Raw genomic sequence first — 55342 nt, 5'->3', positions numbered from 1 at the left:
TGGGCTGTCCGGTGAGGGTCAGGAAGACGTCGTCGAGCGTGGGCTCGGCGACGAAGAGCCGGTCGGGCTCCACACCGGACTCCGCGAGCTGGTCGAGCATCCGCTTGACGTCCTTGGCGTGCTCGACGGGCAGGCTCAGGGCCAGCGGGCCGCCTGCGCGGGGCTCCTCGGCCGCGAGGACCCGGCTCGCCGCCGCGAGCGCCCTCTCGTCGGCGAAGGTCAGCTCCAGCCGCTCGGCGCCGACGTGCCGCTTGAGCTCCGAGGGGCTGCCCTCGGCGACGATCCGGCCGCCGTCCACCACGGCGACGTGCCCGGCGAGCTGATCGGCCTCCTCCAGGTACTGCGTGGTGAGCAGCACGGTCACCCCGCTCGCGAGCAGGTCCCGCACCGTCTCCCACACGCCGCCGCGGCTGCGCGGGTCGAGCCCGGTGGTGGGCTCGTCGAGGAACAGCACCGGCGGCGACGTGACGAGGCTGATCGCGAGGTCGAGCCTGCGCCGCATCCCGCCCGAGTACGTCCGCACGAGCCGGTCAGCGGCGTCCTCGAGGTCGAACCTGGCGAGCAGCTCCCGGGCCCGGCGTCTCGCCGCGCCCGTGCGCAGGCGGAAGAGCCTGCCCATCAGCACCAGGTTCTCGTAGCCGGTGAGCAGCTCGTCGACGGCCGTCTGCTGCCCGGTCAGCCCGATCGACCCGCGCACCGCCGCCGCCTGCGCCACCACGTCGTGACCGTTGACCCTCGCGACGCCGCCGTCGGGTTCGAGCAGCGTGCTGAGGATCCGCACCGTCGTCGTCTTGCCCGCGCCGTTGGGACCGAGCAGCGCGAGCAGGCTCCCCCGCTCGACGCTCAGATCGATGCCCTTGAGCACCTCGATGTCCCCGTAGGACTTCCGCAGCCCCCGCACTTCGATCGCCTGCTCCATCGTGGAGCCCCCTATCCAACTGTGTATCAACTACACTATTTCGTGTAAGTGATACACAGTTTTAGGATGGTCGTCAAGCACGACGAGTTGGGGTGTGATGGCGGAAGATCCGAGGAAGCGCGTCGAGCTGCTCTGGGGAGCCTCCGAGCGGCCGAGCCGGGGCCCGAAGCCCAAGCTGACGCTGGAGGACATCGTGGCCGCCGGGGTGCGCGTCGCCGACGAGGAGGGCCTGGAGGCCCTGTCGATGCAGCGCGTGGCCAAGGAGCTCGGCTTCACGACCATGTCGCTGTACCGCTACGTGCCGAGCAAGGAGCGGCTCGTGGAGGTCATGCTGGACCGCGCCTCCGACGGTCCGCCGGTCTTCACCGGCGAGGTGCGGGACTGGCGCGAGGAGATCGAGGCGTGGGTCCGCGCGCTGTGGGCGATGTACCGGCTGCACCCGTGGGCGCTCGAGGCCAAGGTGAGCGCCCCGCCCATCGGGCCGGGCCAGCTGGCCTGGTTCGAGGCGGCGCTGCGGCCCCTCGCCCACGCTGGGCTGACCGACGGCGAGCTGATCTCGACGGTCATGTTCCTGCTGGGCGCTGTGCGGGAGCTGGCCGGGATCGCGTTCGGTGTCGAGCGCGCCCGCGCGCAGGCCGGGATCAGCGCGGCGGAGTCCGAGGCAGGCTACGACGCCCTGCTACGCGAGTTCGTGGACGCCGAGCGATTCCCCTCGCTGGCGAAGCTCGTCAGCGAGGGCGCCTTCGCACCGTCCGGCCTGGCCGACGAGGGCGTGGACCTCGATCTCGACTTCGGCGTGCGGCGGGTCCTCGACGGCATCGAGGCCTACGTGGCGGCCAGGCGGGGCTGAACCCGCCTCCGCACACCTGCCGGGGAACGGTCCGGCTCCGGAAAGAGTCCGAGGAGATGTGCGGGCCGGTGTCGAATTCGCGCCGCCGGGTCCGACGTACTGGTGAAGGACCTCGGAAGGAGCCCGCCATGGACACCACCAGCCGCAGCTCGCTGGCCATGCTGAAGGCCGTCGCCGCCGGCCGCGCGCAGCTCACGTGCAGCCGCGAACCCGACCTGTTCGTCGACGGCGTGCCGTGCTGCGACCAGTTCACCGCGCACGCGCTCAGCCACCACGGGCTCATCAGGCCGGGCAGACCCGGCCTGATCGGGCAACGGGTGCCCGCCGTGCTCACCGACGCGGGGCGGGAACTGGTCGCCAAGCAGCCGGTCGCCGCCTGAGGGCGTTTTGGCACGGCCCGCCGGAGAACGGATCGGCCATTTGTCACGCCGATGACAAAGAAATGGCGTCCACCCGGACGGGGTATTGAGCCCGGAGCTTTCCCGCCACCATTCTCGTACGGCAATTCCGGCCCCGAGAACCGAGGAAGCTCAATGACGAGACGACCGCCCTTCGCCCGCGCACTCGCCGCTTTCGCCTTGGCCACCGTCACCGCGCTGGGGGCCGGAACCGCCCAGGCCACACCACAAGCGGAAGCTCCGCCCCAGCACAACTTCGTCTCCGCGCTCACCTATTCGCTCGCCCACCCGACGGCGACCCCGCCCGGCGCCAACGATTTTTCGTGCCGCCCCGGACCGGAACATCCGAATCCGGTGGTGCTGGTGCACGGAACGTTCGAGAACCGCTACAACAACTGGGCCGCACTGTCACCCCGGCTCGCGGAACAGGGCTATTGCGTTTTCGCGCTGAACTACGGCGGCCTTGCCGGGAACCCGATCCAGGGCACCGGCGACATTCCCGCGTCCGCCGCCCGGCTCGCCGCGTTCGTCGACGACGTCCTCGCGGCGACCGGCGCCGAGAAGGTCGACCTCGTCGGGCACTCGCAGGGCAGCCTGATGCCGCGGTACTACATCGATAACCTCGGCGGCGCGGCCGAGGTCGCCTCGCTCGTGGCGCTCACGCCGTCCAACCACGGCACCACACTGTTCGCGCTGAGCAAGCTGCTGAACGTGATCCCCGCCGAGCTCGTCAACCTGCTGTGCGCCGCGTGCCGCCAGCAGTTCGCGGGCTCGGACTTCCTCACGGAGCTGAACGCGGACGGCGAGACCGATCCGGCGGTGGACTACACCGTGATCGCCACCGTCTTCGACGAGGTGGTGACGCCGTACACGTCCTCGTTCCTCGCGCCGGCTCCGAACGTCACCAACCAGACGCTGCAGGACTTCTGCCCCGGCAGGCTCACCGAGCACGTCGGGATCTCCTACGACCCGGCGGCACTGCGGCTCGTTGAGAACGCCCTCGATCCCGCGAACGCGAGCCCGCCCGTGTGCTGACGGGGCCGCCACAGCCACCGGACCAGGCCGGGCACCCCGCGCATGAGCACTTCTGCGTCCGCCGGGCCCTAAACTTGTCAATGACTAGACTCGTCGTAGGATGCCCGCATGGCCGCACCCCGCTCGTACCACCACGGCGACCTGCGCCGTGCCGTTCTCGACGCCGCGATCGAGGTGATCACCGCGGAGGGCCCAGGCGCGGTCAGCCTGCGTGACCTCGCCCGGCGCGCCGGCGTCTCCCACGCCGCGCCCGCGCATCACTTCAAGGACAAGGCCGGCCTGCTCACCGCGCTGGCCGTGGAGGGGTACGAGCTGCTCGCGGCGGCGTTCGGGCAGGCACTCGGCGCCGGCTCGGCCAGGCTGGAGGAGCTGGGGGTGCGCTACGTCCGCTTCGCGCTGGACCATCCCGCGCACTTCGAGGTGATGTTCCGGCCGGACCTGCACCACCGCGACGCGCCCGAGCTCGTCGCCGCGCAGGAACGCACGGGCCGGGTGCTGCGCGACGGGGTCGCCGCGATGCCGGCCGCGCGGCGGGGCGACGACACCGGGCTCGCCACGATCGCCGCGTGGTCGCTCGCCCACGGGTTCGCGACCCTGTGGCGGGGCGACAACCTCCGCCGCCTCGTGGCCGATCGCGCACCCGAGGACCTCTTCCGGAATACGGCAGGCCTGCTCTTCGGCGAACGCGGCTGAGGGCGCCGGAGCGCAGGGGCCGAACCGCAGTGAAGGCCACCTTCACTGCGCCCAACGCAGTGAAGGTGGCCTTCACTGCCGAGCCTGAGCCGCGCCGCTAGCTCGCGAGCGCGGCGAAGACCAGGTGCTTGATCTGGTCGGCGTCGGTGTGCCGGTGCCGGGCCATCGAGAGGTCGTGCACGATGTTGAGCGCCGCGTGCACGGCCAGCCGCGCGTAGCTGGTGCGCGTGTCCTCCCGCACGGCGACCACGAGCCGCACCCACTGCTCCACGTGCTCGCGCTGCACCTTGCGCAGCGCGTGCCGGTCGTCGGCGGGCAGGTTCCCGTACTCCGACAGGTAGACCGCGGCCAGGTCACTGTCCAGATAGGAGAACTCGATGTAGGCGTCCACCAGCCTGCGCAGCGCCTCCCCAGGGTCGCGCGCCCCTTCGATCGCCGTGCTCGTGGCGACGGCGAGCCGGTCGGCCGCCCGGTAGTAGACGGCGGCGAGCAGGTCGCCCTTGCTGGCGAAGTGCCGGTACACACTGGACCCGCCGATACCGGCGGCGGCACCGATGTCCTCCATCGTCACGGCGTGGAACCCGCGCTCGCGGAACGGCCGCAGCGCCGACACCAGTAGCCGCTCGCGGCGGGACACGAAGTCGCCGATGGCGGCCGGAAGCGGGTGCCCGTTCCCGGCGGCGGCGAGCCGGGGCGGCAGCCCGGTGGCGAGCACGCCCAGCGCGATCGCGCGCAGCCCAGCCGCGGCGACCCTCGGGGAGACCTGCGTGCGGTGGGTGGAGAGGCTCGCGATCGCGCTGCACGCCGCGGCCGCCAGCGTCGTGCGGTCGGCGGCGGGCAGCCGGGGCCGGGCCTTGCCGAGGAGGTCGGCGATCGCGCCGACGAGCGAGGTGATCGTCGCGGTGAACCGCGCGTGGTCGTCCGCGTCCAGGTAGCGGCGCTCCCACTGGTAGAGCTGCACGCCCCGGCGCCGCTCGACCACGACGGCGCTCAGCGCGCGGACCACCTGGTCGAGCCGTTCCCACGGCGGTCCGGAAGCGGGCACCTCGGCCAGCACCCCTTCGATCGCCGAGGCGAGGTCCGCCGCCGCGTAGGCCAGGATCGCCTGCTTGTTCCGGAAGTGCTTGTAGATCGCGGGGCCCGTGATGCCGGCCTCGGTCGCGATGTCCCCGAGGCCGACGGCGTGGTAGCCGCGTTCGCAGAACAGGTTCGCGGCGATCGTGGCGAGCTGGGATTTTCGGTCGGTCCGGCTCCGGGTCGGCGCCGCGGGCACGGGCTCCGACTGCTTCATCGCGTGACCTCCGACTCGCACAACCGTTGTCCTGGCTAACGATTCGACTCTACTCGGGCGGATCGAGCACGACTTGACAACGACCCATGTCAAACAGCTAGGTTAATCGGGATTCGCAACGGTGCCATCACGGAGGCCAGTCATGGACGACGACACCATGGCCGGAGCGGGCGAGCTGCCCGGGCCCGGCTCGGTGACGTGGGAACGCTTCGCCGCCGCACCGGGGGTCTTCCTGGCGGGCACCGGCCTGCTGCTGCAGGTGGCGCATCCGGTGGTGGGCGCCGGGGTGCTCGACCACTCCGAGTTCAAGGAGAAGCCGTGGGTGCGGGCCTGGCGCACGCACCTGTCGACCATCCGCTTCGTGTACGGCATGGGCCAGGGCGCCCACGCCGAGGGCCGCAGGCTGCTCGAGCTGCACAAGGGCATCAAGGGCGTCGACTCCGAGGGCAGGCGCTACCACGCGCTCGATCCCGAGGCCTACGCGTGGGTGCACCTCACGCTCGCGAAGTACATGGTGGACACCGCCGCGTGGTTCGGCGAGCCCTTCACCGACGCCGAGCTGGAGCGGATGTGGCGCGAGTTCCGCGCCGTCGGCCTCGCCCTCGGGATCAAGCCTCAGCACCTCGCGCCCGGCTGGAAGGCCGCGCAGTCGCACTTCGACGAGATGGTGAACTCGACGCTGGAGGCCAACCGGAGCACCGAGGACGTGCTGGCCGCGCTCACCCACCCGAAGAAGCCGTGGCCACTGCTCCCGGATCCACTGTGGAAGGTCGTTGCGGTGCCGTCGGGCAGGCTGGTGCGGATGACGACGGTGGGTACCCTGCCTCCCGTGCTGCGCGAACGGCTCGGCCTGCCGTGGACCGATCGTGACCAGCGCAGGCTGGAACGCTTCGCCCGCACGGTGCGGGCGGTGTACCGCAGGGCACCCGAGCCGCTGCGCCTCGCCCCGCTCGCCTACGGGGTCGTGCTCCGCGCCCGCAAGAGGGCGCGTGCGAATACCGGTTCACCAAGGTCCGTACGGGCGGCGTGATGAGCTTCGAGGCGCCACCGTCCCGCACGGCGCTCGGCGACGCGTTCACGCAGGTCGGCATGCTGCTGAACTTCTCCGTGCGCACCTTCTCCACACTCGGCACCGTCCTCGCCCGGCGCAGGCTCGCCTGGCGTGAGGTGCTGGAGCAGGCATGGTTCCTCGCGTCCGTCACCACCTTCCCGTCCCTGCTCGTCACGATCCCGCTCGGCGTGGTGGTGGCGCTCAACGTCGGCTCGATGGCGGGACAGCTCGGCGCCGAGGGCTACGGCGGCGCGGTGGTGGCGTTCGTGATCGTCGCGCAGGCCTCCCCGCTGATCTGCGCGCTGATGATCTCCGGCGTCGGCGGCTCCGCGATGTGCGCGGACCTCGGCGCTCGCAAGATCCGCGAGGAGGTCGACGCCATGGAGGTGATGGGCATCCCCGCGGTGGAGCGGTTCGTGGTGCCCAGGGTGCTCGCGGCGATCCTCGTCACCGCGCTGCTGGCCTGCCTCGTGATGGCCGTCGGGATCACCGCGAGCTTCGCGTTCCAGGTGATCGTGCTCGGCGACTCGCCGGGTAGCTTCCTGGCGAGCCTGACCCAGTTCTCCCGGCTGGAGGACTTCCTCGTCGCCGAGCTCAAGGCCGTGTGCTTCGGGATCCTCGCCGCGCTCGTGTCGTGCTTCAAGGGGCTCACGGCCAAGGGCGGTCCGAGCGGCGTCGGCGACGCGGTGAACGAGGCGGTGGTGCTGGCGTTCATCCTCGTGTTCGTCGCCAACACCGTGCTCACCGAGCTGTACTCGGCGATCGTGCCCGCACGCGGGGCGTACTGATGGCGGTCGGCATCCTCGGCGGGTACCCCGCACGCGCTGCCAGACCGGTGGTCGACGCCTTCGCCGCGCTCGGCCTGCACTCGACGTTCTACGCCAGGGTCCTGCTGCACGTGCCCACCGCGATGCGGCGGTACTGGCGGCACGTCATCCGGCACGTCAGCGAGATCAGCTTCGGCTCGGCGTCGCTGCTCGCCGGGGGCGGCACCATCGGCGTCGTCTTCGCCATGTCGGCCGTCGCCAGCACCCAGATCGGCCTCGAGGGCTACCGGGGGCTCGACCTCATCGGCCTCTCCCCCATGACCGGCCTGATGTCCGCGCTCGTCAACACCCGCGAGATCGCCCCTGTGGTGGCGAGCATCGCGCTCGCCGCCAAGGTCGGCACCGGGTTCACCGCCCAGCTGGGCGCCATGCGGATCTCCGACGAGATCGACGCGCTGGAGACGATGGCCGTGCCCTCACTGCCATTCCTCGTGAGCACGCGCATGGCCGCGGCGTTCATCTCGGTGATCCCGCTGTACCTGGTGGGCCTGTTCGCCTCCTACGCGGCGACCAACCTCGCCGTGGTCAACATCAAGGGCCAGTCCAGTGGCACCTACGACTACTACTTCCACCTGGTGCTCACGCCCACCGACGTCGGGTACTCCCTGCTCAAGGCCGTGATCTTCGCGATGATCATCACGCTGGTCCACTGTGGATACGGCTACTACGCCGGCGGCGGGCCCGAGGGCGTCGGCAAGGCGGCTGGCCGCGCGCTGCGCACGAGCATCGTCGCCGTGACGGTGCTGGACGTCGTCCTGACGCTCGCGTTCTGGGGCCCGAGGCCCACGTTGCCGGGACTGGGGACGTAGGCATGGCACGGGAGACCAGCAGGGCCTCGCTCGCGCTGCGCGGGCTCGCCGTCGCGATCGCGCTCGTGACGGGGTCGGTCGCGCTCGTCGCCACCGGCGAGGGCTCGTCCAGCGGCGGCGCCGCCGTCACCGCCACCCTCCCGGTTTCGGCGGGTCCGATCCGGGACGACTCGCCCGTGCAGTTCCGGGGTGTGCCGGTCGGCAGGCTCGCCGCGGTCGACGCCGGTCCCGGCGGTTCGAACCTGAGCCTGGACCTGGATCCGGCGCTGCTGGACCGGGTTCCCGCCAACGTCCAGGTGCGGCTGCTGCCCAGGACGCTCTTCGGCGACCAGTACATCGACCTCGCCGTGCCACGGGGCGCCGAGCCGGAGGGCAGTCTCGCCGGGGGCGCCGTGCTCACGGCCGACACCTCGGGCCGCACGGTGCGGCTCTACGACGCCTACGCGCGCCTCTACGAGCTGATCACGGCGCTGCGCCCGGCCGAGTTGCAGGCCGCGCTGACGGCGCTGGCCGACACGCTGCGTGGCCGGGGTGCGGAGCTGGGCGCCATGATCGACGACGCCGCCGAGCTCACCGGCACGGCGCGGCCACTGATCGACTCGCTCGGCGAGGACCTCACCACCGTCGCCGAGCTGGTCCGCGACCTCTCGGCGAGCGCGCCGGACCTGATGCGTGCCCTCGACGACGCCGTGGCCCTGTCGCGGACCGTGGTGGCCGAGCGGCGGTCGCTCGGTGAGGTGCTCGCCGCCGGGATCGACCTCACTGCCCAGTCGGAGCGCATGCTCGTCGGCAGCGCCGATCGCGTCATCCGGCTCGCGCACAGCACCGAGCCGATCGCCGACGTCCTCGGCCGCCACCCCGATGCCGCCGAGGAGGTGCTCGACGCGGCCGGCTTCTTCCTCCAGGGCGCCGAACGCGTGTTCGCGACCGGCCGGTTCAAGATCAGCGCGGCGCTGACGTTCGACCAGCCCTACCCCTACACCGCCGAGGACTGCCCTCGCTATCCCGGCCTGGACGGCCCCAACTGCGGCGATCCCGTGCCCGCGCGGTCCGAGCAGCGGACACCCGCGCCGGGCGGGCTCACCGGCCCGGTGGGCAGCCCGCAGGAGAAACGGACGGTCGAGGAGCTCGCGCCGCTGCTGCCGGAGCCGACCGCACGGAACCAGCAGCCCGACCTGCTCACGCTGCTGCTCGGCCCGCTGCTGCGCGGCTCGCGGGTGGTGGTCCCGTGAACGTCCGCGCCACCCTCGCCAAGCTCACCGCGTTCGTCGCCGTGTGCACGCTCTCGGCGGTGCTCGTGATCAACACGCTCACCGATCCGCTCACCGGCGACACGGTGACCTACCACGCCGTGTTCACCGACGCGCAGGGACTGAACCCGGGTTCGCGGGTGAACGTCGCGGGCGTGCGCGTCGGCAAGGTCACCGCGCTGGAGCTGCGCGACGGCCGGGCCCACGTGACGTTCGAGGTGCGGGCGGACCAGCGCGTCGCCGCGAACGGGCAGGCCGTGATCCGCTACGCCGACCTGCTCGGCTCCCGCTACCTCGCGCTCACCGACGGAGAGGGCGAGCTGGAGCCCGGCGCGACGATCCCGGTGGAGCGCACCAGGCCCCCGCTCGACCTCACCGCGCTGTTCAACGGGTTCAAGCCGCTGTTCGACGCGATCGACCCCGGGCAGGTCAACCAGCTCGCGGGCGAGATCGTCGCCGTCTTCCAGGGCGAGACCACGTCGATCGACGGGCTGCTCAGCAAGGTGATCTCCCTGACCGGCACACTCGACAGCCGCGACGAGGTGCTCGGCGAGGTCATGACCAACCTGACCGCGGCCATGGACACGATGAACGCCCACCGCGACGACCTGCGCGGGCTCGTCACGAGCCTCGCCGACCTGACGTCGTTCGCCGCGGACAGCCGCGGGGAGATCGCCGCCGCGCTCGACAGCGGCTCCGCGCTCGCCGGCTCGCTCACCCGCCTGCTCGGCGACATCGAGCCACACCTGACGGGGGATGTGCGGGCGCTCAAGACCGTGAGCGGCGAGCTCGTCGCCAACCAGGAACGCTTCGAGACGCTGCTGCGGGGGATGCCCGACTTCATGGGCACGGTGGGGCGGACCCTCGACTACGGCACGTGGGTCAACGTCTACGTCTGCAATCTCAGCATCGACATCATCGGCGGCGCCCCGCTCGACCTCGGCATGGGACCGCATTCGGAGGTCTGCCGATGAGCGGTTTCCTCGCCCGCCGCGGCCCGGCGTTCGGCGGCGCCGTCGCAGCGCTGGCGCTCGCGGTGCTCGTCGGCGCCGCCATTCTCGTGCCGAGGCTGACGTTCCAGGCGTCGACCGACGCCTACACCGCCGAGTTCGCCAACGCGGCCGGGCTCACCGAGGGCGACCAGGTGCACGTCGCCGGCGTTCCGGCAGGGCGGGTCACCGGCGTCGAGCTCGCCGGCGACCGGGTGCGGGTGCGGTTCCGGCTCGACAACGGCCAGCCGCTCGGCGAGACCACCACCGCCGCGGTGAAGCTTGCGACCGTACTCGGCACCCGCTACCTCGCGGTGCGGCCGGGCGGGTCCGGAACGCTCGCGGACGGCACGATCCCGCTGCACCGCACCCAGGTGCCCTACAGCCTCGACGCCCTCGGCACCGACGCCGTGCGCACCACCGAGGAGCTCGACACCGGGCGGCTGCGCACCATGATCGCGACGCTGCAGGACAAGGCGCCCAACGGGGAGCTGCTGGGCCAGGCGCTGGGCGGGGTCAGCCGCGCGACCGAGATCGTCGGCGACCGCAACGGCCAGTTCCGCGACCTGCTCGGCGGCGTGCGAACGCTCACCACCGAGCTGCTCGACCAGCGCGACACCCTCGTCACGATGCTCGGCGACGCCGAGCTGGTGGCGCAGACGCTGAACTCGCGCCGCGCGGTGATCCGGCAACTGATCACCGACGTCGACACGCTCACCACGGCCCTCGACGAGCTGCTGCGCGAGAACGAGCCACTGCTCGGCCCGCTGCTGAACGACCTGCACACCGTCACCGACACGCTCGCGCGCGGGGACGCCGCGATCAGCGAGGTGCTGCGCTTGCTCGGGCCCGGCAGCCGCTACCTCGCCAACGCCACCGGCAACGGGCCGTGGGGCGAGGTCGCCGGACCGGCCGGGCCGATCCCGGACAACCTGCTGTGCCTCGCCGGACTGCTGGAGGGCTGCCGATGACACGCTCGCTCTCCCGCTCGCTCTCCATCGTCCTCGCGCTGGCGCTCGTCGCGGCCGTCGGCTGGTACACGTTCCTCCGGCCGGAACCGCAACTGCGTATCTCCGCCGACTTCCCCTCGGCGAGCGGCGTTTTCGCCGGCAGCCGCGTCGCCGTGCTCGGCGTCCCCGTCGGCACCGTCGAGGAGGTCGAGCCCCGCGGGGCGACGGTGCGGGTGACGATGAGCCTGCCCCCGGACACGCGCGTCCCGCGCGACGCGCACGCCTACATCATGAGCCCCGCCGTGATCAGCGACCGGTTCGTCGAGCTCTCCCCCGCCGACACCGGCGGCCCCGCACTCGCCGACGGCGCGGTGATCCCGGTTCAGCGCACGCACACGCCCGTGCAGTGGGACCAGCTGACGGATTCGCTGCACGAGCTGCTCACCGCGCTCGGCCCCGCCGGGGCCAACGCCGAGGGCGGCGTCGGCGCGCTCCTGAGCAGCGCCGCGGACTCGCTCGGCGGCAACGGGCAGGCCCTGCGCGACGCCGTCACCGACATCACCCAGGCCACCGACCTCGTCGCGGGCGGCACCGGCGACATCGGCGCCGTGCTCGACAACGTGGACCGGCTCGTGCGGCTGCTCGCCGACCACCGATCCACAGTGGACACGCTGAACACCACGGTGTCCCAGGCGGCGGGCGACTTCGCCGAGCAGCAGGACGCGGTGACCCAGTCCATCGACCAGCTCTCCCGCGTGCTCGGCACGTTCGGCAGGTTGCTGGACGAGCACGGCGACCAGCTGACCGGCGACCTGTCCCGGCTGACCGACCTGAGCACCAACCTCGTGGCGCACCAGCGGGAGCTGGCCGAGACGATCGACACGCTGCCACTCGCGCTCGACAACTTCAGCCGCGCCGTGACCGACGACGAGCGGCTGCGGCTCCGGCTCGACATCTCCACCAACCTCAGCCAGTTCCCCGCCACCGCGCGGCTGTGCGAGCGGATCCCGATCCCGCTCTGCTCCGGCGCGGGCGTCTACAACCCGATCCCGTTCCCGCCCCGGGTGCCGGACGCGCTCGGGCTCGACGCCGCGCTGAACGGAGGTGGCCGATGAGACGCCTCGCGTGGCTGCCCCTGCTCGCCACCGCCGCGCTCGCGTCGGGCTGCGGGCTCAGCCTGCAGAACGCCGCGGGCATCTCCGGCGCCGAGGGCCCGGTCTACCGCGTCACGGCCGAGTTCACCGACGCCGCCGGCCTGCCCGTCGGCGGTACGGTGCAGATCGGCCAGGCCACGGTCGGCCGTGTGGCGGAGATCCGCACCGAGGACTACCGCGCGATCGTCGAGCTCGACATCCAGTCCGATGTGGAGCTTCCCGCGAACACGCGCGCCAGGCTGGAGCTGACCTCCGCGCTCGGTGAGGAGTTCGTGGTGCTCGAGCCGCCGCCGCGGCGGGACGGGCCGACGCTGGCGCAGCGCCCGGCCATCCCGCTGGAGCGCACCTCCCGCGGCCCCGATGTGGAGAGCACCCTCGCCGTGGTGGGCACGCTGCTCAACGGCTCCGGCATCGACCAGGTTCGCACGATCGTCAGCGAGGCCAACACGGCGCTCGGCGGCCGCGCGGGCAAGGTCCGCGGCCTGCTCGCCGAGCTCGACACGGTGCTCGGTTCCCTCGACGCCCGCAGCGGTGAGCTCGTCAGCGCGATCGATTCGATGCACGCGCTGTCTGGTCAGCTCGCGGCGAACCGGCCCACGCTGGAGCGCGCGCTCACCGAGATCGAGCCGGCGTTGCGGGCACTGCTGGCCGAACGCGAGCGGTTCACCGCGCTGCTCGGCAACGTCAACTCGCTGGGCACCGCGGCACAGGGCCTGCTCGACGAGACCGGCTCGGCGTTCACCGGCCAGCTGGCACGGCTGCGGCCCGTGCTCGACAACCTCGCATCCCTTCAGGGCAGGCTCGGCCCCACGCTGACGAGCCTGCAGAACTTCACCGTGCTGCTGCGGGAAGCGACCCCCGGCGACTACCTCATGCTCGACGGCACGCTGGAGGTGCCGCTGACCATCGCGGAGATCCTGAACCCCGACTTCGGTGGCGCGTCCCAGCCGGTGGTCGGCGACCTGACCGCCCTGCTGGAAGGCGGTGCCAGGTGAACCGCCTCGCCGTCGTCCAGCTCGCCCTGTTCGCCGTCATCGGCCTGGCGTGCAGCTACTACGTCGCGACCAATGTGCTGGGCCCGACCGCGCTGCGCGACCCGCTCACCGTCACGGTGCGGATGCCCGACACCGGCGGCGCGACGATCGGCTCCCAGGTCACCTACCGCGGTGTGGGCGTCGGCGAGGTCACCGACGTGCGCATCGCCGGGAGCGGGACCGGCGTGGACGTGGTGCTGTCGGTGGACCCGGACAGCCGCATCCCGGCCGGTGCGACCGCGGTGGTCACGATGGACAGCCCGCTCGCGATCCTGCGGGTCGACCTGCGGCCGGAGCACGAAAACCCGCCCTACCTCGCCGACGGCGCCGTCATCGAGGGCGAGGACACCCGCAGGCCGCTGCCGCTGGAGACCCTGCTCGAAGACTTCATGGCGCTCGCCGACACGCTGCCCGCCGACGACGTGGCCGTGGTCGGCGAGGCGCTCGCCACGGGACTGAGCGGCACCGCGCCCGAGCTGACCCGCACCGTGGACAACGTCCGCGAGCTGCTGGACCTCGCCAGGGAACGGGCACCGCAGATCCAGCGGATCATCAACAACGGCAGGCTGCTCGCCGACGGCGGCAGGCTGCGCGAGCTGACCTCGGCACTGCGGTCGCTCACCGGCAGCCTGCGCGGCAACGAGCCCGCGATCCGCACGCTCCTGCACGACGTCCCGGCGCCCACGCGCCAGGTGGTGGACCTCATGCGGGAGAACGAACCCGCGCTCGCCACGCTGCTCGGCAACCTCGTGAGCACCACGCAGCTGGTGGGCATGCGGGCGCCCGCCGTGGAACAGCTGCTCATCTCGATGCCGCAGGCGTTCGGCGAGCTGGGCGGCATCGTCAAGGGCGACACCGCGAGCTTCTACCTCGTCGGCACGCAGGGACCGGTGTGCTACAACGACACGCCACGCCGCACGCCAACCGACACCGCACCGCGCGAGCCGGTGCTCACGTGGAACTGCGTGCCCTCGGCCGACCTCGAGCAGCGCGGCGCGCTCAACGCGCCGCGCCCTGGCGGGACACCGGCCCCGGTCCCCGCCTACGACGCCGCGTCCGGGCAGGAGATGCCTTTCCGGCTCGGCGCGACGGGCGGGCAGAGCTCCGTGCTCGGCCCCCGGTCCTGGTCCTCGATCCTGTTGCAAGGAGTCCAATGATGCGCATCACCATCGCCGACCGGAAGCCGTCGCCGAAACCCAGGTCCACAGTGGACGATAAGCCGGAGGACGAGGACGAGGCCGGCACCACCGACGACACCCCGCCCACCGAGGAGGACCCGCCCGAGCGGAGGTCAAGGCGGCCGAAGCCGAGACTGCTGCTGGCCGTGCTCGCCGTCGCGGCGCTGCTGGGCGCGGGCGGCTACCTGGGCGCCCGGTTCGCGGCGCACCAGGCCGCCGAGACGGCTCGCACCGAGGCGCTCGCCGCGGCGAAACGCTACGCCACCGATCTCTCGTCGTACGACTTCAACGACCTCCAGGGCAACTTCAGCGCCGTCGAGGCAGGCGCCACCGGGAGGTTCGCCGAGCAGTACCGGCAGGTGAGCCGCAACCTCACCGAGCTGATCAAGCAGCACGAGGCCGTCTCCAAGGGGGCGGTGCTGACGGCCGGCGTCGCCGAGGCCGACAGCGACCGCGCCGTCGTGGTGCTCTTCGTGGACCAGACCATCACCAACACCAACAGCCCGCAGCCACGCATCGACCGCAACCGCATGCAGATGACCCTGCTGCACCAGGACGAGCGCTGGCTCGTCGACGACGTCAAGCTGCTGTGAGAGGAGCACCCGCTGTGACAACCGCATCCGAAGTCCGCGAGAGCGCCGGCACCTGGACGGTCCCGTCCCTGATCCGCCGCAACGCCAGGGAACACGGCGGTAAACCGGCGCTGACCGGCAACGGCACGACGCTGAGCTGGGCGGAGCTGCGCGAGGCCGTGGCCTTCGCCGCCCACGGGCTCAAGGCCGCCGGGCTGCGGCACGGCGACCGCGTGCTCATCGACGTCTCCGCCAGGCCGGAGCACTGGGTCGCCGACTTCGCCGCCGTGCACCTCGGCGCGCTGCCGTGCACGACCTACGCGACCCTGAGCACCGAGCAGGTCCGCCACGTCGCCACCCACAGCGCGGCCACCGTGATCGTGCTGGAGGGCGCCGCCCAGCTGCATCGGTGGGGCCCGGTGCTCGGCGCGCTGCCCGCGCTGCGCGCCGTGGTCGTCCTCGACGCCACCGCGATCCCGGAGGGCGACGCCCGGTTCGTCGCGTGGGACGACCTCATGAGCGGCGGCTGCGAGCTGCACCGCCGGGATCCGGCCGAGCTGGAGCGCTGGACCGACGCCGTCCGGGCCGCCGACCCGGTGACGATGATCTACACGTCGGGCACCACCGGCACCCCCAAGGGCGTGGTGCTCAGCCACACCAACGTCATCTACCAGAGCGCGGCGCAGGAGCTGCTCAACCCGGTGGAGCCGAACCCCCGTCTGGTGGCCTACCTGCCGCTGGCCCACATCGCCGAGCGGGTGCTCGGCATGTACCTGCCGGTGTTCAGCGCGGCCCACGTCACCGTCTGTCCTGATCAGACACAGCTGCTGCCCACGCTGAAAGAGGTGCGTCCGCACGGGTTCTTCGGCGTGCCGAGGGTGTGGGAGAAGATGGCCGCCGGGATCCAGGGCATCCTCGGATCCCTGCCGCAGGAGCACCGCGCGCCGATCGACAAGGCCCGCGAGGTGGCCGCGCGGGTGTACGAGATCCGCGCCGACGGCAGCGAGCCGCCCGCCGAGGTCGCGGCGGCGTTCGAGCAGGCGGACGGCGCGGTGCTGCGGCCGCTGCGCGAGCAGCTCGGGCTCGACAAGGCGACCCGCTTCGGCAGCGGCGCGGCGCCGATTCCCGCTTCGGTGCTGGAGTTCTTCGGCAGTCTCGGCATCACGATCATGGAGGTGTGGGGCCTTTCGGAGACGACGGGCGCGGCGACCACGACGTTCGTCGACAAGTACCGGGCGGGCACCGTGGGCATGCCGATGCCGGGCATGGAGCTGCGGCTGGCCGAGGACGGCGAGATCGAGGTGCGCGGCCCGCTGGTGTTCGAGGGCTACCTCTCCGCCGACGGCACCATCGAACGCGCGACCGACGACGAAGGCTGGCTTGCCACCGGGGACATCGGCACCGTCGACGACGACGGCTTCCTGCGGATCACCGACCGCAAGAAGGAGCTGATCATCACCTCCAGCGGCAAGAACATCGCTCCCAGCAGGGCCGAGGGCCTGCTGCGCACGCACCCGCTGGTGGGCTACGCCGCCGTCATCGGCGACCAGCGACCGTACGTGACGGCGCTGCTGGTGCTCGACGAGGAGGCGGCGCCCGCGTGGGCCAAGGCGCGCGGCCTCGAGACCACGGACCTCGGCGAGCTGGCGGCGCACCCGGTCGTGCGGGAGGAACTGCAGCGCGCCGTCGACGGTGCCAACGAGGAGCTGTCTCGGCCGGAGCAGGTGAAGCGCTACCACGTGCTGGCGAGGCCGTGGACACCCGAGAGCGGCGAGCTGACGCCCACGCTGAAGCTCAAACGGCGCGTCATCGCCGACCGCTACGCCGCCGACATCGAGTACCTCTACGCGACGGAGGGAAAGACCACACAGTGACCGTGCGTTCCCGCCCGCGAGTCGTGCACTCCAGCGCGCGAGTCGTTCACTCCCGCCCGCGAGTCGCGCACTCCGGTCCGCGAGTCGCGCGTTCCGGTTCGCTTCGGCCCGGGGCGGGAACGGGCAACTCACGCCCGGAAGGGGCACTCGCGGTCCCGAGCGCGCAACTCGCCGTCCCGAGCGCGCAACTCGCCGTCCCGAACGGGGGACTCGCGGGCCCGAGCGCGGAACTCGCGCGGGCTACGCGCCCAGGATCGACAGGGGGTGGTCGTAGAGTTGCGTCAGCAGGCCCGTGCACGCCGCCATCGCCTGCACGTCGGGTCCGAACTGGGTCACCTCGACCAGATCGGTACCCGGTAGCGCGGTGGTCTCCCGGAACGCGCCGAGCAGTTCCTCCAGGTAGGCGGGCGCGTCGGTGACGGCCTGCCCGCCGAGTACCACCAGCTCGGGGTTGACGACGTCACGCAGGATGCCGACGGCGCGCCCGAGCGCTCTCGCGCGCTCGGTGAGGATCCGGTCGGCGTCCTGGTCCCCGGCCGCGGCCGCGCCGCGGAGCAGGCCGAAGTGCGGCTCGGCGATCACGCCCGCGCGCACGGCCCGCTCCACCACGGCCCGCTCGGCGACCGTCGCCTCGAGGCAGCCGGTGCGGCCGCAGGCGCAGCGCACGTCACCGCCCACGGGCAGGTGGGCGATGCTGCCGGACTGGCCGGGCCCCCGGTGCAGCACCCCGTCCACCGCGATCGCGACGCCGACCATCTCGCGCGCGTAGAAGTACAACGAGCTGTGCGCCCTGCCCGCCGCGCCGAACAGCAGCTCCGCGGTGGCCATGGCGGGCACGTGACCGTCGAGGTGCACCGGCAGCCCGGTCACACCCTCCAGCACGGCGCGGGCGGGCACGCCGCGCCAGCCCAGCGGGCCGTGGTGGAGCAGCCCGTGCTCGGCGTCCACCTGCCCGCCGATGGCGAGGCCGACGCCGATGATCTTGCGCTCCGGCCAGCCTCGCAGGAACGCCCCGACCTCGTCGGCGATGGCGCCGAGCACCTTCTCGGGCTCGCCCGACGGGGTCGCGATGCGCTCGCTGCCGAGCAGCCCGCCGCGCAGGTTGGTGAGGCCGTAGGTGGTGGTCGTGATGCCGATGTGCACGCCACACGCGGCGATCACGTCGTCGTTGAGGTCCACCGGCACCGTGGGCCTGCCCACCTCCCTCGTGGCCGGCAGGCCGGGCACCTCGCGCAGCAGCTCCAGCTCCGCGAGCGCGGCGACCTGACGGCTCACGGTCGGCATGCTCAGCCCCGTGAGCCGCGCGATGGCCGCGCGCGAGAGCGGGCCGTCCGCCCTGATCGCGCCCAGCACCGCCGCGGCGTTGGACTCGCGGACCCCTCCGGCCCCCGGCACGTCCCGGACCGCCGCGGGCAACCTTTTCCCCACACCCAACCTCGCTTTCTTCACGGGTGAAATCAATACGTCCGTCGCTGCCCTGTCAAACGATTCCGGCACTCGGGATGATCGCCACAGTTAATTTCACGGCATTACCAATGATTTAATTTCACGCATTAAGAAACACCTTGCAAGTAATCCTTTCAAATCGTGAGAAATGTTGGACCAGCTCGTGGACGTCTGCCACGATCGGGGCATGGGAGGGCAATCGGCAGTGCTCGTCGAGCGGCGGCACATCGACCTGCTGCGGGTCGGTTCCGCCTTGTGCCGCGCTTTCTGCACAACGTCCCCGCCCTCACCGCGGCGCTGAACGCTCGCGGTTTCCTTCGAAGCTGAGGTCTGCATGCAAACACTCCTGCTGTTCGGACTGGCCGGTTTTCTCGCGCAGCTCGTCGACGGCTCGCTCGGCATGGCGTTCGGCGTGACGGCCACCACGACGCTGGTCGCGGCGGGCACCGTGCCCGCGGTGGCCTCGGCGGCCGTGCACCTCGCCGAGGTGGGCACGTCGCTGGCCTCGGGGATCTCCCACTGGAAGTTCCGCAACATCGACTGGCGCACGGTGGGTATTCTCGCGCTCCCCGGCGCGCTCGGCGCGGTGCTGGGGGCCTACGTGCTGACCTCGCTCTCGACGGAGTCCGCCTCCGTCTGGATCACCACGATCCTGCTCGTGCTCGGCCTGTACGTGCTCATCCGGTTCGCCTTCCTCAAGCTCGGCAAGCTGATCACCACGAAGCGCCCCGGCGCCCGCATGCTGGCGCCGCTGGGCCTGGTGGCCGGGTTCGTGGACGCGAGCGGTGGCGGCGGCTGGGGCCCGGTGGCCACCACCACGCTGCTCTCCTCGGGCAGGCTCGAGCCGCGCAAGGTGGTCGGCTCGGTCGACACGTCCGAGTTCATCGTCGCGCTGGCCGCGAGCGTCGGCTTCCTGTTCGCCCTTTCCGAAGAGCACGACCTGAACTACACGGTGGTCGCCGGGCTGATGATCGGTGGCATCATCGCCGCCCCGTTCGCCGCGTGGCTGGTGCGCAGGCTGCCGCCCCGCATCCTGGGCGCCGCGGCCGGCGGGCTGATCGTCTTCACCAACGCCAGGACGCTGCTCAAGGAGTTCGAGGCCGGTGACACGCTCACCACGGTCGTGCTCACCGCGATAGGCGTGCTCTGGGCGGTGGGACTCGCCGCGGCGATCCGCTCGGTCCGCGAGGAGAAGCGGGTCAACGAGATCGCCGGCGAGATCGCCGGCGAGACCGACGCCGACCCGGAGCGTCAACCGGCTCCCTGAGCCCGCAACACGACCGGCCGCCGCGGTGGATCACCGCGGCGGCAGGCTCGCGTCAACCGCGCTGTTCGTAGACGCCGAACTCGTCCAGCAGCGCCTCGTCACGCAGCAGGGTGTCCCTGACCTCGTGGCCGAGCACCTGCGCCACCCCGGCGACCAGAGCCTGCGTCAGCGCCGTGAACGCGGTCACCGAGCGCAGCACCGCCGGGCCGGCCGCGTCCACGAAGAACGCCTGCTCCACCAGCGGCACCAGCGGCGACGACGCGTTGTCCGTCAGCGCCACGCACCGCGCCCCTCGCTTGCTCGCCCACTCCGTCGCGCGCACCGTGTCGGCGCTGTAGCGGTGGATGGAGATCGCTACGAACGCGTCGCCGTCGCGAACCCTGCGCAGGCTGTCGGTGAGCGACCCGGCCTCCCCCGTGATCGTCTCGGCGTCCTCCCGCACCATCCGCAGCAGGTAGCCGAGCAGATAAGCGGGCGCGTGGCACTTGCGCAGCCCGAGCACGTGCACGCGGGGGGCCTCCGCCAGCAGCCGCACGGTGGCGTCCCAGCTCGCGTCGTCCAGCCGCGCGAACGTCCTCGCGATGTTGGCCGAGTCCAGCTCCGCGGCCTGCCGGGGCAGCCAGCCGCCCCCGCCGTCGCCCCGCTGTTCGAGGCTGTCGAACCGGCGCAGCAGCTGGGCCTGCTCGCGCAGCCGCTCCCGGCAGACCCGCTTGAGCTCGGGGAACCCCTTGAAGCCCACCGCGGTGGCGAAGCGCACCACGGTCGCCTCGTTCACGCCCACCGCCGACGCCAGGTCGGACACGGTCATGAACGCGACGCCCTCGGGGTCGGCCAGCACCCGCTCGGCGAGCAGCCGGTGGGAGCGCGACAGCTCGGGCAGCGTGCGCTGCAGCCGCCCGGCCAGCTCGTCGAACGTCGCGGGTGCGTCGGTCGTCATGCCCCCATCATGCCGTGCGGCCCCGCTCAATGGCCGCGATGATCTCCGGGCGCAGGTCCTGCGGCCGGATCACGGCGTCCACCGAACCGACCTCGACGGCCCGCCGGATGCTGTGCACGCCGTCGAACTCGGCGGCGACCTCGCCCAGCTTCTCCGCGCGCACCGCCGCGCGCACGTCGGCGAGCCGCGTGCTCAGCTCCGCGCGCTCCCCTCCACTCGCCTCGGCGATCCGGGCCTCGAGCTCCCGCACGCGCTCGTCCGCCGCCGTGCGCGCGTTGACGTCGCCCGCGAACACCACCGCCGCGGCGGGCGCCCCGCCGATGACCGACGCGAACGAGCCGTCGACGGCCAGCACCGTCATCGACGGGTTGAGCGCCTTGGAGAACACCACGAACGCGCCGCCGTGGTACCGCGAGATCACGCAGAACACGATCGGGCCCTCGAAGTTGACGATCGCGCGGCCGATCTCGGCGCCGTATTCCAGCTGCAGCTTGCGCATCGACTCGGGCGAACCGTCGAACCCGGACAGGTTCGCCAGCACCACGAGCGGCCGGTTGCCGCTCGCCGCGTTGATCGCGCGCGCCGCCTTCTTCGACGAACGCGGGAACAGCGTGCCCGCGGTGTAGGTGTCCGGGCCGTCGGTCGGCGGGAACCCGCGCCTCGGCACCGACCTCGACTCGATCCCGAGCAGGCACACCGGATATCCACCCAGATGCACGTCCTGCACCACCGCGGTCTCCGCGTCGGCCATGCCGGCCCAGCGCTCCAGCACAGGGTGGTCCTGGTCGGCCACGGCGCGCATCACGGTCCGGATGTCGAACGCCTTCTTGCGGTCCGGGTTGGCCTCGCGGGAGAAGATCTCGCCAACGGTCGTGAAGTCGCTGCCGACCACGTTGTGCGGGAAGTCCGACACGTCCCGGTCGACCGGGTCGGAGGTCGGGGCCCGGCGCGGACCGCCCTCGCCCGGCACCACGTAGGTGTGGTCGTAGTGCGACATCAGCACGTCCCGCGCCCCGGCGAGGTCGGCCGCCCAGTACTGCGCCTGGCCGTTGGGGCCCATCACGCGGTCGTAACCGCCGATGCCGAAGTTGTCCTCGGCCGAGACGCCGCCCGAGAAGTCCAGCGACTGCTTGCCGGTCAGCACCATCGCGGAGTCCGGCGTCATCACCAGGATTCCCTTGGTGTGCATGAGCATCGTGGCCTCGGCGTTCCAGTACGGCTGCGCGCCGACGTTGATCCCGGCCACCACGATGTTGATCTCGCCGCCGTCCTGGGTGAAGTGGACGATGCGCTTGAGCGCCGCCGCGACCCAGTCCATGTTCTCGGTGCCGGAGTTCATCGCGATCCGCGCGCCGGCCGACAGGGCGAACCACTCCACCGGCACCCGCATCCGCTCGGCGAGGTCGAGCGCGCCGATCACCCGCGCGCACTCGGGCTCGGACAGCGCGCCGAGCGCCTTGGTCGGGTCGCCGAGCAGCACGACCCGCGTGACGCCCTCGGGGTGCCGCGCCGTCGGCGTGGTCACCACCCCGGCCACGATCCCGGCCTTGTTCCGTCCCTTCGGCCGGTCGACGGGCACCAGCTCGCCCTTGTCGTCGAGGTCGTGCTCGGTGAACGTGCCCTCCGGCCCGGCGAGCATGTCGGTGAGCTCGTAGGGGTACACCGTGTCGCGGCGCCGCGCGCGCAGCACCTTCTGGCCGTAGTCGTCGAGCGGCTGGATGAGCTCCGTCGGCGGGTCGGTGACACGCACGCGCACGCCGGAGCCGACGTGGTAGGAGATCCGCACCGCGATGTCGGTCAGCTCGCCCGACTCCGGGTCGCGTTGCCTGCCGAGGAAGAGCACCTCCTCGAGGCCCGCGCCCGCCGTGGTCGGCAGGACGCGCCGGGCGATGGCCTTGAGCTCGTCCATCGTCAGTTCGCTCGGCGGCCACACATAGAGCAGCACCCGGTTGGTGTCGAACCGCTTCTTCGCCGGCCGCCGCGCCTGCACGTTCCGGATCGCGTCGAGGCACGCGTCGAGCGTGCCCTCCACGGCGGGCAGGGCGAGGATGCGGCCCTCCGAGTCGCGAAGCGGCGTCAGGTCGCGCACCTGCGCCATGGCGACGAGCCGCTCGTCGGACTGGTTCTGCGGGGCGACGCACCGGAACAGGTGGACCTCCTCGTCCGCCGAGGGCAGCCGGGTGAGGTCGAAGTTCTGCCAGCGCTTGAGCTGCAGCCGCTGCGCGATGAGCGGGTGCAGTCCCCGGATGAGCCGCTCCTCCGTCAGCCCCGCCGCGGACGGCCGGAACGTGAAGTGGTGGTGCATGGCGGCCCCGCTGCGCCCGGCGACGCTCGTGGTGATCCGCCGGACCTGACCCGGCAGCGGCACCGCCGCGAGCACCTCACGCAGCCGCGCCGACATCGCGTCGACGTCCTCGGGCTGATCGGCCCAGGTGAGGTAGACGTCGGCCACGAGGGCGGCCGGCGCCTCGGCGCCTCCGGCCACCTCGGCGACCGCGCGCAGCGCGTCGGTCAGCTCGGCGAAGTCCGCGGCGGTGGCCACGAGCCGCAGCCTGCTGCCGTCGAGGTCGTACTCCGCGGTGACGCACGAGCGGCCCGCCACCCGCAGGTTGCGCACGTCCTGCAGGTTCCTGCTGTGGTAGTAGCGGCGGCTCAGCACCTCCAGCAGCGGCGCGAGGTCCGTGCCCGGCCTTCCGATCCGCTGCCCCAGCATCCGCACCAGCGGCTCGGGGCTCGCGACCATCTCCGCGATGCGCTCCTCGCGGTCGGGCGCGGCGGGGTGAGCGTCGAGGTAGCGCAGGTGGGCCCGGACACGGGTGTAGATCTCCGCGCGGTTGCGGCGCAGCATGGGCTGGGCGAACCAGCGGAACACCAGGCTCCGCGCGAGGTCGCCGACCACGGGGAAGCGCAGCTGGGTGGCGACGATGAGGTGCTCCAGCACCTGGCCCACCGCCTCGCGCACGGAGTTGCCCGGCGCGGGCTCGGTGAGCCACTGCTGCAGCAGCGTGGTCACCACCACCACGTCGGCGGCGGCTCGCTGCTGCGCGAGGAAGATCCGGAAGACGGCGTCCTCCAGCTGCGGCGTGCGCTCCAGGTCGGTGACGCCGTAGTAGGCGAGCACGCGCGAGAGCCGGTTCTGGAACGTCTCGGAGAGCCCGGCGCGCTCGACGTCGAGGCTCTGCAGGTAGGTGTGGAAGAACTCGCGGGCGCTGTGCACGCGGGTGTCGGCGCGGTCCTCCTCACCGGCGGGCCGGTTGCGGGTGAGCTCGGAGAGGTCCGCGAAGACGCGCAGCAGCTCCACCTCTCCGCCGACGGGCCGCTCGCCCGAAGCCGCCAGCTCCGCGCGGGCCGCGAGGTAGTCCGACAGCACGCGGCCCTGGTCGTGCGGGTCGACGTCGTAGCCGAGCAGCAGACTGCGCAGGTCGTCCAGACCACGCTCGACGCGCTGCCGCGCGGTGACGTCGCGTGGCTCCGGCGGCAGCTCGAGGTCCGCGCCGGGCGCGCTCTCCCCGGTGGCCTCGTCGTCGGCGTCGGCCACGGGCTCGAGGCGCAGGAGCGCCGCGCCGGTCTCGACCTGGCTGCCCACGGAGACGGGCCGCTCCTTGAGCGTCGCGCGAAACGGCGCGCGCAGCACCGTCTCCATCTTCATGCTCTCCAGCACGAGCACTGGCGCGCCGGCCTCCACCTCGGCTCCCACCTCGACGGGCGTCGCCACCACCAGCGCGGGCGCAGGCGAACGCACGACACCGCCCTCGTCGCGGCTGATGCGGTGGGTGACGCCCTCCACCTCGACGAGGTGGATCGGGCCGTGGATGCCGGTGACGAACCGGAACCGCCGCCCGTTCACCACGAGCTGGCCCGAGCGCGCGTCGAACCGGTCGATCTCGACGTCGACGGGCCGCACCTCGGCGCCGCCGTCGATGCCGACGCGGAACCGGCGGGCGCCGGTCCTCGCGACGCTCACGCGGTAGCCGGCGCCGCGCAGCTTGAGGTCGATGGGGCGGCCGCTCTCGTGCTGCACCTGCGGGCGGCCACCGTACGCGGTGGACAGCAACCGCTGCAGCTCGGTGCGTTCCTCGTCCTCGTACGCCTCGATCGCGGCCGCGGCGAGCGCGATGCCGGAGTGCCGGCACGAGACGAGGCGGCCCTCGCCTCGCACCCGGTCGATCCAGCCCGTGTCGGCGCTGGCGTCGATCACCTCGGGCTGGTCGAGCAGGTCGAGCAGGAAGCTCTTGTTGGTAGCGCCGCCCTCGATGAGCACGGTGGTCTCGGCGACGGCGCGGCGCAGGCGGGCCAGCGCCTCGTCGCGGGTGCGGCCGTAGGCGATGATCTTGGCGATCATCGAGTCGAAGTCGGCGGGGATCGTGTCGCCCTCGCTGACACCGGTGTCGACGCGGATGCCGGGGCCCGCGGGCAGGCCGAGCAGCGCGATGCGGCCGGGCGCGGGCGCGAAGTCGCGGTCTGGGTCCTCGGCGTTGAGCCTGGCCTCGACGGCGTGGCCGAGCTCGCGCGGGATCTCGCCGGTGAGGGTGCCGCCCGAGGCGACGTGCAGCTGCGCCTTCACGAGGTCCATGCCGGTGGTGGCCTCGGTGATGGGGTGCTCCACCTGCAGGCGCGTGTTCACCTCGAGGAAGGCGAACATCTTCTGGCCGGGGTGGTAGAGGAACTCGACGGTGGCCGCGCCGCGGTAGCCGACCGCGACCGCGAGGCGCTCGGCCGAGGCCTTGAGCTCGCGGGTCTGCTCCTCGCTCAGCAGCGGCGACGCGGACTCCTCGATCACCTTCTGGTTGCGCCGCTGCACGGAGCAGTCGCGGACGCCGAGCGCCCACGCGGTGCCCTGGCCGTCGGCGATCACCTGCACCTCGACGTGCCGCGCGCCGGTGACCAGCCGCTCCAGGAACACGACGCCGCTGCCGAAGGCGCGGGCGGCCTCCTGGCTGGTGCGCTCGTAGGCGTCGGCAAGCTCCTCGTCGGAGGTGATGACGCGGATGCCCCGGCCCCCGCCGCCCGCGGTCGCCTTGAGCATCAGCGGGTAGCCGATCTCCTTGGCGGCCAGCAGCGCGGCGTCGAGGTTCTCGACCGCGCCGCGGCTCCACGGCGCCACCGGGACGCCGACCTCCTCCGCGATGAGCTTCGCGCCGATCTTGTCGCCGAGCTTGCGCATCGCCTCCGCGCTCGGCCCGACGAAGGTCACGCCGAGCCGCTCGCACAGCTCCGCGAACGCCGGGTCCTCGGCCACGAAGCCCCAGCCGACCCACGCGGCGTCGGCCCTCGTCTCGACCAGGGCGCGTTCCAGCACGGCGAGGTCGAGGTACGGGCGCGCCGAGGCGGGGCCGAGCAGGTAGGCGTGGTCGGCCTCCCGCACGAAGGTCGCGGTGCGGTCGGCGTCGGTGTAGAAGGCGACGGTCTCCATCCGTGGCCCGCCTTCGGCGTTGCGCTCCCGGACGGCATGGATCAGCCGCATCGCGGCCTCTCCCCGATTCACGATGGCGATGCGAGTGAACAAAACCGGCAAACCTCACAACTCACGAGCAACACGAAAGGCGACGACCGGTTCGCGGCCGTCGCCTGCACCTTGCCTCGTACTCTTCCGGTTACCGGCGGGTCGGCAAATGATCGGACTCAACCACGCCCCGCGCCCCGGCTTTGTAGGGTGTCGCCAAAGGGGCCCCCGCACCGCCTGCGCTAACCGGCGCTCAGCTGAGGATGCCCTGCCTCGCGAGGTGGTCGACGAGCAGCTCGCCGATGTGCCGGATGTGCTCCGCCATCGCCGTGCGCGCGGCCTCGGCGTCACGGGCACGCAGCGCCGCGAAGATCGCCGAGTGGTCGTGCGCCGACGCCGACGCCCACCCCTCGATCTTGCCGAAGAAGCGCAGCGGCACGTAGCTCACCGTCAGGTTCAGCAGCGAGGCCATCCGCAGGGAGCCGGAGACCTTGTTGATGGTGCGGTGGATCTCGTGGTTGAGGCTGTCGACGAGCTCGGTGTCGCCTGCCCGCTCGGACTCGGCGAGACGACTCTGGATCTCGTCGAGCCGGTCCAGCTCCGCCTCGTCGAGGCGCGTGGCCGCGCGGCCGGCCAGTTCGCCCGCGATGTAGGCCTGTACGTCGAAGAGATCCCGCACGTCGCGGCTGGTGATCGGCACGACGCGGTACCCCCGCCGGGGCTCCCAGCGCACCGACCCCTCGCTGTGCAGGATCATCAGCGCCTCGCGCACGGGCGTCTGGCTCACGCCCAGCTCCTCGGCGAGGTGCTCGGTGCGCACGAACTCCCCGGCGGGGAACTGCCCGACCATGATGCCCTCGCGGACATAGGCGGCGACCCGCTCGCTCAGCTGCTGCTTGCCGCCGAAGCTGGCGCGCCGCGCCGGAGCAGTACCGGCCGTGGCGGGCCGCCCGCCGTGTCCGTCCATCATCCCGTCACCCGCGAGTCGCGCCATTTCTATATTCTAGAGGGCGACTTCCTGGCCTGGCCGGCCTCCGCCGCCCCCTGGTTGGCGTCGCCCGACGGAGCCGAGCGCCGTGCCGCCTCCTTGTACCTCAGGGGCGCCTTCTCGAACACGCCCTCGTGCGCGGCGATCGCGTCCGCGAGCCGTTCAGGCCTCGGCCGCACGCGAGGCGCTCCTGGTCCGCTCCCGCCAACTTGTCGCCGGGACTTGACCTGGTCACGTATCTCCCTTTCGCATGGACACCGTGGATGTGCCCGCGGGCCACCGCCACCGGAACCGGGCGGGCCATCTCGTGATGTGGCTTACAGTGACCGGCTCATCTTGCACATTCTATAGAATGCAGTCAAGATGGCGACGTACCGCGATCGAAGGAGATCCAGTGAGTCATCGAAGCGACCTCTACCTCGACGGTGAGTGGGTCGCCGCGGGTAGCGCGGCGATCGCCGTGGAGAACCCCGCCACCGAGGAGACGATCGGCGAGGTGCCCGACTGCACCGCCGAGCACGTCGACAGGGCGGTCCGCGCGGCCCGGCGCGCCTTCCCCGGCTGGGCGGCCACGCCCAGGGCCGAGCGGGCGGAGTACCTGCGGAAGCTGCACGACGGTCTTGCCAAGCGCGTCGACGAGATCGCCGAGCTCATCGCCACCGACGTCGGCACCCCCATGCGCATCGCCTCGCGCATCCAGGCCTCCCTCCCGCTGACCGACATCTCGAGCTACGTCGACCTGCTCACGCGGGAGGAGCCCGAGGAGAAGATCGGCAACACCCTCGTGGTGAAGGAGCCGATCGGCGTGGTCGCCGCGATCACGCCGTGGAACTACCCGCTGCACCAGATCACCTGCAAGCTCGCCCCCGCGTTGGCCGCGGGCTGCACCGTGGTGATCAAACCAAGCGAGGTGGCCCCGCTGGCGGCCGTCGCGCTGTTCGACGCGATCCACGAGGCCGGCCTGCCGGCCGGGGTGGTGAACCTCGTGCACGGGCGCGGTCCCGTCGTCGGCGAGGCCCTCGCCACGCATCCCGAGGTGGACCACGTGTCGTTCACCGGTTCGGTGCGGGCCGGCTCGCGCGTCGCCGAGCTGGGAGCGCGCACGATCAAAAAGGTCACCCTGGAACTCGGCGGCAAGTCGGCCAACGTCGTGCTCGACGACGCCGACCTCAGGACCGCGGTCAAGGTCGGCGTCGCCAACGCGTTCCTCAACGGCGGCCAGACCTGCACGGCGTGGACCCGCCTGCTGGTGCCCGCCGACCGCCACGCCGAGGCCGCCGAACTGGCCGGGGAGTTCGCCGCCGGGTTCGCCCCCGGCGACCCGCTGGACCCGAAGACCAAGCTCGGCCCGCTGGTGTCGGCCGCGCAGCGCGAACGGGTACGCGGCTTCATCGCCAAGGGCGTCGAAGAAGGCGCCCGCCTGGTCACCGGCGGCGCGGACACCCCGGCCGGGTTCGAGCGCGGCTACTACGTCTCCCCCACGGTGTTCGCCGACGTCGACCCCGACTCGACCATCGCGCAGGAGGAGATCTTCGGCCCGGTGCTCTCGGTGATCCCGTTCCGCGACACCGACGACGCGCTGCGCATCGCCAACAACTCCCGCTACGGCCTCCACGGCGCGGTGTGGTCGGCCGACAGCGACCGCGCGCTCGCCTTCGCGCGCCAGGTGCGCACGGGCCAGATCGACGTCAACGGCGGCGCGTACAACCCGCTCGCCCCGTTCGGCGGGTACAAGCAGTCCGGCGTCGGCAGGGAGATGGGACGGCAGGGCCTCGACGAGTACCTCGAAGTCAAGTCCATCCAGCTCTAGGGAGGCCCCTCGTGGTCAGAGCCGTCATCGTCGACGTACCCGGGGAACCGCCAGGGTGGCCGACCTCGAACCGCCCGCGCCCGGCCACGGCGACGTGCGGGAGCGCATCACCGCGGCGGGCGTGTGCCACTCCGGCCTTTCCATGATCAACGGAACGCTCACGCCGAAGTTCCCGCTCGTGCTGGGCCACGAGGCGTCCGGCGCGATCGCCGAGACCGGCGACTGGGCGGCCGCGTGCCGCGCGCTGGTACCGCCTGCAGGGCGGTGAAGGGCGTCACGAGTGTCCCCAGTGGACGATGGGCCGACGGCACCGAGGCGCACGCGCGCATGAGCGTCGGCGCGTTCGCCGGGGACCGGAGCTTCGCCGACGTGGCCGGCTACGACGACGGGACACTGAAGATCCACCCACTATCGGAGAACCCCATGACTGACTCCCTGGAGACTCACCTGCGGGACTGGCGGCCGGAGCCGCGCACGGAGACCGGCGTCGTCGACGCGGGGCCGGTCGCCGCGCTGTCGGCCGTGCTCGACCAGCCCGTCGCCGCGAGGGCGGGTGACGACCTGCCCCCGCTGTGGCACTGGCTGCACCTGCTGGAGTGGCCGCCGCAGAGCGACCTCGGCGAGGACGGGCACCCCCTTTCCGGCCACTTCCTGCCGCCCATCCCGGACCGGCGGCGCATGTTCGCGGGCGGCAGGCTCACCATCGCGCGCCCGCTGGAGACGGGAGCCCACGTCGAGCGAGTGTCCACACTGGACAACTGCGTCGTAAAGGAGGGCCGCACCGGAGAGATGGCGTTCGTGACGGTGCGCTCCGAGTACCGGCAGGACGGCGAGGCGCGGGTCACCGAGGAGCTGGACTACGTCTACCGCAGCGGCGACGACGCACGGCGCTCGTTCACCACGACCACAGAACCACCGCCGGAGGACGGGGCGCCGTGGCGGATCGTGCCCGTGACCGACCCGGCGGCGCTGTTCCGGTTCAGCGCGCTGACCGCCAACGCGCACCGCATCCACTACGACGTCCCCTACGCCACCGGGGTGGAAGGCTACCCCGGGCTCGTGGTGCACGGCCCGCTGCTGGTGCTGCTGATGCTGGAGTTGGTGCGGCGCAACACCGATCGCCGGGTCGGGTCGGTGAGCTTCCGGCTGCGGCGGCCCGTGTTCGCCGGCGACCGGATCGTGGTCACGGGACGGCCGGAGGACGACGGCGCGGAGCTGGCCGTCGCCAGTGCCGCGGAGCCGCGGCATGCCACAGCACAGGTACGTTTCGCCGGATCGGAGGACTGAACATGGATGAGCTGGACGCCGACGAGCGGGCGATCGTCGAGACGGTGCGCGACTTCGTCGACCGCGAGGTCCGCCCCGTCGTCAGGGAGCTGGAGCACGAGAACACCTACCCGGAGAAGCTCATCGAGCAGATGAAGCGGCTGGGCATCTACGGGCTGGCGATCCCGGAGCCCTACGGCGACGTGCGCGTGTCCACGCCGTGCTACGCGATGGTCACCGAGGAGCTCGCCCGCGGCTGGATGAGCCTCGCCGGGGCCATGGGCGGGCACACCGTGGTGTCGAAGCTGCTGCTCGACTACGGCACCGAGGAGCAGAAGCGGAAGTACCTGCCGCGCATGGCGACCGGCGAGCTGCGGGCCACGATGGCGCTCACCGAGCCGGGCGGCGGCTCGGACCTGCAGGCCATGCGCACGGTGGCCGTCCGCGACGACAGTGGGGGCACCCCCGGCGGGGGAGGCTATGTGATCAACGGGTCCAAGACGTGGATCTCCAACGCCCGCCACTCGGGCCTGGTCGCGCTGCTGTGCAAGACGGACCCGTCCGCCACACCCGCGCACAAGGGCATGAGCGTCCTGCTGGTGGAGAAGGGGCCCGGCTTCGAGGTGTCGCGGGACCTGCCCAAGCTGGGCTACAAGGGCGTTGAGAGCTGCGAGCTGTCCTTCACCGACTGCCGGGTGCCCGCCGACGCGCTGCTCGGCGGCGTCGAGGGCGCCGGGTTCGGGCAGATGATGCGCGGGCTGGAGATCGGCCGGATCCAGGTGGCGGCGCGCGCGACCGGCGTCGCCAGGGCCGCCTTCGACGACGCGCTGCGCTACGCCCAGGAGCGGGAGGCCTTCGGCAAGCCGATCTGGAAGCACGAGTCGGTGGGCAACTACCTCGCCGACATGGGCACCAAGCTCACCGCGGCCCGCAGGCTGCTGCTGCATGCCGCCACGCGGTACGACTCGGGCGAGCGCTCTGACCTCGAGGCGGGCATGGCGAAGCTGTTCTGTTCCGAGGTCGCGATGGAGGTGGCGCTCAACGCGGTCCGCGTGCACGGCGGCTACGGCTACTCCACGGAGTTCGACGTCGAGCGCTACTTCCGCGACGCGCCGCTGATGATCGTCGGCGAGGGCACCAACGAGATGCAGCGCAACGTGATCGTGTCCCAGCTCGTGGCCCGCGGCGGCCTCTGACCCGAGAGCATGGCGGGGACCACGACGGTGAGGAGCCCGCGATGAAGTACCTGCTGCTGATGCACTACAGGGTCGAGGGCGTGCCACCGATGCAGACGTGGCGGCCGGAGGAGATCAAGGCCCACATCGACTTCCAGCAGGCCCTCTTCCGGGAGCTGACCGCCTCCGGAGAGCTGCTGGACGGGCAGGGCCTCTCCGGCCCGGAGGCCGCCAGGATCGTCACCTCCGACGGGGGGAGCCCGTGGTGACCGACGGCCCGTTCGCCGAGTCCAAGGAGTTCCTCGCCGGGTACTGGCTCGTCGACGTGCCCTCCGATGAGCGCGCGATCGAGATCGCGGCGAAGGCCTCGGCGGCGCCCGGACCCGGTGGCAGGCCGATCCGGACGCCGATCGAGGTGCGCCCGGTGCCGGAGTTCGGCCCCGGGGCGTCCGGTCCCGGCGCGTGAGCGTCAGCGGCGGGCGGTGCCCGGCTCGGCCATGCGGCGGTGGGCGGCGGCGAGGAACCGCTCGGGGGTGAAGCGCGCGACCGCGGCCTGCACGCGGTTCCGGAGGGACCCGGCGACCACGGAGTCGCGGCCGGCCTTCAGCGCCGCGTAGGCCTGGCGGGCCACCTCGCCCGCGTCGTCCTTCGGCCCGGCGCCGATCTTGGTGTCGAGCATGCGGGCGCGGGCGAAGAACTCGGTCGCGGTGGGCCCCGGCAGCACGGCCGTGACGGTCACCCCGGTCTCCTTCAGCTCCTCGCGAAGGGCCTGCGAGAAGGACTGCAGGAACGCCTTCGACGCGCCGTAGACGGCCTGGAACGGGCCGGGCGTGGTCGCCGCGACCGACGACGTGAACAGGATCCGGCCCCTGCCGCGCGCGGCCATGTCCGGCACCAGCAGCTTCGCGAGGTGCACGGCGGAACGGACGTTGAGGTCCACCACGCGCAGCTGGTCCTCGAGCGACGTCTCCGCCTCCGCGAACGCCCCGCTCACGCCGACGCCCGCGTTGATCGCAAGCACGTCGACCGGGCGCCCCTTCGCGCGTACGCGCCGGGCCAGCTCCTCCACGCCGTCAGCGGTGGCGAGGTCCGCGCGCACGGTTTCGACGGCCGACGACTGCGAGCCGACCTCCCGCGCGGCGTCCGCGAGTTCGGTGTTCTCGGCGGCCAGCAGCAGGTCGTGGCCGTCCTCGGCCAGGCACCGGGCGAACTCGCGGCCGATGCCGGTCGAGGCTCCGGTGACCACGGCGAGCGGCCTGGCTGTCGACTCGGTCATGCGTTGCCTTCCTGACTAGGGGTGCGCTCCTCGTCTCCGGGTACCCGCCCGGTATGACGACCACGCCTTTCGAAGCGCATCCCGACCCGGACGACGACATCGCCGCCGCCGATCCCGGCCGCGGCGGGCCGGAGCCCGCGCCCGGGTTCGGGGTGGAGGCCGAGGACTCCGACCAGGTCGACAGCACCCGGGAGGACCCCGGTCCCGAGTGACCACCCGGCGCGCGGGCCGCGGCGCGAACAGGGCCGCCTACACCTGCCCTGGGGTGCCTTGCGCCGTCCCGAATGGGCAACTCGCGGTCCGGAGCGGGCAACTCGCGGTCCGGAGCGGGGGACTCGCGGGCTGGAGCGGGGGACTCGCGGGCTGGCTCGCGGGCCTGGCCCGCCCACAACAGCTGGTCACGCCACTTCGTGGGTTCACCAGCCCGGTCCCGGCGAATCCGCGCCCCGGCGCTGAGCCGTTACGCGCGCACCCTGGCCCGGCGGCCCTGCGACCCCTTGGGCTGCGGGCGTTTGCGCACGCCGACGGCCATCAGGGCGATGTCGACGTAGCGGCCCGCCAGCTCCTCGGGGGCGAGCGGGCCGCTGGGCTGGTACCAGCGGCCGATCGACTGGCACATCCCGAGCACGGCTCGGGCGGTCTCGGCGGGCAGCTCGGCCGTGAACACGCCCTGCCGCACGCCGTCCTCGACGATGCCGGCCATGAGGTTCTCCACCTCCTTGCGCCGCGCCGCGTAGCGCTTGCGCTTCGGCGGGGAGAGGTGGCGCAGCTCCGGGTCGAGCGCCGCGAGCCGCACCCGATGGGTCATGTAGAGCACCACGGCCTCGACCACGTAGGCGAACCGCAGGTCGGCGCGCTCCCCCGCCTCGGCCGCCGCCGCCTCGGCACGCCACGCCACGTCGCCGGTGCCCATCTCGAGCAGGGTCGCGAAGACGCCTTCCTTGTTCTCGTGGTGGTAGTACAGCGACGGCACGGTCTGGCCCACCCTGCGGGCGATGTCGCGCACGGTGGTGCCGTGGAAGCCGTGCTCGTAGAAGGCTTCCAGCGCCGCGGCGAGGATGGGCGTCAGCTCCAGCGGCTCGAAGTGCCGCCAGTCGGCGCCTGCGGCGTTCGCGGGCTCGGTCCGCTTCACGGCCGCGGCGCCATTCCGTCGTGCCATCTCCCACCCATCGAGCGTCTCTCAGCGACATCGTGAACGATACACACGCGCCCCGCCGCGGCAGGTGCTCAGCGCAGCCGCAGCACCAGCTTGCCCGTCGCGGAACGGTACTCCAGCTCGCGCAGCGCGTCCGCGGCCTCCTCGAGCGGGCGCACCGCGGGCCACAGCGGCGTGAGCCCGCCCCCGGCCAGCAGCGGGGCCAGCTCGTCCCACTGCTCGCGCAGACAACCCGGGTTCTGCCTGAGGAACTCCCCCCACGCGGCGCCCACCACGGCCGTGTTGCCGAGCAGCAGCCGGTTGACCTTGACGGTCGGGATCTCGCCGCCGGTGAAGCCGAGCACCACGAGCCTGCCCTCGGGTGCGAGGCTGCGCAGGCTGTCGGTGAACCGGTCGCCGCCCACCGGGTCGACGACCACGTCCACGCCCCGGCCCGCGGTGTGCTCTCGCACCGACTCGCGCCAGCCGTCGACGAGCACCACGCGCTCCGCCCCGGCCTGCTCGGCGACGGCGGCCTTGCGGTCGTCGCTGACCACGGCGATGGTCGGCATGCCCAGCGCCCGGCAGATGTCGAGCGCCGCCACGCCGACCCCGCCCGCGGCGCCGTGCACGAGCACGGTCTCCCCCGCCTGGGCGCGGGCCCTGCGGCGCAGCGCGAACCACACCGTGAGGTAGTTCAGGGGCATTCCCGCGGCCAGCTCGAAGGGCACGCCGTCCGGCAGCGGCAGCACGTTGCCGGGGTCGGCGGCCACCACCTCCTGCCAGGTGCCGCCCATCTCGACGACCACGACCCGCTGGCCGGGCTCGAAGCCGCTGCCCTCGGGCGCACTGCGGACCGTCCCGGCACCCTCCATGCCTGGCACGAACGGCGGCTCCCGCCGGACCTGGTACAAACCCTTGGCCTGCAACAGATCCGGGAACGCGACCCCCGCCGCGGCGATGTCCACGACGACCGCTCCGTCACCCCCGCCGGGTTCGGCGGTCTCGGCGAGACGCAGGCCGGACGGCCCGGTCAGTTCGGTCACCTGCTGCGCGCGCACCAGCCTCGTCCCTTCCTCAGCGCGGGGCCATGCGGATGGCGCCGTCCAGGCGGATGGTCTCGCCGTTGAGCATGGGGTTCTCCACGATGTGCCGCGCCAGCGCGGCGTACTCCCCGGGGTCGCCGAGCCGCGACGGGTGCGGCACCTGCGCGCCGAGCGAGGCGATGGCGTCCTCGGGCAGCGAGTCGAACAGCGGCGTGTGGAACAGGCCGGGCGCGATGGTGACCACCCGGACCCGCAGGCTCGCGAGGTCGCGCGCGATGGGCAGTGTCATGCCCACGATGCCGCCCTTCGACGCGGAGTAGGCGGCCTGGCCGACCTGTCCCTCGAACGCGGCGACCGACGCGGTGTTGACGATGACTCCCCGCTCCTCGCCGACCGGGTCCACCTGGGACATCCGCTCCGCGGCCAGCCGGATCACGTTGAACGTGCCGACGAGGTTGACGTTGATGACCTTGGTGAAGTCCGCGAGCGGGAACGCGCCCTTCTTGCCCACGGTCTTGATCGCGCTGCCGATGCCCGCGCAGTTGACCGCGATCCGCAGCGCGCCGAGCCCCTGCGCCGTGTCCAGCGCCGCGGCGACGTCGGACTCGCTGGTGACGTCCCCGGCCGCGAACACGGCTCCGTCGCCCAGTTCCTTGGCCACCGACTCGCCGTCCGAGGACGGCAGGTCGAGGATGAGCACCTTGGCGCCCTTGCCGTGCAGCTCCTTCACCGTCGCCAGGCCGAGACCCGAGGCGCCTCCCGTCACCACAGCGACGGCACCGTTGATGTCCATGTGACCCCTTTCAGTTCAGCACGCCGGCCAGGCGGCCGGAGATGAGTTCCCGTGCCTCGGTGACGATCCGCGTCACCAGCTCGGCGACGGCCGGGATGTCGCGGATGATGCCCTGCACCAGTCCCGCCGTCCAGATTCCCAGGTCGAGGTCCCCGGTCTCCAGCACCTGGCGCCCGCGCACGCCAGCCACGAGGTCGCGGACGTCCTCGAACTTCCCGCCGGCGTCGAGGATCTTCACCACCTCCTGGCTGACGGCGTTGCGCGCGACGCGGGCGGTGTTGCGCAGCGGCCGGAAGATCAGCTCGGTGTCGCGCTCGGTCGCCTCGACCATGCGCCGCTTGACGTTGTCGTGGACCTGCGCCTCCTGCGTGGCGACGAACCGTGTGCCCATGTTGATGCCGTCGGCGCCAAGCGCCAGCGCCGCGACGAGCCCGCGGGCGTCACCGAAGCCGCCGGAGGCGATCATCGGGATGGTGATCTTGTCGGCCGCCGCGGGGATGAGGACCAGCCCGGGGATGTCGTCCTCACCGGGGTGACCCGCGCACTCGAAACCGTCGATGGAGATGCCGTCCACGCCCAGTTCCTGCGCCTTGACGGCGTGCCGGACGCTCGTGCACTTGTGCAGCACCTTGACCCCGGCGCCCTGGAACGCGGGCAGGTGCTCGGCCGGGTTGAACCCCGCCGTCTCCACCACGGGCACGCCGGACTCCACGATCACGTCGCGGTACTCGGCGTACGGCGGCGGGTTGATAGACGGCAGGATCGTCAGGTTCACGCCGAACGGCCTGTCGGTCAGCTCCCGGCAGCGCGCGATCTCCTTGGCGAGATCCTCGGGCGTCGGCTGGGTCAGCGCGGTGAGGAAGCCCAGCGCGCCCGCGTTCGCGACCGCCGACACCAGTTCCGCCCTGCCGACCCATTGCATGCCGCCTTGCACGATCGGGTGTTCGACCCCGAACACCTCGCAGAACCTGGTTCGCAGCATCGCTCGCGGCTCCCTCCCGCCGACTCGGGTCCGAGCAGCAGACTAGCCACTTAACGAACGATAGATATTGTCCGCGTGATGTACGTCTCGCCCGGGTGCCAGGGGGCGATCTCAGCCTTGACAACAGGGGATTTAGCTATCGATCGTTAATGCGTCGCAGGCGCCAGAGGAGACGCCGGGAAAGGATGCCCATGACCACCGCGGTAATCGTCGATGTCGTTCGCACTCCCTCCGGCAAGGGCAAACCCGGCGGTCAACTGTCCGGTGTGCACCCTGCCGATCTGCTCTCACGCGTGCTGCGCGGACTGCTCGACCGCAACGACCTCGACCCGGCGCTCGTGGACGACGTCATCGGCGGCTGCGTCGGACAGGCCGGCGAGCAGGCCGTCAACATCACCCGCAACGCCGTGCTGGGCGCGGGCTTCCCGGAGTCGGTGCCCGCCACGACCGTCGACCGGCAGTGCGGGTCGAGCCAGCAGTCCGCCCACTTCGCCGCGCAGGGCGTGATCGCGGGCGCCTACGACGTCGTCATCGCCTGCGGTGTCGAGTCGATGAGCCGGGTGCCGATGGGCTCCCCGGTCGCGGGCAAGGACCCGTTCGGCCCGGCCGTCGCCGCGCGCTACCCCGACGGGCTCGTGGGCCAGGGCATCTCCGCCGAGATCATCGCGGGCCGCTGGAAGCTCGACCGCGCCACGCTGGACGAGTTCTCCGCGCGCTCACACGCCCGCGCGGCCGCCACCGCCGCGGCGGGCGGGTTCGACCGGGAGATCCTGCCCATCACGGTCCCCGGCGAGGACGGCACCGAGCACACGGTCGGCACCGACGAGACCGTGCGGGCGAACACCTCCGTCGAGGGACTGTCCGGCCTCAAGCCGTCGTTCTACGACGAGCGGCTCGCCGAGCGCTTCCCGGAGATCCAGTGGCGCATCACGCCGGGCAACTCGTCGCCGCTCACCGACGGCGCGTCCGCGGCGCTGATCATGAGCGAGGAGAAGGCGAACGCGCTCGGCCTGACGCCCAGGGCGCGGTTCCACAGCTTCGCCGTCACCGGCAGCGACCCGTTGCTGATGCTCACCGGAGTCGTGCCGGCCACGCAGAAGATCCTCGCCCGGTCGGGGCTGTCCCTCGACGACATCGACGCCTACGAGGTGAACGAGGCGTTCGCCCCGGTGCCGCTCGTGTGGCAGCACGAGCTCAACGCCGACCCGGAGAAGCTCAACCCGCGCGGCGGCGCGATCGCGCTCGGCCACCCGCTCGGCGCGTCGGGCACGCGGCTGCTCGGCACCCTCGTCGGCCAGCTCGAGGCGAGCGGCGGCCGGTACGGGCTGCAGACCATGTGCGAGGGCGGCGGCATGGCCAACGCCACGATCATCGAACGCCTGTAGCGCCCGCCGGTTCCCCCCGGCGGCGGCATGCGCCTTCGTCGACCTCCCGGGTGCGAACCCTCTACGGTGGCACGACGCGCAGGAACCGAGCGAGGTGGAGGACATCGTGGCTGGACCGCTGAGCGGGCTGAAAGTCGTCGAGATGGCGGGCATCGGGCCCGCCCCGCACGCGGCGATGGTCCTCGCGGATCTCGGCGCGGACGTGGTGCGCGTCGAGCGGCCGTCGGGCTCGCTCGACCTCGCGGGCGGCAAGCCGGACCACCTGATGCGGGGCCGCCGCTCGGTGGCCGCGGACCTCAAGACCGACGAGGGGCGCGGGCTCGTGCTGCGGCTGGCCGCGAAGGCCGACGTGCTCATCGAGGGCTTTCGTCCGGGGGTGGCCGAGCGGCTCGGCATCGGCCCCGCCGACTGCCACGCCGTGAACCCGCGCCTCGTCTACGGCCGCATGACGGGCTGGGGTCAGGACGGGCCGCTGGCGCAGCGGGCCGGGCACGACATCAACTACATCAGCCTCACCGGCATCCTCCACACGATCGGACGGCACGACGAGCCGCCGGTGCCGCCGCTGAATCTGGTCGGCGACTTCGGCGGCGGGTCGATGTTCCTGCTCACCGGCGTGCTCTCGGCGCTGTGGGAACGGGAACGCTCGGGCGAGGGCCAGGTGGTGGACGCCGCGATGGTCGACGGCGCGAGCGTGCTGTCGCAGATGGTGTGGGCGATGCGCGGCATCGGCGTCTGGAGCGACGAGCGGGCGAGCAACCTGCTCGACGGCACGGCGCCGTTCTACGACACATACGTGTGCGCCGACGGCCGGTACATCGCGGTCGGCGCACTCGAGAAGCAGTTCTACGCGGCGCTGCTGGAGGGGCTCGGCCTCGACCCCGCCGAGCTGCCCGAGCAGATGGACCGGTCCGGCTGGCCGGTGCTGCGCGCGCGGTTCACGCAGCTCTTCTCCAGCCGGACACGGGACGAATGGGCGGAGGTGTTCGCCGACACCGACGCGTGCGTCACCCCCGTGCTCACCTTCGACGAGGTCGCCGGCCACCCGCACCTCGCCGGGCGCGGGACGCTCACCGAGATCGACGGCATCGTGCAGCCGAAACCCGCGCCGCGGTTCTCGCGCACGGTGCCGGACCAGCCTGCCCCGCCACCGAAACCCGGCACGGACAACGACGCCGTGCTGCGCGACTGGCAGGCGTGACACTGTGGAAAGGGAGCCATGACCGACGTTCTCGTCGAGCAGACCGACGCTGTCCTGCGGATCACCTTCAACCGGCCGGAGAACCTCAACGCGTTCACGGCGGACATGCTGACCCGCGCCGCCGAGGCCGTGGAGGGCGCGGCGAGGGACTCCGGCGTGCGGGTGATCGTGCTGACCGGCGCGGGGCGGGCGTTCAGCGCGGGCGCCGACCTCGCCGGACGGGGCACCGACGACGTGGGCCCCGGCGCCCTGCCGGGGCCGGAGACGATCGACGCCGCCAACCGCCTCACCACGGCGCTGCGCCGCGCCCCGAAGCCGGTGCTGGCGGCGGTGAACGGGCCCGCGGCCGGGGTCGGCTGCTCCTTCGCGCTGGCCGCGGACCTCGTGGTCGCGCGAGAGTCGGCGTACTTCCTGCTGGCGTTCGCGAACGCAGGCCTGATGCCGGACGGCGGCGCCACGGCGCTGCTGCCCGCGGCGATCGGGCGGGCGCGCGCGACCCGGATGGCGATGCTCGCGGAGCGGATCCCCGCCGCGCAGGCCGTGGAATGGGGCCTGATCGCGTTCGCGGTACCGGATGACGAGTTCGACTCCGAGGTGCAACGCCTCACCACGCAGCTGGCCCAGGGGCCAACGGCGGCCTACGCGCACACGAAGCACGCCTTCAACGCCACCGTGCTCGACCGGCTCCCCCAGGCCCTGGAAGCCGAACGCGAGGGCCAGGGATTGCTGTTCCACACCAACGACTTCGCCGAGGGCGTCGCCGCTTTCCGCGCCAAGCGCAAGCCGAAGTTCTCCGGCACGTAACCCCGCGAGTCGTGCACCCCGGTCCGCGAGTCCCCCACTCCCGACGCCGAGTTCTGCACTCGCGACGCCGAGTTCCGCGTTCCGGTCCGCGAGTCCCCCACTCCGGCGCGCGAGTCCCCCGCTCCGGTCCGCGAGTCCCCCACGGGATGGCGAGTAGCCCGCTCCAGACGGCACAACTCGCGGGTCCCAAGCGGGCAACTCGCAGGCCCGAACGGGCAACTCGCAGGCCCGAACGGGCAACTCGCAGGCCCGAACGGGGGACTCGCGGGCAGGAACGGGGGACTCGCGGGCAGGAACGGGGGACTCGCGCGGCGCGGCGGCGGACGTCAGCGGAGCCGGGCGCGCTGGAGCTTGCCGACCTCGTTGCGCGGCAGGGCGTCCGCGTAATCGATCACGCGGGGTGAGGCGTGGGCACCGATGCGGGAGGTGACCTCCGCGCGGAGCCGCTGCTCCAGCTCCGCCGAGGGCGGCGCCGACGGAGCCCTCACGACGACCGCGCGCACCACCGTCCCGCCGCCCGGACCGGGCGCGGCCACGGCCGCCGCCTCGGCAACGCCAGGAAGCTCGTTGAGCACGCGTTCCACGTCCACCGGGCTCACGTTGTACCCGGACGTGACGATCATGTCGTCCTCCCGCCCCAGGAAGACCCACCTGCCATCGGGTCGCGTCCGGGCGCGGTCCTCCGTCACGAACAGGTCCCCTTGCCAGCGCGCCTCCCACGCCTCTGGCCGGTTCTCGTACCCCGTGCTGAGCTGGTACCTCGGCCGCTCCACGGCGATCAGCCCGCTCTCCCCCTCCGCCACCGGCTCGCCGTCGCGGTCCACCAGGCGCACGGCGAAGCCGGGGATCGGGCCACCGAGCGTGCCGGGCTCGGGTTTGGCACCGTCCGCGAGGTCGGCGAGCACCATGCCGACCTCGCTGAGCCCGTAGCCGTCGCGGATCGGCGGCGCGCCACCCCCGGTCCACCGCGACGCCGTGTCGGCGTCGAGCGGCTCGCCCGCCGCCGCGGCGGCGGACAGCTCACCCGGCACGCCGTACCGCCGCAGCGCGGGCAGCAGCTTGCGGTACGCGCTCGGCGCCGCCGCCACGCATGTGACGCCCTCCTCTCTCATCACCCGCAGCCAGGCCGCCGCGTCGTAGTCACCGCTGTAGACCACCCTCGGCGCCCCGAGAGCCATCGGCGCCACCCCGGTCGAGTAGAGCCCGTAGGCCCAACCCGGATCGGCCGTGGTGAAGAGGAGGTCACCGGGTCCCGCACCGAGCGAGTGCCGCGCGAACGGCAACACCGACAGCAGCGCCCCGTGCGGCATGACGCACGACTTCGGATCGCCGGTGGTGCCGCTCGTGAACAGCAGCGTGGCCGGGTCGGTCGCCGAGGTGGGTGACTCGGGGCCGTCGGGCGCGCTGCGCTCGACCTCGGCCCAGAAGCTGTAGTCGCCGCGCCGCACGCCCGTGCCCCTCGGCCCGGTCACCACCATTACCCCGGGATCACCGTCCATCGTGGACAGTGCCGCGTCGAGCACGTCCCGCCATCGGTGGTCGCACACGATCAGCCCGGCCCGCGAGGACCGCAGGCGGAATGCCAGCGCGTCGGTGCCGAAGCCGCAGAACAGCGGCACGTACACGAGCCCACTGCGCCACGCCGCCAGCGCGACGACGAGGCTCTCCACCTGCCGCGACAACAGGCCCGCGACGCGGTCGCCCGGCCGCAGCCCCGCCCGCGCGAACGCCCGCGCGGCCCTCGACGCGGCCCGGTACAGCTCCCGGTACGTCCAGCGCTCTCCCGACCCGTCGGCGTGCCGGACCACCAGCGCCAGTCTGCCCCGCTGTCCGGTGTACCGCCCGCACGCCTCCTGCGCGGTGTTGAGCCGGTTTGGCGCGGTGGACAGGCCGGCCTCGATCTCGTCCCAGACGCTCCCGGTCATCGGTCACTCCCGGAGTCTCGGTCGGCGGCGAGCAGCGCGCCGAAGGTGACGGCGCACGCGACGACGATGTAGACGGCCAGCACCCAGGAGCCGCCGGCGACACCGAACAGGGCTCCCGCGACGAACGGCGCCGGCCCGCTGGTGACCATCCCGCCGGCCTGGTAGGCCACCGACGCTCCCGTGTAGCGCACCCGCGCGGGGAACAGCTCGGCCAGAAACCCGGCGATCGCCGCGTAGGTGACGGCGTGGCCGACCGTGACCACGAGAATCATCCCGACGAGGATGAGCCACGGCGACGCCGTGTCGAACAGCCAGAAGAACGGGAACGCGATCGCCGCCATGTAGACCGCGCCGGCCAGCAGCACCGTGCGCCTGCCCACGCGGTCGGCGAACGTCGCGACCAACGGCACCGACCCGATGTCGAGCACGCACGCCGCCATGAGGCACAGGAGAATGGTGTCGCGGGAGACGCCGAGCTCCGAGGGGCCGTAGGACAGCACGAACACGGTCACGATGTAGAAGGGGATGTTCGCGGCCGCCTGGGTGCAAAGCCCGATCAGCAGCGACTTGCGGCTCGTGCGCAGCACCTCCCCGAGCGGAAACGCCGAGCGCGACTGGCGCACCCGCTCGAAGTCCGGCGACTCGATCACCTGCAGGCGCACGTACAGGCCGAGCAGCACCAGCAGGATGCTCGCGAGGAACGGCAGCCGCCACGCCCACGCCGTCACCTGCTCGTCGGGCAGTTGCTCGATCGCGAAGAACGCCGAGGCCGACAGCACGAGTCCGGCGGGCACCCCGGCCTGTGGCCAGCTGCCGTAGAACGCCCGGCGCCGGGGTGGCGCGTGCTCGACGGCCATGAGCACCGCGCCGCCCCATTCACCGCCGACCGCGATGCCCTGGACGAAGCGGCAGACCACGAGCAGCGCGGGCGCCGCGAGCCCGATCTGGGCGTAGGTGGGTAACAGTCCGATCGCGACGGTGGCGGCGCCCATCAGCATCAGCGACAGGACGAGCATTCTCTTGCGGCCCAGGCGGTCACCGAAGTGGCCGAGCACGACTCCACCGAGCGGACGCGCGAGGAACGCGACCCCGAAGGTCGCGAACGCGGCGAGCGTGCCCGCCGCCGGGCTCAGTGTGGGGAAGAACTGCTCGTTGAACACGAGCGTCGCCGCCGTGCCGAAGAGGAAGAAGTCGTACCACTCGATGGCCGTGCCGATGAAGCTGGCGAACGCGACCTTGGCGGGGTGTACGCGCGGTGGCGCGGTAGTGCGTTGTGTGTCCACGAGGCTCTCCCAACGACAGCGGTGGCGAGGTGCGCTGGCCCCCGTTTTAACACGTGAAACGCAGCCAATCAACCTTCCGTGTACCGATCGGTCCAAGGCGATTGATCGGGAGATACAGAGCACAGATGCATATCCTTGGAACGATCGGTACAGTGCCCTTCATGAACGAAACCGCTGCCCGCACGGTGCTCGTCACCGGAGGGTCCCGGGGCATCGGCGCCGGAATCACCAGTGAGCTGGTCGCGCGGGGACGGCGGGTCGCGTGCGGCTACCGCGCCAACCGCGAGGCCGCCGAGAAGCTGCGCGCCGACGCCCCAGAACGCGTCCTGCCCGTCCACTACGATCTCGCCGACGCCGGCACGGCGAACACCGTCGTCGACACCGTCCTCGAACACTGGGGCGCGCTCGACGCGCTGATCCTCAACGCCGGTACCTGGAACGGCGGGAAACTGTCCACGATGGACCCGCTCGAGTGGTGGCGGGTCGTCGAGCTGAACATCGGCGGCGTAGCCGCGCTCGCCCGCGCCGCGCTGCCCGCCCTGCGGGTGAGCGACGATCCGAGCATCGTGATCGTCTCGTCGGTGATCGGCGTGATCGGCCACGCCGGCGACACCGCCTACGCCAGCGCGAAGGCGGCGCTCATCGGCTTCGCCAGGTCGCTGGCGAAGGAGACCGGGCGCGACGGCCTGCGGGTCAACGTCCTCGCGCCCGGATTCGTCGACACCGACATGACGGCGGAGGTCTCCGCCAAGGCCCGCGACGGCATCGAGCGCGCCACCGTGCTCGGCCGGTTCGGCACCGTGCCCGAGATCGCCCGCGCCGCCGTGTTCCTCAGCGAGGACGCCACTTACTGCACGGGATCGGTGCTCACCGCCGACGGCGGCTGGTCCATCTGAGTCTCCCCGGAAAGGAGCCCACCATGCACGACGGTCTTCCCGAGCCCGAGTACCAGCGGCTCGCCAAGCAGATCCACCGCGCGATCTGGGACCACCTCGATCCACTCGAACAGCGCATCGAGGACGAGGAACGCATCCCGTACGACCTCGTGCTCCCGGTGCTGCGCGACGCGGGCGCGTTCGGCCTGCTGGTGCCCAGGGAGTACGGCGGCAAGGGGCTGTCCATCCGCCAGTACCTGCCGCTGCTGGCGGAGTTCGCCAAGATCCAGGGCGGAATCCGGGTGATCGTCCACGTGCACAACTCGTTCGCCCACGCGCTGTCGGAGATCGGGAACGACGCGCAGAAGGCCGCGATCCTGCCCGGCGCGGTCACCGGCGAGAAGTCGGTGGCGTTCGCGCTCACCGAGCCCGACCACGGCACCGGGGCCGACCTCGGCACCACCGCGGCCCGCACGGACGACGGCTACGTCCTCAATGGACGCAAGTGGCTGATCACCAACTCCGACCTCGCGAGCCACTTCCTCGTCTTCGCCAAGACCGGTCCGGCCGAGGTGTCGGCACTGCTGGTGGAGCGCGACTCCCCCGGCTTCACCATCGAGCCGCTGCCCGAGACGATGGGCTGCAAGGGTGGCGAGCACGGGGTGCTCACGTTCGAGGGCGTCCGCGTGCCCGCGTCGGCGCTCGTCGGCTCGGAGGGCGAGGGCCAGGAGCACCTCGAACGCGCGCTGGAGATCAGCCGCGTGTTCATCGCGGCCAGTTCGCTCGGCACATCGGAGCGCGCGCTGGAGCTGTCCCTCGCACACGCCCGCTCACGCGTCACGTTCGGCAAGCCGATCGGGCAGCGACAGGCCGTGCAGCGCTACCTCGCCGAGATGGGCACCGACATCTACGCCCTGCGGGGCATGCTCGCCGACGCCGCCCGCAAATGGGACGAGGGCAGGCGCATCCCGGCCGAGTCGGCGATGGTCAAGCAGTTCGGGCTGGAGGCTGTGGGCCGGGTCACCGACCGCGCGCTGCTGGTGCACGGCGGGATCGGCTACACCCGCAGGCATCCCGTCGAGCGCCTTTACCGTGACGCGCGCCTGAACTGGCTGGAGGAGGGCCCGCCCACCGTGCAGTACCTGGTCGCGGCACGCGAGTTGCTGAGCGGCTACTCCTTCACCGGCGGCCCCACCCGTTAGGCTCTGCGCGTGAGCACCACGACCTACGCCGGCAACCGCGAACGGATCGTGGGCATCGCGGCCGAGTTGTTCGCCCGCAACAGCTACCACGGCACCGGTATCGCTGAGCTCTCCAAGGCGGCCGGGCTGGGCCGCGGCGCGCTCTACCACTACATCGGGAGCAAGGAGACGCTGCTCTACGAGATCAGCAAGACCCAGGTCGACCGCATGAACGCGCACGCGGAGGCGCTGCTGGGCTCCGGGCTGGAGACCGAGGACCTGTTGCGCGGCATGGCCAAGGGGCTGCTGTGCAACATCGCCGAGCACCGGTCCGAATGGGCCGTGTTCTTCCGCGAGTACACGGCGCTCACCGGGGAGAACCGCGACCGCGTGGTCGCGGCCCGCGAGCGCTACGAGGGGTACTGGCGGCAGGCGCTCGACCGCGGGGTCGCCGACGGCGTGCTGCGCCCGGTGCCCCGGCTGCTGGTGAAGGGCATTCTCGGGATGCTGAACTACACGTACCTGTGGTTCGAGCCGGATGGCGAGGTCGGTACCGACGAGCTGGCGGACGCGTTCCTCGACGCCCTGCTCGACGGGATCCGAACGGCCTAGTGCCCTCCGCCGGAAGTCTGTTGCGGGGGCACTAGCTCGAGGCCTCCGCGGTGGCCGCGCTCCTCGCTGGCAGGATGGCCGACATGCCCGGTGCCGACATCTCGAGGCGGCAGCTGCTCGCCATGGCCGCACTGACCGTGCTCGCGATCGCCCTGTTCGTCATGATGCTCGTGGCGTTCGAGCCGACGCCGGTGCTGTGGGCGTTCAGCGGGCTGATGCTCCTCAGCGCGGCGGCGTTCTGGGTGGGTTACGCGGTGCAGCGACGGCGGTAGCCCGCCGGGTGGCGGCGAGGGTGCCCAGCAGGGCCAGCGCCTGCTCACTGGGGCTTCCCGGCTCGGCCTGGTAGACGATCAGCTCCTGGCCGGGCGCGTCCCGCACGTCGAAGGCCTGGTAGGTCAGCGAGAGCGGGCCGACCTCGGGGTGCAGCAGCTCCTTGGCCTCACGCGTCTTGCCGCGTACGTCGTGGGCGGCCCACAGCGCCGAGAACTCGTCGCTGTGCTCGCGCAGCCGCGCCACCAGCTCGGCCAGGCGTGGGTCGTGCGGATCGTGGCCCCCGGCGACGCGCAGGTTGGCGACCGCGGCCTCCGCCGCCTGGTGCCAGGCCACGTAGAACGACCGGCCCGCGGGGTCCACGAAGATCATGCGCAGCAGGTTGTCCGCCCGGTCGAACGGCGAGAACAGGGCCTGTGCGAGCGCGTTGAGCGCGAGCACGTCCAGTGTCCGGTTGACCACGAACGCCGGGCAGGTCGTGAAGGTGTCCATGAGCTGGAGCAGCGCCGGACCGACGCGCTCCCGCCCGCGAGTGCGGCCGGTGCCGGGGCCGGCTCCGGCCAGCCGGTAGAGGTGCTCGCGGGCGTCGTCGGCTAGGTCCAGCGCGCGGCTCAGCGCGTCGAGCACCTGCGCGGAGGGGTTGCGCTCCCGGCCCTGTTCCAGCCGCGTGTAGTAGTCGGCGCTGACCCCGGCGAGCACGGCGATCTCCTCGCGCCGCAGCCCGGCCACCCGCCGCTGCCCGGACTCGCGCAGGCCGACGTCCTCCGGGCGCAGCCGCGCGCGCCGGGCGCGGAGGAACTCTCCGAGCTCGTTACCAGCCATACGGCCACTCTACGAAGGTCACTCGGCCCGCGCCTGGGTGTGACGCACCCGGGAACACGGCGCACTGGCCCGGTCCCGGCGCGCGGCCGAGGGTGAAGGCATGAACGACAACGACCACGTGACCGGGATGTGGGTGACCGCCGACGGCCACATCCGCCAGGAGCTGCGCCCCGACGGGCGCTACGACGAGGCCAGGGGAAGCCGCGTCAGCGCCTACACCGGCAGCTACACGGTCACCGGCGACCACATCGACTACGTCGACGACAGCGGGTTCACCGCCACCGGCGACGTCCGCGACGGAGTCCTCTACCACGAGCACCTCGTGCTCTACCGCGAGCGCTGAAGGGACCAGACCATGACCAACGACCGCAAGATCGTGCTCGTCACCGGGGCGAGCAGCGGTATCGGCGAGGCGACCGCCCGGCTGCTGGCGGCCTCGGGACACCACGTCGTGCTCGGCGCCCGCCGCACCGACCGGCTGCGCACCCTCGTCAAGGAGATCCGCGACGCGGGCGGCACCGCCCAGGAGCATCCGCTCGACGTCACGGACGCCGCGGCCGTGCGCTCGTTCGTCGACACCGCCGTCGCCGAGCACGGCAGGATCGACGTGCTGGTCAACAACGCGGGCGTGATGCCGCTGTCGAAGCTGGAGGCGGGCCGGGTCCACGAGTGGGACCGGATGATCGACGTGAACGTGCGCGGCGTGCTGCACGGCATCGCCGCCGCGCTGCCGGTGATGCGGCGGCAAGGGCATGGGCAGTTCGTCAACGTCGCCTCGATCGGCGCCCACGAGGTCTCCCCCACCGCGGCGGTGTACTGCGCCACGAAGTACGCGGTGTGGGCCATCTCCGAGGGCCTGCGACAGGAGGCCGGAGCGGACATCCGGGTGAGCGTGATCTCGCCGGGCGTCACCGAGTCGGAGCTCGCGGAGAGCATCGCCGACCCGGTGGGCCGCGAGGAGATGAAGGTTTACCGGGCCCACGCGATCCCGGCGTCGGCGGTCGCGGAGGCCATCGGGTTCGCGATCGGCCGGCCCGCCACCGTGGACGTCAACGAGATCGTCGTGAGGCCCACGGCCCAGGTGTGACGGGGTCCATGCCGACTTGACAAACCGGGTTGCCGAACCTGGGATGCAAGGCATGGACAACAGCGGGCTCCTCGACGAGGTCGGCCCCCGGCTGCGGCGGCTGCGCACCGAGCGCGGTGTCACCCTCACCGAACTGGCCGGGGTCACCGGCATCTCGACGAGCACCCTGTCCCGCCTGGAGAGCGGGCAGCGCAGGCCGAGCCTGGAGCTGCTGCTGCCGATCACCCAGGCGTACCGGGTCCCGCTCGACGAGCTGGTCGGCGCCCCGGCCGTGGGCGACCCGCGCGTGCGGCCGGTGCCGATCCGGCGGAACGGGATGACGGCCCTGCCGCTGACCAACTACCCCGGGCCGTTGCAGGCGTTCAAGCTGATCGTCCCGCACCGCGGCGAGGAGCCGGACCCGAGGACGCACGAGGGCTACGAGTGGCTCTACGTGCTGTCGGGGCGGCTGCGGCTCGTGCTCGGCGAGCACGACGTGACCCTCAAACCCGGCGAGGCCGCCGAGTTCGACACCCGCGTGCCGCACTGGTTCGGCAGCGCCCGGCCCGAGCCGGTGGAGCTGCTGAGCCTGTTCGGCAAGCAGGGCGAGCAGATGCACGTCAGGGCCAGGCCGAAGGGTGGCTGAGGCGGCACCGCTTCGGCGCCCGGCAGGCCGACCGCGGCGGTTGGACAGTGGAGGCGGTGGACGCGGTGGACGGGGTCGTGCACCTGCGGACCTTCCTTGTGTGCTGCGGTGATCCGCGTCAGGTGATGGCCGGTGTCGCGCCCTCGCGCACCGGAAGCCCGGCCGCGGCCCAGGCGCGGAAGCCGCCGACGAGGTCCGTGGCGCCGGGCAGGCCAAGCCGCCGCAGGTCGCGCGCGGCGAGGCTCGAGGCGTAGCCCTCGTTGCACAGCACGACCACGGTCGTCTCCTCGGTGATCCCGGGGATGCGGTGTTCGCTCCGCGGGTCGAGCCGCCATTCCAGCACGATCCGCTCGATGGGCACGGAGCCCGGGATCTCGCCCTCGGCCTCCCGGTTGTGGCGCGGGCGGATGTCGGCCAGCAACGCGCCCTCGGCCTGCAGCCGCGCCGCCTCGTGCGGCTCGACCCGGGCCAGCTCCGCCCGCGCCTCGGCCAGGAACGTCTCGATGCTCATGGTCCCTCTTCCCCGGTGCGGGCCAGCAACTCCCCGAACGGCATGGTCGACGCGGGCAATGGCGGGATCTCCGCCGGGATGTCGTGCAGGCTCGCGTACTGGCGAGTGGGCACCAGCGGAGGCGAGTAGGCGTGGACGCTCGCCGCCGGGACGGCACCGTCGTTGCGGACCCGGTGCGCGTGGCCGGCGCCGAACCCGACCGCCGCGCCGGTGGCCCGGCTCGCGCGGCGCAGCGGCCCGCCCGGGTAGCGGTAGGTCTCGTCCAGCGTTCCCGTCAGCACGGTGAACGAGCCGGCCGCGCCGCCGTGGTCGTGCGGCTCGGTGCACTGCCCGGGCAGCCAGGACAGCAGCCACAGCTCCACCCCGCGGGTCAGCGCCAGCCGCGCCCACCAGCGCCGCTCGGGCACGTAGCGCAGCAGCCCGGTCAGCGGCCCGGCCAGCTCCCGGGCCGTGGTGGCGGTCAGGTCCCTCAGCTCGTCCGGGGTCCACAGTAGACGATCTGGGTGCAGCCGCTCCGCGGGTAGCCACCCGGCGAGCTCGGGGTGGACGTCGACCTCCGCCGTCGTCGCGGTCATACGAATTCCGCTCTCCATTTCGATCGGTTTACCTGGGTCCCCGAATACGCCGCGATGATGGCACGGCCGGATTGTCGCGCGCAGCCGTTCCCAGGGCACGGGAAATGTTCTCACCCAAACGTGGTTGTTTCTTTCCGAACAAAAAAGAACTGATCAGCGAGGTGCCTGTTCCCCCGCGTCGACGGCGAAGGGCAGGACGTTGCCGCCCGGCGGCCGGGTGCAGGTGGCGTGGGGAGTGAACGCCGAGGGCGGGTTCTGGGCGCGGTTGAAGTCCAGCACGGCGCGGCCCGCGCGCGGCCTCGGCACCGACAGGGTCCGCCACGGCGCGGTGAGCGATCCGCTCGTGGCGTCGCTGAACGAGACGGTGAGAGCGCTGCCCCTGCCCGCGGTGGCCGCCAGCGAGTACTCGGTGCCCCCGTGGTCGAAGCGCAGCTCACCGACGATCTCCTGCCTGCGCCGCAGGCCGGGCTGCGCGGTACCGGCGGCCACCACGTGCGTCGGCGAGTACAGCACGAACCGGGCGCGCACGGCCCACGCCGGGTCGGGGCTGAACACCGGGACTCCGGTGAACGCGCGCAGTGCGGGCGAACGGGGGTCACGCACACGGAGGCCGTAGCGGCCGTCCATGCGCAGCAGCTCCAGCCGCAGGTCCCCGGTGGTGGCGAACAGCGCCGAGCCCGCCTCGCGGACGCTGAGCCGCGTGGTGCCATCGAGCAGCCGGCCTTCCACGACAAGACCCTCGCCCCCGGTCGCGGTCACCCGCGCCGCCCTCGGGGTCGCGCTCCACGCGCCGGGGATGCCCTCGAACGTCCGCGCTCGCTCGTCGAGCCAGTGCAGGGCGGCGAGGCTGAGCCAGCCGTAGTCGTCGCGCAGTTCCCGTTCCCTGGACTCGTGCCAGCCGGTCCATTCACCGACGAAAGCACTTTCGATCGTTGTCGTCGTCATCATTCGCTTTCCGCGCCGGGCGAATTGATTTCGCCGTGAACGTATTCTGCGGCGCCGTTTACGGTTCACCGGTCACCGACGGCGACAATGCACGCGAATAGCGAATTTGGGCAACGGTGTCCGGAGTGTGGACACCGTTGCCGGGAAGGGGTGTTTTGCTACTGCCAGCCGAGCGTGGCGACGAGCTGTTCGTCCAGAATGGACGACATGGTCTCCATGTAGGCGGCGGTGACGTGGTTGTCGTCGAGGTAGACGAGCACGTTGCCGATCACGGGCGGGCACACGTCCGGCGTGCAGAAGTAGTCGCTGAAGTCGAGGAAGTGGACGTTCGGCGGCAGGTCGGTGAGCGCGGTGTAGGGCGGGTCCGGCGCGAGCACCTCGGAACGCGGCGTGCTGCACTCGGGTGCGGCCGCGCCACGCTGCTCGACGCAGTCCGACGGGGAGGAGTCGTAGCGCGGGTTGTCGCGCACCGCCACCACGGGGATCCCGGCGTCGGCGACCCGCCGCCACTGCGCGACGTAGCCGGGCGGGGTCCACTCGGTGAGCCCCACGCGGACGTCGCGCGTGCCCATGGTGAAGACGGCGTCGGGGCGCAGCGCGATGATCTCGTCGGCCACCGCCGCGTTCCACTCCATGCACGTCAGGTCGCCCGGCGCGCCCTCGGAGTCGGTCGAGAACGGGCAGCCGCCCTTGCCCATCGAGATGATCTGCCAGTTCCGTTCGCGCGCGATGGGCCGCAGCGCGGCGTTGTACTGCTGCGAGTGCGAGTCGCCTGCGACCACGATCCGGCGCGACGGCTCGCCCATCGTCGAGGTCGCGCACACGACGAGCTCGGGGTGACGGTCGGACTCGTCGCACTCGTGTTCCTCGAAGAACGCGAACTGGTCGGGCAGCGCCGCGAACGGCGGCATCAGCGGGACCTGCTGCCCCGCCGGAGCCGCGGACCCACCCGCCAGCGCCTTGGCCCCCGGGTAGGCGGGATCGTCGGGCACGAACGTGAACGCGGACCGCTGCTGGCTCACGAACTGCCAGCCACCGGCGGCCACGAGCACGGGCACGAGCGCGGCGGCCCCGAACCGGTAGGCGCCCCACCGCGTGTACGTCCCGAACTTCGCGTCCCGCACCGGGTTCTCCACGAGGTGGTACGTGAGCGCGGCCAGCACGAGTGAGACGCCGATCACGAGCGCGCCGCCGCGCAGGCCGACCTCCTCCTGGTCGCGGGCGGCCAGATAGAACAGCAGGATGGGCCAGTGCCACAGGTACAGCGCGTAGCTGAGGTTGCCGAGGTAGGCGAGCGGCCGGGCCGACAGGAAGCGGTCGGCGCCCACGGGGCTGCCGGTGGTGCCCGCGACGAGCACGAGCGCGGCGGCGAGCGTCGGCCACAACGCGGCGTAGCCGGGGAAGACGGTGCCGACCTGGAGGACCAGACCACAGGCGACCAGGGCCGCGACGCCGAGCCAGCCCAGCACCCACCGCACCGCGACCGGCAGGACTATGACGTCGATCACCAGCGCGAGCAGGCCGCCCAGCGCGAACTCCCAGACGCGGGTGAGCGACATGAAGTACGCGAACGGCTGGTCCACCGCGGTGAGCCACACCGAGTAGGCCAGCGACACCGCGAAGACGATGCCCAGCGCCCCGGCCAGCGAGCGGCGCAGGCTCCAGCCCGCGCGCCGGGCCGCCAACACGACGAGCGCCACCAGCACCGGCCAGACCAGGTAGAACTGCCCCTGGATCGACAGCGACCAGAAGTGCTGCACCACGCTGGCCTGGTCGTGCTGGGCGAAGTAGTCGGCGGAGTCGGCGGCCAGCTGCCAGTTCTCGACGAACAGCGCGGCGGCAACCACCTCGCGGATGGTCTGGAACCACCGGCCCTCGGGCAGCAGCAGATAGCCCAGCACGACGGTGGCGAGCAGCACCGTCATCGCCGCGGGGAAGAGCCGCTTGATCATGCGACCCCACATCGGCTGGAAGGCGATGCGGCCGCGCACGCTCGCGCGGTAGAGCTGGCCCGTGATCAGGAAACCCGAGACGAGGAAGAAAACGTCTACGCCGCCGGAGATCCGGCCGAGCCAGACGTGGTAGATGACGACGAGTACCGCGGCCAAGGCCCGCAGACCCTGTAGCTCCGGGCGAAAACGTGTCTGCCCGGTCACCCGCTCGAAGCCCTTTTCCCTTCCGCTCAGCACTCCGTGCACGGTACAGGCGCCGATCAGCGAGCCGACAGGGAGCCCGTTCCTTTCAGGACCGCACAAACCCCACCACAGCCGCGAGTCGTGCCCTACCGACGCCGAATCGTGCGTTTCCGGCGCGGGGTGCGGCTTGCCGGGGTGTTGCACAGCTGAACGAGTCGTGGCCCGGGTTCCTGAGCGACTACCGCCTGCGGTGCCGCGCGCGACCCGGCGGCCGCTGCATGACGTGCGGGTGGATGTCGCCGACCGCCTCGCGCATGTGCTCGACGTCGTCGTCGTTCGTCCCGGACAGCCCACGCCGAACGCGCGACTCACGAGCCGGGGCACACGACTCGCGAGTCCGGGAAGGTTCCGTTCGCGCGCCTCAGCCTTTCGCGGGCACGATCCGGCCGGCGACCTCGCCGAAGCCGATCCGGCCACCGTCGGCGCCGGGCGCCGTGGCCGAGATCACCACCTCGTCGCCGTCCTGGAGGAAGGTGCGCTGCTCGCCTGCCACCTCGACGGGCTCCCTGCCGCCCCAGGTCAGCTCGATGAACGCGCCGCGCTGCTCCTTGGCGGGGCCCGAGATCGTGCCGGACGCGTAGAGGTCACCGGTGCGGCTGGTGGCGCCGTTGACGGTCATGTGCGCGAGCATCTGCGCGGGAGACCAGTACATCTCGCGGTACGGCGGGCGCGTGACCTCCTGGCCGTTCCAGACGACGGAGAGGTCGATGTCCAGGCCCCACGGCTCGCTCTCCCGCAGGTACGGCAACGGCTCGGGGTCCTGCGCGGGCGTGGGCACGCGCGCGGCCTCCAGCGCCAGTATCGGCACCACCCACGGCGAGATCGACGTCGCGAAGCTCTTGCCGAGGAACGGACCCAGTGGCACGTACTCCCACGCCTGGATGTCGCGCGCGGACCAGTCGTTGACGAGCACGGCGCCGAACACGCGGTCGGCGAACTCGTCGCACGGCACGGCCGAGCCCAGCTCGGAGCCGGTGCCCACGATGAAGCCCAGCTCGGCCTCGATGTCGAGCCTGCGGCACTCACCGAAGGTCGGCGCGTCCTCGTCCGGCGCCTTGCGCTGCCCGCTCGGACGCACGATGTCGGTGCCCGAGACCACGACGGTGCCCGCGCGGCCGTGGTAGCCGACCGGCAGGTGCTTCCAGTTCGGCATGAGCGGCTCCGCGTTGGGGCGGAACAGCCTGCCGAGGTTCGACGCGTGGTGCTCCGAGGCGTAGAAGTCGACGTAGTCCGCGACCTCGACGGGCAGGTGCATGGTCACCTCGCCAACCGGGTGCACGGCGGCGTCCGGCACGTCACCGGACACCAGCTCGGTGATCCGCCGCCGCACCTCCTCCCACCGCGCGCGGCCCTGCGCCATGAACGCGTTGAGCGAGGGCCGGGCGAACACGTCGTCGCCGAGCGTGGTGGAGAGGTCCACCACCGAGTCGGCCACCCGTACGCCCACGCGGGGTTCGGTGCCCGGCGTCGAGAACACGCCATAGGGCAGGTTGGCGAGCCCGAAGGGCGAGCCCTCCGGGATGTCGATCCTGGTCACGCGTTGACTCCTTCTCCGCTCGCCAGCGCGGAGGGAACCAGGTCCAGCTCCACGAGCTCCGCGAGCGGCTCGGTGATACTGCAGGTGCCGAAGGACACGAAGGCCCGCCGCGCGGAGGCGGCCCCGGCCTCGCCGAGGCCGCGGACCCCGGCTGCGACCGCGCCGCCATCCCGCTCGGCGAGCAGGCCGCGCAGCGCGGCCTCGTCGGCGCCGCGAACGGCCGCGTCGGTGGCCAGCAGCAGGTTGAGGAACCCGTGCTGCTCGAAGCCGGTCTCCGGGTCGGTGTTGCGCAGCGCGTGGTGCAGCCCGGCCGTGGCCTTGAACGGCACGCCGGCCGCGACGACGGCCGCGATCGCCGAGGCCAGCTCGGCCTCGTCCGGGTAGAGCTCGGCGCGCACTCCCCCGGTGCGGAACTTGGCGCGGTCGCCGCGCCGCGCGAGCGCCGCGATCACCTCGGCGCGGCGCTCGTCGCGGGGCACCTCGACGTACACGGTCACGTGCTCGGCCCCCGCGCGGGCGCGGTCCAGCGCGGCGAAGAACTCCGCCACGCCCATCCCCGGCGGCACGGCGACCTCGAAGGCGGCGAGGTCGGCCTGCAGCGTGCTCACGATCGCGAGTGCGGACGCGATCTGCGCGGGGCCCTCCGGCGCGGTCACCGACAGCTCGATCCGCTCGCCCGCCGGCAGCAGCGGGCCGAGCTTCGCGAGCGCGGGCTCGGCGAGCACGAGCGGACCCACCAGCTGGCCGTAGGCGGAGGCCCGGTGCCGCACATGGGCGGGCACCGCGTCCGCCAGCGGGGCGAGCCCGGGAGGGAACACCGCCGCGTCGTCGCACAGGCCGCGGGCAAACGCGGGCAGCCCGCTCGACGAGGTCACGGCTTCGGCCCCCGCCCCGCCCACGTCCAGGCGTAGTCGGTGTCCTCACAGGCGAGTGCGCCCTCGCCGAGTTCGAGCGGGCGGAACGTGTCGACCATGACGGCGAGCTCGTCGAAGAACTCGGCGCCGATGCTGCGCTCGTAGGCGCCGGGCTGCGGGCCGTGCGCGTAGCCGCCCGGGTGCACGGAGATCGAGC

At 72.2% G+C, this 55342-nt stretch carries 56 protein-coding genes (2 of these 56 only partly in view); 34 read left to right on the top strand and 22 right to left on the bottom strand.

Annotated features, from left to right (window positions below; genetic code table 11):
- Positions 1–919, bottom strand: the 5' portion of a protein-coding gene (locus tag FCN18_RS13395; protein WP_137095222.1) for an ATP-binding cassette domain-containing protein. It extends 17 nt beyond the left edge of the window; 919 of the gene's 936 nt are visible here — the first part of the coding sequence; its start codon is at positions 917–919; the stop codon falls past the left edge of the window.
- 97 nt (positions 920–1016) lie between these two features.
- Between FCN18_RS13395 and FCN18_RS13390 the strand changes: the two genes are divergently transcribed.
- From FCN18_RS13390 to FCN18_RS13375, 4 genes are all read left to right on the top strand, one after another.
- Positions 1017–1769 carry a TetR/AcrR family transcriptional regulator gene (locus FCN18_RS13390; RefSeq protein WP_113644660.1) on the top strand — a complete coding sequence of 251 codons (753 nt, stop codon included), beginning with the start codon at positions 1017–1019 and terminating at the stop codon, positions 1767–1769.
- 128 nt (positions 1770–1897) lie between these two features.
- Entirely contained in the window at positions 1898–2149 is a 252-nt protein-coding gene (locus FCN18_RS13385; protein ID WP_206077885.1) for a hypothetical protein, read from the top strand.
- A gap of 153 nt (positions 2150–2302) precedes the next feature.
- A complete protein-coding gene (locus FCN18_RS13380) occupies positions 2303–3202 on the top strand; it encodes an esterase/lipase family protein (protein ID WP_137095220.1) in 900 nt (299 codons plus the stop codon).
- 108 nt (positions 3203–3310) lie between these two features.
- Positions 3311–3895: a TetR/AcrR family transcriptional regulator gene (locus FCN18_RS13375; protein ID WP_137095218.1), complete on the top strand. Its 585-nt coding sequence runs from the start codon at positions 3311–3313 to the stop codon at positions 3893–3895.
- Between the two features lie 97 nt (positions 3896–3992).
- Here the strand turns inward: FCN18_RS13375 and FCN18_RS13370 are convergent, their stop codons facing one another.
- Entirely contained in the window at positions 3993–5186 is a 1194-nt protein-coding gene (locus FCN18_RS13370; RefSeq protein ID WP_112268773.1) for a TetR/AcrR family transcriptional regulator, read from the bottom strand.
- Between the two features lie 142 nt (positions 5187–5328).
- Here FCN18_RS13370 and FCN18_RS13365 point away from each other — a divergent pair, with 142 nt between their 5' ends.
- From FCN18_RS13365 to FCN18_RS13315, 11 genes are read left to right on the top strand one after another with little or no spacing between them, the layout of a single operon-like run.
- Positions 5329–6216 carry an oxygenase MpaB family protein gene (locus FCN18_RS13365; protein WP_112268771.1) on the top strand — a complete coding sequence of 296 codons (888 nt, stop codon included), beginning with the start codon at positions 5329–5331 and terminating at the stop codon, positions 6214–6216.
- Positions 6216–7025 (top strand): MlaE family ABC transporter permease, encoded by an 810-nt coding sequence (locus FCN18_RS13360; RefSeq protein WP_137095215.1) that lies wholly within the window; start codon positions 6216–6218, stop codon positions 7023–7025. Before FCN18_RS13365 ends, FCN18_RS13360 begins: the two co-directional genes overlap by 1 nt.
- On the top strand, positions 7025–7873 hold the full coding sequence (locus FCN18_RS13355) for an MlaE family ABC transporter permease (protein ID WP_112268767.1): 849 nt from the start codon (positions 7025–7027) through the stop codon (positions 7871–7873). The genes FCN18_RS13360 and FCN18_RS13355 overlap by 1 nt, the downstream gene beginning before the upstream one ends.
- 2 nt (positions 7874–7875) lie before the next feature.
- Positions 7876–9105, top strand: coding sequence for an MCE family protein (locus tag FCN18_RS13350; protein WP_137095213.1), 1230 nt, complete (start codon positions 7876–7878; stop codon positions 9103–9105).
- Positions 9102–10097 (top strand): MCE family protein, encoded by a 996-nt coding sequence (locus tag FCN18_RS13345; protein WP_113644654.1) that lies wholly within the window; start codon positions 9102–9104, stop codon positions 10095–10097. The genes FCN18_RS13350 and FCN18_RS13345 overlap by 4 nt, the downstream gene beginning before the upstream one ends.
- Positions 10094–11083: an MCE family protein gene (locus tag FCN18_RS13340; RefSeq protein ID WP_137095211.1), complete on the top strand. Its 990-nt coding sequence runs from the start codon at positions 10094–10096 to the stop codon at positions 11081–11083. The genes FCN18_RS13345 and FCN18_RS13340 overlap by 4 nt, the downstream gene beginning before the upstream one ends.
- Positions 11080–12177 (top strand): MCE family protein, encoded by a 1098-nt coding sequence (locus FCN18_RS13335; protein ID WP_137095208.1) that lies wholly within the window; start codon positions 11080–11082, stop codon positions 12175–12177. Before FCN18_RS13340 ends, FCN18_RS13335 begins: the two co-directional genes overlap by 4 nt.
- On the top strand, positions 12174–13211 hold the full coding sequence (locus FCN18_RS13330) for an MCE family protein (protein ID WP_137095206.1): 1038 nt from the start codon (positions 12174–12176) through the stop codon (positions 13209–13211). The genes FCN18_RS13335 and FCN18_RS13330 overlap by 4 nt, the downstream gene beginning before the upstream one ends.
- Positions 13208–14407, top strand: coding sequence for an MlaD family protein (locus tag FCN18_RS13325; protein WP_137095204.1), 1200 nt, complete (start codon positions 13208–13210; stop codon positions 14405–14407). Before FCN18_RS13330 ends, FCN18_RS13325 begins: the two co-directional genes overlap by 4 nt.
- Positions 14407–15021, top strand: a complete 615-nt coding sequence (locus FCN18_RS13320; RefSeq protein WP_137095202.1) for a VirB8/TrbF family protein — start codon at positions 14407–14409, stop codon at positions 15019–15021. The genes FCN18_RS13325 and FCN18_RS13320 overlap by 1 nt, the downstream gene beginning before the upstream one ends.
- Positions 15022–15035: 14 nt before the next feature.
- Positions 15036–16874, top strand: a complete 1839-nt coding sequence (locus FCN18_RS13315) for an AMP-dependent synthetase/ligase (protein ID WP_137095200.1) — start codon at positions 15036–15038, stop codon at positions 16872–16874.
- Positions 16875–17114: 240 nt separating this feature from the next.
- On the opposite strand, the gene FCN18_RS13310 is transcribed toward FCN18_RS13315, so the two are convergent.
- Positions 17115–18290, bottom strand: coding sequence for an ROK family transcriptional regulator (locus FCN18_RS13310; protein ID WP_228713930.1), 1176 nt, complete (start codon positions 18288–18290; stop codon positions 17115–17117).
- A gap of 178 nt (positions 18291–18468) precedes the next feature.
- Between FCN18_RS13310 and FCN18_RS40855 the strand changes: the two genes are divergently transcribed.
- Together FCN18_RS40855 and FCN18_RS13305 are read left to right on the top strand one after the other, a co-directional pair.
- Positions 18469–18621 carry a putative leader peptide gene (locus tag FCN18_RS40855; RefSeq protein ID WP_407675776.1) on the top strand — a complete coding sequence of 51 codons (153 nt, stop codon included), beginning with the start codon at positions 18469–18471 and terminating at the stop codon, positions 18619–18621.
- Positions 18622–18654: 33 nt separating this feature from the next.
- Positions 18655–19587, top strand: a complete 933-nt coding sequence (locus tag FCN18_RS13305; RefSeq protein ID WP_137095197.1) for a sulfite exporter TauE/SafE family protein — start codon at positions 18655–18657, stop codon at positions 19585–19587.
- A gap of 52 nt (positions 19588–19639) precedes the next feature.
- Here the strand turns inward: FCN18_RS13305 and FCN18_RS13300 are convergent, their stop codons facing one another.
- The 4 genes from FCN18_RS13300 to FCN18_RS13285 form a co-directional block, all read right to left on the bottom strand.
- A complete protein-coding gene (locus FCN18_RS13300) occupies positions 19640–20524 on the bottom strand; it encodes a MurR/RpiR family transcriptional regulator (protein WP_113644644.1) in 885 nt (294 codons plus the stop codon).
- Positions 20525–20531: 7 nt separating this feature from the next.
- Positions 20532–26030 carry an ATP-binding protein gene (locus tag FCN18_RS13295; RefSeq protein WP_112268751.1) on the bottom strand — a complete coding sequence of 1833 codons (5499 nt, stop codon included), beginning with the start codon at positions 26028–26030 and terminating at the stop codon, positions 20532–20534.
- Between the two features lie 190 nt (positions 26031–26220).
- Positions 26221–26961, bottom strand: coding sequence for a GntR family transcriptional regulator (locus FCN18_RS13290; RefSeq protein ID WP_228713928.1), 741 nt, complete (start codon positions 26959–26961; stop codon positions 26221–26223).
- A gap of 2 nt (positions 26962–26963) precedes the next feature.
- Positions 26964–27134 carry a hypothetical protein gene (locus tag FCN18_RS13285; protein ID WP_206077884.1) on the bottom strand — a complete coding sequence of 57 codons (171 nt, stop codon included), beginning with the start codon at positions 27132–27134 and terminating at the stop codon, positions 26964–26966.
- 173 nt (positions 27135–27307) lie between these two features.
- On the opposite strand from FCN18_RS13285, the gene FCN18_RS13280 reads away from it, so the two are divergent.
- The 6 genes from FCN18_RS13280 to FCN18_RS40695 are packed head-to-tail and all read left to right on the top strand — an operon-like array spanning position 27308 to position 31672.
- A complete protein-coding gene (locus tag FCN18_RS13280; RefSeq protein ID WP_170200550.1) occupies positions 27308–28765 on the top strand; it encodes an aldehyde dehydrogenase family protein in 1458 nt (485 codons plus the stop codon).
- A 55-nt stretch (positions 28766–28820) separates the two neighbouring features.
- On the top strand, positions 28821–29033 hold the full coding sequence (locus tag FCN18_RS13275) for an alcohol dehydrogenase catalytic domain-containing protein (protein WP_137095195.1): 213 nt from the start codon (positions 28821–28823) through the stop codon (positions 29031–29033).
- Positions 29034–29092: 59 nt separating this feature from the next.
- On the top strand, positions 29093–30052 hold the full coding sequence (locus FCN18_RS13270) for an FAS1-like dehydratase domain-containing protein (RefSeq protein WP_228713927.1): 960 nt from the start codon (positions 29093–29095) through the stop codon (positions 30050–30052).
- 2 nt (positions 30053–30054) lie between these two features.
- Entirely contained in the window at positions 30055–31227 is a 1173-nt protein-coding gene (locus FCN18_RS13265; protein ID WP_137095193.1) for an acyl-CoA dehydrogenase family protein, read from the top strand.
- A gap of 41 nt (positions 31228–31268) precedes the next feature.
- Positions 31269–31475 (top strand): YciI family protein, encoded by a 207-nt coding sequence (locus tag FCN18_RS40700; protein WP_323808356.1) that lies wholly within the window; start codon positions 31269–31271, stop codon positions 31473–31475.
- Positions 31472–31672, top strand: coding sequence for a YciI family protein (locus FCN18_RS40695; protein WP_323808355.1), 201 nt, complete (start codon positions 31472–31474; stop codon positions 31670–31672). Before FCN18_RS40700 ends, FCN18_RS40695 begins: the two co-directional genes overlap by 4 nt.
- 3 nt (positions 31673–31675) lie before the next feature.
- Here FCN18_RS40695 and FCN18_RS13255 read toward each other — a convergent pair whose 3' ends face one another.
- Positions 31676–32482: an SDR family NAD(P)-dependent oxidoreductase gene (locus FCN18_RS13255; RefSeq protein ID WP_112268744.1), complete on the bottom strand. Its 807-nt coding sequence runs from the start codon at positions 32480–32482 to the stop codon at positions 31676–31678.
- 53 nt (positions 32483–32535) lie between these two features.
- Between FCN18_RS13255 and FCN18_RS39505 the strand changes: the two genes are divergently transcribed.
- Positions 32536–32694, top strand: coding sequence for a hypothetical protein (locus FCN18_RS39505; protein ID WP_170200549.1), 159 nt, complete (start codon positions 32536–32538; stop codon positions 32692–32694).
- 248 nt (positions 32695–32942) lie between these two features.
- Here the strand turns inward: FCN18_RS39505 and FCN18_RS13250 are convergent, their stop codons facing one another.
- The 4 genes from FCN18_RS13250 to FCN18_RS13235 all read right to left on the bottom strand — a co-directional run bounded on the left by FCN18_RS13250 (position 32943) and on the right by FCN18_RS13235 (position 36438).
- The gene (locus FCN18_RS13250) at positions 32943–33641 is read right to left on the bottom strand and encodes a TetR/AcrR family transcriptional regulator (protein ID WP_112268742.1); all 699 of its coding nucleotides are present in this window, start codon (positions 33639–33641) and stop codon (positions 32943–32945) included.
- A gap of 68 nt (positions 33642–33709) precedes the next feature.
- Positions 33710–34678, bottom strand: a complete 969-nt coding sequence (locus tag FCN18_RS13245; protein WP_137095191.1) for an NADPH:quinone oxidoreductase family protein — start codon at positions 34676–34678, stop codon at positions 33710–33712.
- A 16-nt stretch (positions 34679–34694) separates the two neighbouring features.
- Positions 34695–35456, bottom strand: a complete 762-nt coding sequence (locus tag FCN18_RS13240; protein WP_112268738.1) for a 3-hydroxyacyl-CoA dehydrogenase — start codon at positions 35454–35456, stop codon at positions 34695–34697.
- Between the two features lie 10 nt (positions 35457–35466).
- Positions 35467–36438, bottom strand: coding sequence for an NAD(P)H-dependent flavin oxidoreductase (locus FCN18_RS13235; protein WP_112268736.1), 972 nt, complete (start codon positions 36436–36438; stop codon positions 35467–35469).
- 191 nt (positions 36439–36629) lie between these two features.
- Here FCN18_RS13235 and FCN18_RS13230 point away from each other — a divergent pair, with 191 nt between their 5' ends.
- The 3 genes from FCN18_RS13230 (at position 36630) to FCN18_RS13220 (ending at position 39828) form a co-directional block, all read left to right on the top strand.
- Positions 36630–37823, top strand: a complete 1194-nt coding sequence (locus tag FCN18_RS13230) for a thiolase family protein (protein ID WP_137095189.1) — start codon at positions 36630–36632, stop codon at positions 37821–37823.
- 106 nt (positions 37824–37929) lie between these two features.
- Entirely contained in the window at positions 37930–39024 is a 1095-nt protein-coding gene (locus FCN18_RS13225) for a CaiB/BaiF CoA transferase family protein (RefSeq protein ID WP_112269574.1), read from the top strand.
- Between the two features lie 18 nt (positions 39025–39042).
- The gene (locus FCN18_RS13220) at positions 39043–39828 is read left to right on the top strand and encodes an enoyl-CoA hydratase (RefSeq protein ID WP_137095187.1); all 786 of its coding nucleotides are present in this window, start codon (positions 39043–39045) and stop codon (positions 39826–39828) included.
- Between the two features lie 326 nt (positions 39829–40154).
- Here FCN18_RS13220 and FCN18_RS13215 read toward each other — a convergent pair whose 3' ends face one another.
- Entirely contained in the window at positions 40155–41753 is a 1599-nt protein-coding gene (locus FCN18_RS13215; protein WP_112268730.1) for an AMP-binding protein, read from the bottom strand.
- A complete protein-coding gene (locus FCN18_RS13210; RefSeq protein WP_137095185.1) occupies positions 41750–43036 on the bottom strand; it encodes an MFS transporter in 1287 nt (428 codons plus the stop codon). Before FCN18_RS13210 ends, FCN18_RS13215 begins: the two co-directional genes overlap by 4 nt.
- Positions 43037–43197: 161 nt before the next feature.
- On the opposite strand from FCN18_RS13210, the gene FCN18_RS13205 reads away from it, so the two are divergent.
- The 4 genes from FCN18_RS13205 (at position 43198) to FCN18_RS13190 (ending at position 45976) form a co-directional block, all read left to right on the top strand.
- Positions 43198–43932, top strand: a complete 735-nt coding sequence (locus FCN18_RS13205) for an SDR family NAD(P)-dependent oxidoreductase (protein ID WP_228713925.1) — start codon at positions 43198–43200, stop codon at positions 43930–43932.
- Between the two features lie 23 nt (positions 43933–43955).
- A complete protein-coding gene (locus tag FCN18_RS13200; protein ID WP_113644632.1) occupies positions 43956–45113 on the top strand; it encodes an acyl-CoA dehydrogenase family protein in 1158 nt (385 codons plus the stop codon).
- 9 nt (positions 45114–45122) lie between these two features.
- A complete protein-coding gene (locus FCN18_RS13195; protein WP_112268722.1) occupies positions 45123–45704 on the top strand; it encodes a TetR/AcrR family transcriptional regulator in 582 nt (193 codons plus the stop codon).
- Positions 45705–45787: 83 nt separating this feature from the next.
- On the top strand, positions 45788–45976 hold the full coding sequence (locus tag FCN18_RS13190; protein ID WP_228713923.1) for a twin-arginine translocation signal domain-containing protein: 189 nt from the start codon (positions 45788–45790) through the stop codon (positions 45974–45976).
- Here the strand turns inward: FCN18_RS13190 and FCN18_RS13185 are convergent.
- On the bottom strand, positions 45927–46796 hold the full coding sequence (locus tag FCN18_RS13185; protein ID WP_137095181.1) for a helix-turn-helix transcriptional regulator: 870 nt from the start codon (positions 46794–46796) through the stop codon (positions 45927–45929). The genes FCN18_RS13190 and FCN18_RS13185 overlap by 50 nt on opposite strands.
- Before the next feature lie 100 nt (positions 46797–46896).
- On the opposite strand from FCN18_RS13185, the gene FCN18_RS13180 reads away from it, so the two are divergent.
- Genes FCN18_RS13180 through FCN18_RS13170 form a run of 3 tightly spaced genes read left to right on the top strand, consistent with a single transcriptional unit; the run spans position 46897 to position 48508 of the window.
- Positions 46897–47139, top strand: coding sequence for an Atu4866 domain-containing protein (locus FCN18_RS13180; RefSeq protein WP_113644631.1), 243 nt, complete (start codon positions 46897–46899; stop codon positions 47137–47139).
- A gap of 12 nt (positions 47140–47151) precedes the next feature.
- Positions 47152–47883: an SDR family oxidoreductase gene (locus FCN18_RS13175; RefSeq protein WP_112268716.1), complete on the top strand. Its 732-nt coding sequence runs from the start codon at positions 47152–47154 to the stop codon at positions 47881–47883.
- Between the two features lie 52 nt (positions 47884–47935).
- The gene (locus FCN18_RS13170) at positions 47936–48508 is read left to right on the top strand and encodes a helix-turn-helix domain-containing protein (protein WP_112268714.1); all 573 of its coding nucleotides are present in this window, start codon (positions 47936–47938) and stop codon (positions 48506–48508) included.
- A 118-nt stretch (positions 48509–48626) separates the two neighbouring features.
- Here FCN18_RS13170 and FCN18_RS13165 read toward each other — a convergent pair whose 3' ends face one another.
- The 7 genes from FCN18_RS13165 to FCN18_RS13135 form a co-directional block, all read right to left on the bottom strand.
- Positions 48627–49019, bottom strand: coding sequence for a rhodanese-like domain-containing protein (locus FCN18_RS13165; RefSeq protein WP_112268712.1), 393 nt, complete (start codon positions 49017–49019; stop codon positions 48627–48629).
- The gene (locus tag FCN18_RS13160; RefSeq protein ID WP_137095179.1) at positions 49016–49594 is read right to left on the bottom strand and encodes a cysteine dioxygenase; all 579 of its coding nucleotides are present in this window, start codon (positions 49592–49594) and stop codon (positions 49016–49018) included. Before FCN18_RS13160 ends, FCN18_RS13165 begins: the two co-directional genes overlap by 4 nt.
- A 153-nt stretch (positions 49595–49747) precedes the next feature.
- A complete protein-coding gene (locus FCN18_RS13155; RefSeq protein ID WP_137095177.1) occupies positions 49748–50542 on the bottom strand; it encodes a DUF1684 domain-containing protein in 795 nt (264 codons plus the stop codon).
- A gap of 155 nt (positions 50543–50697) precedes the next feature.
- Entirely contained in the window at positions 50698–52728 is a 2031-nt protein-coding gene (locus tag FCN18_RS13150; protein ID WP_228713921.1) for an acyltransferase family protein, read from the bottom strand.
- Between the two features lie 367 nt (positions 52729–53095).
- Entirely contained in the window at positions 53096–54271 is a 1176-nt protein-coding gene (fahA, locus tag FCN18_RS13145) for a fumarylacetoacetase (protein WP_112268706.1), read from the bottom strand.
- Positions 54268–55146 (bottom strand): hypothetical protein, encoded by an 879-nt coding sequence (locus FCN18_RS13140; protein WP_137095175.1) that lies wholly within the window; start codon positions 55144–55146, stop codon positions 54268–54270. Before FCN18_RS13140 ends, fahA begins: the two co-directional genes overlap by 4 nt.
- A protein-coding gene (locus FCN18_RS13135) for a homogentisate 1,2-dioxygenase (protein ID WP_137095173.1) crosses the window boundary here: on the bottom strand, positions 55143–55342 show its 3' end. The gene runs 1000 nt beyond the window's last position; the window shows 200 of its 1200 coding nt (coding positions 1001–1200); its start codon lies beyond the right edge, outside the window — the gene reads right to left on this strand; the stop codon is at positions 55143–55145. The genes FCN18_RS13140 and FCN18_RS13135 overlap by 4 nt, the downstream gene beginning before the upstream one ends.

Source organism: Prauserella endophytica (assembly GCF_005146945.1).
Taxonomy (GTDB): Bacteria; Actinomycetota; Actinomycetes; order Mycobacteriales; family Pseudonocardiaceae; genus Prauserella_A; species Prauserella_A endophytica.
Note: the sequence above shows the minus strand (reverse complement) of the source record. Positions and strands in the feature narration are given on the sequence as shown.

What these genes read in the sequence shown, in the direction of transcription:
- FCN18_RS13390 (WP_113644660.1), top strand. Translation starts at nt 1,017, where the DNA reads ATGGCGGAAGATCCGAGGAAGCGCGTCGAGCTGCTCTGGGGAGCCTCC.
- FCN18_RS13385 (WP_206077885.1), top strand. Translation starts at nt 1,898, where the DNA reads ATGGACACCACCAGCCGCAGCTCGCTGGCCATGCTGAAGGCCGTCGCC.
- FCN18_RS13380 (WP_137095220.1), top strand. Translation starts at nt 2,303, where the DNA reads ATGACGAGACGACCGCCCTTCGCCCGCGCACTCGCCGCTTTCGCCTTG.
- FCN18_RS13375 (WP_137095218.1), top strand. Translation starts at nt 3,311, where the DNA reads ATGGCCGCACCCCGCTCGTACCACCACGGCGACCTGCGCCGTGCCGTT.
- FCN18_RS13370 (WP_112268773.1), bottom strand. Translation starts at nt 5,186, where the DNA reads ATGAAGCAGTCGGAGCCCGTGCCCGCGGCGCCGACCCGGAGCCGGACC.
- FCN18_RS13365 (WP_112268771.1), top strand. Translation starts at nt 5,329, where the DNA reads ATGGACGACGACACCATGGCCGGAGCGGGCGAGCTGCCCGGGCCCGGC.
- FCN18_RS13360 (WP_137095215.1), top strand. Translation starts at nt 6,216, where the DNA reads ATGAGCTTCGAGGCGCCACCGTCCCGCACGGCGCTCGGCGACGCGTTC.
- FCN18_RS13355 (WP_112268767.1), top strand. Translation starts at nt 7,025, where the DNA reads ATGGCGGTCGGCATCCTCGGCGGGTACCCCGCACGCGCTGCCAGACCG.
- FCN18_RS13350 (WP_137095213.1), top strand. Translation starts at nt 7,876, where the DNA reads ATGGCACGGGAGACCAGCAGGGCCTCGCTCGCGCTGCGCGGGCTCGCC.
- FCN18_RS13340 (WP_137095211.1), top strand. Translation starts at nt 10,094, where the DNA reads ATGAGCGGTTTCCTCGCCCGCCGCGGCCCGGCGTTCGGCGGCGCCGTC.
- FCN18_RS13335 (WP_137095208.1), top strand. Translation starts at nt 11,080, where the DNA reads ATGACACGCTCGCTCTCCCGCTCGCTCTCCATCGTCCTCGCGCTGGCG.
- FCN18_RS13330 (WP_137095206.1), top strand. Translation starts at nt 12,174, where the DNA reads ATGAGACGCCTCGCGTGGCTGCCCCTGCTCGCCACCGCCGCGCTCGCG.
- FCN18_RS13320 (WP_137095202.1), top strand. Translation starts at nt 14,407, where the DNA reads ATGCGCATCACCATCGCCGACCGGAAGCCGTCGCCGAAACCCAGGTCC.
- FCN18_RS40855 (WP_407675776.1), top strand. Translation starts at nt 18,469, where the DNA reads ATGTTGGACCAGCTCGTGGACGTCTGCCACGATCGGGGCATGGGAGGG.
- FCN18_RS13305 (WP_137095197.1), top strand. Translation starts at nt 18,655, where the DNA reads ATGCAAACACTCCTGCTGTTCGGACTGGCCGGTTTTCTCGCGCAGCTC.
- FCN18_RS13300 (WP_113644644.1), bottom strand. Translation starts at nt 20,524, where the DNA reads ATGACGACCGACGCACCCGCGACGTTCGACGAGCTGGCCGGGCGGCTG.
- FCN18_RS13290 (WP_228713928.1), bottom strand. Translation starts at nt 26,961, where the DNA reads ATGGCGCGACTCGCGGGTGACGGGATGATGGACGGACACGGCGGGCGG.
- FCN18_RS13280 (WP_170200550.1), top strand. Translation starts at nt 27,308, where the DNA reads ATGCAGTCAAGATGGCGACGTACCGCGATCGAAGGAGATCCAGTGAGT.
- FCN18_RS13270 (WP_228713927.1), top strand. Translation starts at nt 29,093, where the DNA reads ATGAGCGTCGGCGCGTTCGCCGGGGACCGGAGCTTCGCCGACGTGGCC.
- FCN18_RS13265 (WP_137095193.1), top strand. Translation starts at nt 30,055, where the DNA reads ATGGATGAGCTGGACGCCGACGAGCGGGCGATCGTCGAGACGGTGCGC.
- FCN18_RS40700 (WP_323808356.1), top strand. Translation starts at nt 31,269, where the DNA reads ATGAAGTACCTGCTGCTGATGCACTACAGGGTCGAGGGCGTGCCACCG.
- FCN18_RS13255 (WP_112268744.1), bottom strand. Translation starts at nt 32,482, where the DNA reads ATGACCGAGTCGACAGCCAGGCCGCTCGCCGTGGTCACCGGAGCCTCG.
- FCN18_RS39505 (WP_170200549.1), top strand. Translation starts at nt 32,536, where the DNA reads ATGACGACCACGCCTTTCGAAGCGCATCCCGACCCGGACGACGACATC.
- FCN18_RS13250 (WP_112268742.1), bottom strand. Translation starts at nt 33,641, where the DNA reads ATGGCACGACGGAATGGCGCCGCGGCCGTGAAGCGGACCGAGCCCGCG.
- FCN18_RS13240 (WP_112268738.1), bottom strand. Translation starts at nt 35,456, where the DNA reads ATGGACATCAACGGTGCCGTCGCTGTGGTGACGGGAGGCGCCTCGGGT.
- FCN18_RS13235 (WP_112268736.1), bottom strand. Translation starts at nt 36,438, where the DNA reads ATGCTGCGAACCAGGTTCTGCGAGGTGTTCGGGGTCGAACACCCGATC.
- FCN18_RS13230 (WP_137095189.1), top strand. Translation starts at nt 36,630, where the DNA reads ATGACCACCGCGGTAATCGTCGATGTCGTTCGCACTCCCTCCGGCAAG.
- FCN18_RS13220 (WP_137095187.1), top strand. Translation starts at nt 39,043, where the DNA reads ATGACCGACGTTCTCGTCGAGCAGACCGACGCTGTCCTGCGGATCACC.
- FCN18_RS13215 (WP_112268730.1), bottom strand. Translation starts at nt 41,753, where the DNA reads ATGACCGGGAGCGTCTGGGACGAGATCGAGGCCGGCCTGTCCACCGCG.
- FCN18_RS13205 (WP_228713925.1), top strand. Translation starts at nt 43,198, where the DNA reads ATGAACGAAACCGCTGCCCGCACGGTGCTCGTCACCGGAGGGTCCCGG.
- FCN18_RS13200 (WP_113644632.1), top strand. Translation starts at nt 43,956, where the DNA reads ATGCACGACGGTCTTCCCGAGCCCGAGTACCAGCGGCTCGCCAAGCAG.
- FCN18_RS13190 (WP_228713923.1), top strand. Translation starts at nt 45,788, where the DNA reads ATGCCCGGTGCCGACATCTCGAGGCGGCAGCTGCTCGCCATGGCCGCA.
- FCN18_RS13185 (WP_137095181.1), bottom strand. Translation starts at nt 46,796, where the DNA reads ATGGCTGGTAACGAGCTCGGAGAGTTCCTCCGCGCCCGGCGCGCGCGG.
- FCN18_RS13180 (WP_113644631.1), top strand. Translation starts at nt 46,897, where the DNA reads ATGAACGACAACGACCACGTGACCGGGATGTGGGTGACCGCCGACGGC.
- FCN18_RS13175 (WP_112268716.1), top strand. Translation starts at nt 47,152, where the DNA reads ATGACCAACGACCGCAAGATCGTGCTCGTCACCGGGGCGAGCAGCGGT.
- FCN18_RS13170 (WP_112268714.1), top strand. Translation starts at nt 47,936, where the DNA reads ATGGACAACAGCGGGCTCCTCGACGAGGTCGGCCCCCGGCTGCGGCGG.
- FCN18_RS13165 (WP_112268712.1), bottom strand. Translation starts at nt 49,019, where the DNA reads ATGAGCATCGAGACGTTCCTGGCCGAGGCGCGGGCGGAGCTGGCCCGG.
- FCN18_RS13160 (WP_137095179.1), bottom strand. Translation starts at nt 49,594, where the DNA reads ATGACCGCGACGACGGCGGAGGTCGACGTCCACCCCGAGCTCGCCGGG.
- FCN18_RS13155 (WP_137095177.1), bottom strand. Translation starts at nt 50,542, where the DNA reads ATGATGACGACGACAACGATCGAAAGTGCTTTCGTCGGTGAATGGACC.